51 protein-coding genes are annotated in these 57045 nt (G+C 71.5%); 13 read left to right on the forward strand and 38 right to left on the reverse strand.

What is annotated here, in order from left to right:
* Positions 1-279 precede the first annotated feature (279 nt).
* The gene (locus ACFTZC_RS31215) at positions 280-921 is read right to left on the reverse strand and encodes a histidine phosphatase family protein (RefSeq protein ID WP_382895378.1); all 642 of its coding nucleotides are present in this window, start codon (positions 919-921) and stop codon (positions 280-282) included.
* Between the two features lie 545 nt (positions 922-1466).
* Here ACFTZC_RS31215 and ACFTZC_RS31220 point away from each other — a divergent pair.
* Together ACFTZC_RS31220 and ACFTZC_RS31225 are read left to right on the forward strand one after the other, a co-directional pair.
* Positions 1467-5015, forward strand: coding sequence for a hypothetical protein (locus tag ACFTZC_RS31220; protein WP_382895380.1), 3549 nt, complete (start codon positions 1467-1469; stop codon positions 5013-5015).
* A gap of 50 nt (positions 5016-5065) precedes the next feature.
* On the forward strand, positions 5066-5482 hold the full coding sequence (locus tag ACFTZC_RS31225; RefSeq protein ID WP_382895382.1) for a hypothetical protein: 417 nt from the start codon (positions 5066-5068) through the stop codon (positions 5480-5482).
* A gap of 88 nt (positions 5483-5570) precedes the next feature.
* On the opposite strand, the gene ACFTZC_RS31230 is transcribed toward ACFTZC_RS31225, so the two are convergent.
* Genes ACFTZC_RS31230 through ACFTZC_RS31330 form a run of 21 tightly spaced genes read right to left on the reverse strand, consistent with a single transcriptional unit; the run spans position 5571 to position 30264 of the window.
* Positions 5571-5903: a hypothetical protein gene (locus ACFTZC_RS31230; protein ID WP_382895384.1), complete on the reverse strand. Its 333-nt coding sequence runs from the start codon at positions 5901-5903 to the stop codon at positions 5571-5573.
* A 6-nt stretch (positions 5904-5909) separates the two neighbouring features.
* On the reverse strand, positions 5910-8093 hold the full coding sequence (locus ACFTZC_RS31235; protein ID WP_382895386.1) for an ATP-binding protein: 2184 nt from the start codon (positions 8091-8093) through the stop codon (positions 5910-5912).
* A gap of 5 nt (positions 8094-8098) precedes the next feature.
* Positions 8099-9943 carry a hypothetical protein gene (locus ACFTZC_RS31240; RefSeq protein WP_382895388.1) on the reverse strand — a complete coding sequence of 615 codons (1845 nt, stop codon included), beginning with the start codon at positions 9941-9943 and terminating at the stop codon, positions 8099-8101.
* Positions 9940-10476, reverse strand: coding sequence for a hypothetical protein (locus ACFTZC_RS31245; protein ID WP_382895389.1), 537 nt, complete (start codon positions 10474-10476; stop codon positions 9940-9942). Before ACFTZC_RS31245 ends, ACFTZC_RS31240 begins: the two co-directional genes overlap by 4 nt.
* A 2-nt stretch (positions 10477-10478) precedes the next feature.
* Positions 10479-11618, reverse strand: a complete 1140-nt coding sequence (locus ACFTZC_RS31250) for a hypothetical protein (RefSeq protein WP_382895391.1) — start codon at positions 11616-11618, stop codon at positions 10479-10481.
* Complete coding sequence (locus tag ACFTZC_RS31255) at positions 11615-13615, reverse strand: hypothetical protein (RefSeq protein ID WP_382895393.1); 2001 nt, start codon at positions 13613-13615, stop codon at positions 11615-11617. Before ACFTZC_RS31255 ends, ACFTZC_RS31250 begins: the two co-directional genes overlap by 4 nt.
* A gap of 2 nt (positions 13616-13617) precedes the next feature.
* Positions 13618-14994 carry a hypothetical protein gene (locus tag ACFTZC_RS31260; RefSeq protein WP_382895395.1) on the reverse strand — a complete coding sequence of 459 codons (1377 nt, stop codon included), beginning with the start codon at positions 14992-14994 and terminating at the stop codon, positions 13618-13620.
* A gap of 12 nt (positions 14995-15006) precedes the next feature.
* Positions 15007-17037 carry a phage tail protein gene (locus tag ACFTZC_RS31265; RefSeq protein WP_382895397.1) on the reverse strand — a complete coding sequence of 677 codons (2031 nt, stop codon included), beginning with the start codon at positions 17035-17037 and terminating at the stop codon, positions 15007-15009.
* Entirely contained in the window at positions 17034-19064 is a 2031-nt protein-coding gene (locus ACFTZC_RS31270) for a putative baseplate assembly protein (protein WP_382895399.1), read from the reverse strand. The genes ACFTZC_RS31265 and ACFTZC_RS31270 overlap by 4 nt, the downstream gene beginning before the upstream one ends.
* Positions 19061-21025, reverse strand: a complete 1965-nt coding sequence (locus ACFTZC_RS31275; protein ID WP_382895401.1) for a putative baseplate assembly protein — start codon at positions 21023-21025, stop codon at positions 19061-19063. The genes ACFTZC_RS31270 and ACFTZC_RS31275 overlap by 4 nt, the downstream gene beginning before the upstream one ends.
* Positions 21022-21435 carry a GPW/gp25 family protein gene (locus ACFTZC_RS31280; protein ID WP_382895403.1) on the reverse strand — a complete coding sequence of 138 codons (414 nt, stop codon included), beginning with the start codon at positions 21433-21435 and terminating at the stop codon, positions 21022-21024. Before ACFTZC_RS31280 ends, ACFTZC_RS31275 begins: the two co-directional genes overlap by 4 nt.
* The gene (locus ACFTZC_RS31285) at positions 21432-22133 is read right to left on the reverse strand and encodes a phage baseplate assembly protein V (RefSeq protein ID WP_382895404.1); all 702 of its coding nucleotides are present in this window, start codon (positions 22131-22133) and stop codon (positions 21432-21434) included. Before ACFTZC_RS31285 ends, ACFTZC_RS31280 begins: the two co-directional genes overlap by 4 nt.
* Positions 22130-23311: a phage late control D family protein gene (locus ACFTZC_RS31290; RefSeq protein ID WP_382895406.1), complete on the reverse strand. Its 1182-nt coding sequence runs from the start codon at positions 23309-23311 to the stop codon at positions 22130-22132. Before ACFTZC_RS31290 ends, ACFTZC_RS31285 begins: the two co-directional genes overlap by 4 nt.
* Before the next feature lie 10 nt (positions 23312-23321).
* Entirely contained in the window at positions 23322-23993 is a 672-nt protein-coding gene (locus ACFTZC_RS31295) for a LysM peptidoglycan-binding domain-containing protein (RefSeq protein WP_365810858.1), read from the reverse strand.
* Positions 23990-24175, reverse strand: coding sequence for a putative phage tail protein (locus tag ACFTZC_RS31300; protein WP_382895408.1), 186 nt, complete (start codon positions 24173-24175; stop codon positions 23990-23992). Before ACFTZC_RS31300 ends, ACFTZC_RS31295 begins: the two co-directional genes overlap by 4 nt.
* Before the next feature lie 5 nt (positions 24176-24180).
* Positions 24181-24711, reverse strand: coding sequence for a phage tail protein (locus tag ACFTZC_RS31305; RefSeq protein WP_382895410.1), 531 nt, complete (start codon positions 24709-24711; stop codon positions 24181-24183).
* Positions 24708-26201: a phage tail sheath subtilisin-like domain-containing protein gene (locus ACFTZC_RS31310; protein WP_382895412.1), complete on the reverse strand. Its 1494-nt coding sequence runs from the start codon at positions 26199-26201 to the stop codon at positions 24708-24710. The genes ACFTZC_RS31305 and ACFTZC_RS31310 overlap by 4 nt, the downstream gene beginning before the upstream one ends.
* A gap of 1 nt (position 26202) precedes the next feature.
* On the reverse strand, positions 26203-26658 hold the full coding sequence (locus ACFTZC_RS31315; RefSeq protein ID WP_365810865.1) for a phage tail protein: 456 nt from the start codon (positions 26656-26658) through the stop codon (positions 26203-26205).
* 27 nt (positions 26659-26685) lie between these two features.
* Positions 26686-28950: a phage tail sheath family protein gene (locus ACFTZC_RS31320; protein ID WP_382895413.1), complete on the reverse strand. Its 2265-nt coding sequence runs from the start codon at positions 28948-28950 to the stop codon at positions 26686-26688.
* A 10-nt stretch (positions 28951-28960) separates the two neighbouring features.
* The gene (locus ACFTZC_RS31325) at positions 28961-29689 is read right to left on the reverse strand and encodes a carboxypeptidase-like regulatory domain-containing protein (RefSeq protein ID WP_382895415.1); all 729 of its coding nucleotides are present in this window, start codon (positions 29687-29689) and stop codon (positions 28961-28963) included.
* Positions 29686-30264: a DUF4255 domain-containing protein gene (locus tag ACFTZC_RS31330; RefSeq protein WP_382895417.1), complete on the reverse strand. Its 579-nt coding sequence runs from the start codon at positions 30262-30264 to the stop codon at positions 29686-29688. Before ACFTZC_RS31330 ends, ACFTZC_RS31325 begins: the two co-directional genes overlap by 4 nt.
* A 453-nt stretch (positions 30265-30717) precedes the next feature.
* Between ACFTZC_RS31330 and ACFTZC_RS31335 the strand changes: the two genes are divergently transcribed.
* Positions 30718-31548: a BTAD domain-containing putative transcriptional regulator gene (locus ACFTZC_RS31335; RefSeq protein ID WP_382895419.1), complete on the forward strand. Its 831-nt coding sequence runs from the start codon at positions 30718-30720 to the stop codon at positions 31546-31548.
* A gap of 98 nt (positions 31549-31646) precedes the next feature.
* Here ACFTZC_RS31335 and ACFTZC_RS31340 read toward each other — a convergent pair whose 3' ends face one another.
* From ACFTZC_RS31340 to ACFTZC_RS31350, 3 genes are all read right to left on the reverse strand, one after another.
* A complete protein-coding gene (locus ACFTZC_RS31340) occupies positions 31647-32735 on the reverse strand; it encodes a threonine aldolase family protein (RefSeq protein WP_382895420.1) in 1089 nt (362 codons plus the stop codon).
* Complete coding sequence (locus ACFTZC_RS31345; protein ID WP_382895526.1) at positions 32714-33493, reverse strand: SDR family NAD(P)-dependent oxidoreductase; 780 nt, start codon at positions 33491-33493, stop codon at positions 32714-32716. The genes ACFTZC_RS31340 and ACFTZC_RS31345 overlap by 22 nt, the downstream gene beginning before the upstream one ends.
* A 68-nt stretch (positions 33494-33561) precedes the next feature.
* Positions 33562-34992, reverse strand: coding sequence for a DUF6421 family protein (locus ACFTZC_RS31350; RefSeq protein WP_382895422.1), 1431 nt, complete (start codon positions 34990-34992; stop codon positions 33562-33564).
* A gap of 327 nt (positions 34993-35319) precedes the next feature.
* On the opposite strand from ACFTZC_RS31350, the gene ACFTZC_RS31355 reads away from it, so the two are divergent.
* Positions 35320-36003 (forward strand): glycerophosphodiester phosphodiesterase, encoded by a 684-nt coding sequence (locus tag ACFTZC_RS31355; protein WP_382895424.1) that lies wholly within the window; start codon positions 35320-35322, stop codon positions 36001-36003.
* 54 nt (positions 36004-36057) lie between these two features.
* On the opposite strand, the gene ACFTZC_RS31360 is transcribed toward ACFTZC_RS31355, so the two are convergent.
* Complete coding sequence (locus tag ACFTZC_RS31360) at positions 36058-36606, reverse strand: GNAT family N-acetyltransferase (protein WP_382895426.1); 549 nt, start codon at positions 36604-36606, stop codon at positions 36058-36060.
* A 200-nt stretch (positions 36607-36806) separates the two neighbouring features.
* On the opposite strand from ACFTZC_RS31360, the gene ACFTZC_RS31365 reads away from it, so the two are divergent.
* The 6 genes from ACFTZC_RS31365 (at position 36807) to ACFTZC_RS31390 (ending at position 41868) form a co-directional block, all read left to right on the forward strand.
* The gene (locus ACFTZC_RS31365; protein WP_382895428.1) at positions 36807-37475 is read left to right on the forward strand and encodes a ThuA domain-containing protein; all 669 of its coding nucleotides are present in this window, start codon (positions 36807-36809) and stop codon (positions 37473-37475) included.
* Complete coding sequence (locus tag ACFTZC_RS31370) at positions 37460-38539, forward strand: Gfo/Idh/MocA family protein (RefSeq protein ID WP_382895430.1); 1080 nt, start codon at positions 37460-37462, stop codon at positions 38537-38539. The genes ACFTZC_RS31365 and ACFTZC_RS31370 overlap by 16 nt, the downstream gene beginning before the upstream one ends.
* Before the next feature lie 175 nt (positions 38540-38714).
* On the forward strand, positions 38715-39281 hold the full coding sequence (locus ACFTZC_RS31375) for a DUF5134 domain-containing protein (RefSeq protein ID WP_382895431.1): 567 nt from the start codon (positions 38715-38717) through the stop codon (positions 39279-39281).
* Positions 39282-39408: 127 nt separating this feature from the next.
* Complete coding sequence (locus ACFTZC_RS31380; protein WP_382895433.1) at positions 39409-40344, forward strand: M56 family metallopeptidase; 936 nt, start codon at positions 39409-39411, stop codon at positions 40342-40344.
* Between the two features lie 68 nt (positions 40345-40412).
* Positions 40413-41138: a phosphatase PAP2 family protein gene (locus ACFTZC_RS31385; RefSeq protein WP_382895435.1), complete on the forward strand. Its 726-nt coding sequence runs from the start codon at positions 40413-40415 to the stop codon at positions 41136-41138.
* 19 nt (positions 41139-41157) lie between these two features.
* Positions 41158-41868, forward strand: a complete 711-nt coding sequence (locus ACFTZC_RS31390) for an HAD family hydrolase (RefSeq protein WP_382895437.1) — start codon at positions 41158-41160, stop codon at positions 41866-41868.
* Positions 41869-41971: 103 nt separating this feature from the next.
* On the opposite strand, the gene ACFTZC_RS31395 is transcribed toward ACFTZC_RS31390, so the two are convergent.
* The 6 genes from ACFTZC_RS31395 to ACFTZC_RS31420 form a co-directional block, all read right to left on the reverse strand.
* The gene (locus tag ACFTZC_RS31395; RefSeq protein ID WP_382895439.1) at positions 41972-42871 is read right to left on the reverse strand and encodes a UTP--glucose-1-phosphate uridylyltransferase; all 900 of its coding nucleotides are present in this window, start codon (positions 42869-42871) and stop codon (positions 41972-41974) included.
* 242 nt (positions 42872-43113) lie between these two features.
* Positions 43114-44250, reverse strand: coding sequence for a PQQ-dependent sugar dehydrogenase (locus tag ACFTZC_RS31400; protein WP_382895440.1), 1137 nt, complete (start codon positions 44248-44250; stop codon positions 43114-43116).
* A 224-nt stretch (positions 44251-44474) separates the two neighbouring features.
* Positions 44475-44867, reverse strand: coding sequence for a VOC family protein (locus ACFTZC_RS31405; protein WP_382895442.1), 393 nt, complete (start codon positions 44865-44867; stop codon positions 44475-44477).
* Positions 44864-45166 (reverse strand): ArsR/SmtB family transcription factor, encoded by a 303-nt coding sequence (locus tag ACFTZC_RS31410; RefSeq protein WP_382895444.1) that lies wholly within the window; start codon positions 45164-45166, stop codon positions 44864-44866. Before ACFTZC_RS31410 ends, ACFTZC_RS31405 begins: the two co-directional genes overlap by 4 nt.
* A gap of 109 nt (positions 45167-45275) precedes the next feature.
* Positions 45276-45593 carry a GNAT family N-acetyltransferase gene (locus tag ACFTZC_RS31415; protein WP_382895528.1) on the reverse strand — a complete coding sequence of 106 codons (318 nt, stop codon included), beginning with the start codon at positions 45591-45593 and terminating at the stop codon, positions 45276-45278.
* 703 nt (positions 45594-46296) lie between these two features.
* Positions 46297-46776: a hypothetical protein gene (locus ACFTZC_RS31420; protein ID WP_382895446.1), complete on the reverse strand. Its 480-nt coding sequence runs from the start codon at positions 46774-46776 to the stop codon at positions 46297-46299.
* Positions 46777-46928: 152 nt separating this feature from the next.
* On the opposite strand from ACFTZC_RS31420, the gene ACFTZC_RS31425 reads away from it, so the two are divergent.
* Both ACFTZC_RS31425 and ACFTZC_RS31430 read left to right on the forward strand, forming a co-directional pair.
* Positions 46929-47372, forward strand: coding sequence for a hypothetical protein (locus tag ACFTZC_RS31425; RefSeq protein WP_382895448.1), 444 nt, complete (start codon positions 46929-46931; stop codon positions 47370-47372).
* A gap of 373 nt (positions 47373-47745) precedes the next feature.
* Positions 47746-49671, forward strand: a complete 1926-nt coding sequence (locus ACFTZC_RS31430; protein ID WP_382895449.1) for a glycoside hydrolase family 5 protein — start codon at positions 47746-47748, stop codon at positions 49669-49671.
* Positions 49672-49802: 131 nt separating this feature from the next.
* Here the strand turns inward: ACFTZC_RS31430 and ACFTZC_RS31435 are convergent, their stop codons facing one another.
* The 6 genes from ACFTZC_RS31435 to ACFTZC_RS31460 all read right to left on the reverse strand — a co-directional run bounded on the left by ACFTZC_RS31435 (position 49803) and on the right by ACFTZC_RS31460 (position 55495).
* The gene (locus ACFTZC_RS31435) at positions 49803-50054 is read right to left on the reverse strand and encodes a hypothetical protein (protein ID WP_382895451.1); all 252 of its coding nucleotides are present in this window, start codon (positions 50052-50054) and stop codon (positions 49803-49805) included.
* Positions 50055-50065: 11 nt separating this feature from the next.
* Positions 50066-51211, reverse strand: a complete 1146-nt coding sequence (locus ACFTZC_RS31440) for an anion permease (RefSeq protein ID WP_382895453.1) — start codon at positions 51209-51211, stop codon at positions 50066-50068.
* Between the two features lie 155 nt (positions 51212-51366).
* A complete protein-coding gene (locus tag ACFTZC_RS31445; protein ID WP_382895454.1) occupies positions 51367-52362 on the reverse strand; it encodes an alpha/beta fold hydrolase in 996 nt (331 codons plus the stop codon).
* Positions 52363-52848: 486 nt separating this feature from the next.
* Complete coding sequence (locus ACFTZC_RS31450) at positions 52849-53919, reverse strand: CU044_5270 family protein (RefSeq protein WP_382895456.1); 1071 nt, start codon at positions 53917-53919, stop codon at positions 52849-52851.
* Entirely contained in the window at positions 53916-54602 is a 687-nt protein-coding gene (locus ACFTZC_RS31455) for an RNA polymerase sigma factor (RefSeq protein ID WP_382895458.1), read from the reverse strand. Before ACFTZC_RS31455 ends, ACFTZC_RS31450 begins: the two co-directional genes overlap by 4 nt.
* 38 nt (positions 54603-54640) lie before the next feature.
* A complete protein-coding gene (locus tag ACFTZC_RS31460) occupies positions 54641-55495 on the reverse strand; it encodes a DMT family transporter (protein WP_382895529.1) in 855 nt (284 codons plus the stop codon).
* 164 nt (positions 55496-55659) lie between these two features.
* Here ACFTZC_RS31460 and ACFTZC_RS31465 point away from each other — a divergent pair, with 164 nt between their 5' ends.
* Positions 55660-56724 carry a LysR family transcriptional regulator gene (locus ACFTZC_RS31465; RefSeq protein ID WP_382895460.1) on the forward strand — a complete coding sequence of 355 codons (1065 nt, stop codon included), beginning with the start codon at positions 55660-55662 and terminating at the stop codon, positions 56722-56724.
* Positions 56725-57045: the final 321 nt, after the last annotated feature.

Raw genomic sequence — 57045 nt, forward strand, 5'->3', positions numbered from 1 at the left:
TCCCAGCATGTCCATGCCCAGCGCCCGTCCCGCGTGGCGATCAGTCACACAATCGAGCGATCAGGAAACGAGAAATATCGGACTTAACGTCCACTGAGACGTCGCTGACATCCGTGCACCCGGAACCAAATCATTGATACTTCCGGCAACCCGGCGTCTCAATCAATCTGGTCGCCGCAGGCCACGGCCCCGCCCGCAGATCAGATCATTAAAGACAGGACACCTGGACGGCCCGACGCCCGTAAGAGTGTCGGGCCGTCGAAGCGGGTCAGGTTGAGATCAGCCAGTTCGGGCGGCGTCGAGATGGCGGGTGTCACCGAGGCTGACGACTTGGCGGTTGTGGAAGAAGTCGTCTTCGCGCAGTGTGGTGATGCTGCCGGAGGGTGCCCGGAAGCTGGCATAGCCGGCTGACTCGATCGGCATCTTGATCCAGGACGCCACGACGCACGTCAGGGAGCCGCCGTGGGTCACGACGATCTGGTGTTCGCAAGGGTTCCGCAGGATTTCGTCCATGGCTGCGTAGATGCGTCGCGCCCACGACGCTTTGGTCTCCGCGCCCTGCACGCCCTCGTCGTGGTCCATCCGTTCCCCGGCAGCCGGCGGTGGGACGAAACGCCGGTCGAGCCACTCCTGCGGCCTTCCTTCCGCCTCGCCGTAGGACTTCTCCCGCAGTCTGCGGTCCAGGACCGGCTTCACGCCGAACGCTTCGGCCACCTCATCTGCCGTCCGCAGGGTGCGCTGCAGATCCGAGGAGAACAGCTCCACCTCGGCGCCGTCCGGAATCTGGGACCGCAGCGCCTGGGCGATGGAGACCGCCGCACGGACGCCGGCGTGCGTCAGCTGCGAGTCATGCCATCCGCCGACGACTCCCTCGACGTGGTGCGTCGCCTCCGGATGGGTGACGACGTAAAGAGTGCGCATGAGTGCGTGCCCTCCTGTAAATAGCGTCATGACTCGTAGCCCACATGGCTGCCCGTAGTCGCCGCGTAGTACCAGCCGGGAGAACTGCGATCACCCTTGTTCCAGTGGAGCCCGCGTACCGGCGGTGCATCCTCGAACCGGACGCTCCACCCGGCCCCCAACGCCACCCGACGACGGTGCCCGCTTTCGACAAAGGCCAGCTCAAAGGCGCCGAGGAGGGGGTCATCATACGCGTGTACCGGTTCTCCCACCGTCTCCCCGGACAGCCACCCCTAAACGATCATTCAACCTGCGGTGAGAAACCTAGCGGTCACCAACCTTCGATGACAACGCTCAACCTTCCCTACAAGAGATCAACTCCGGTAGTTCCCGTAGGGCGTGACCGTTTGGCCGCAGCCAGGTAAGTCGCGGGGCGGGTGCGGAGACGCTTGGCGGAATGCGGCGGTGACGGTGGTGTCACGCCTGTGCTGGCACGGTGGGCGGAGTGTCCTGGGATACCTCGGTTTGTGTCGTCACCGATGGGTCAGGCAAGGAGGTGGCGTCCGATGGCAGCGCCGAAGGTACTTGCGTTACGGCCGGCGGTGTCGACTGCCGTAGCCGCGCCCTCGAAGGAGCGGCCGGAGGCGGGCGGTGCCGTACGGCACCGGGCGGCTTTGTCCAACGCTGCGGTGGGGGCTGCGTTGGTCGGTGGACGCGGACCGGTGCCGGGGCTGCCGTTGCCGGGGCGGGTGCCGCCTGGGGCGCAGGACATGGTGGGCAACGGTGCTGTCGCTGCGGCCGGACGGGGCGAGGTCGGGGTTGCTCCTGGGCCGCCTGTCCTTCAGGAGGAGGCGCCGGTAGCTTCCGGTGGGGGGAAGGACCTCAAGGCCCGGCCCGGGCCTGAGGCGGATCCTAAGTTCGCGGCGCTGAAGAAGGACGTGGGGCGTAAGAAGCGGGCTCTCGCCGCCTCGCATCCGCCGCCGAAGACGGAGGCGGTCGCGGCGCAGGACGCTGCCCGGCCACCCAAGGACGATGAAGAAGCTCAGGGCAAGACCGCCAACGCGGAGAAGATGAACGAGGCCCAACCCAAGGAGTTCGACAAGGACGCGTTCATCAAGGCGGTCGAGAAGGCGATCGCCGACAAGGCGCCGAAGAACCTTGACGAGGCCGACAGGTTCGCCGGCTCCGGGAAGCCCGAAGAAGTCCAGGCCGAGGTGCGCGGTCAGGTTGGTCAGGGCAAGGCGGGCTCGGCCGAGGAGATCGCCACCACGACCGCCGCCCCGCCCGACACCTCGGCCGCAGTGACCAAGGAAGTCGTGCCCCTCGCCGGGGACCGGCCGCCCGGCACGCCCGGGGCGCCCGATCCGGCCGGTGCCGTGCCGGACGCGTTGCCGGTCTCGGCCACCGATCTGTCCGCCGGGCCGGCCGAAGTCGAGCGTCGGATGTCGGACGCGCAGGTCACCGAGCCCCAGTTGAAGAAGTCCAACGAACCCGCGTTCAACAAGGCGCTGAGCGAGAAGAAGACCGCCGAACGGCACTCCGCCGTGGCGCCCGGCCAGATGCGCAAGCATGAGGCGGGCGAGCTTCGGACCACCAGCGCGCAAGCCAGACGGCTGGGCACCGCCGCGATGGGGGCGATGGGTGCTCAGCGGGTGCGGACCGGGCAGCAGGTCGGCGCGGGGAAAACCGGTGCCAAAAGCCGGGACGAGGAGAAGCGGGCGCAGGTCACCGGGCTCCTGCAGGGCGTCTTCGACACGATGAAGACGGACGTCGAGGCCATTCTGGATGGTTTGGACAAGCTGGTCGACACTGAGTTCACCCGGGGCGAGAAGCTGGCCCGGGACGCCTTCACCGCCGAGCACGAGCGGAAAATGGAGGAGTACAAGGACCGCCGCTACTCCGGCGTGATCGGCAAGGGCCGCTGGGTGCGGGATCTGTTCGCCGGGCTGCCCGAAGAAGCCAACAAAATCTTCGAAGAGGCCCGCGACGGCTATATCCGCCGGATGCGGCAGGTCATCTCGGACGTCGCCACCACCATCGGCACCGAGCTCAACCGGGCCAAACGCCGCATCGCCCAAGGCCGCACCGAACTCCGCACCGCGGTCGGCAAACTCCCCGCCGATCTGCGTGCCATCGGCCGTGAGGCAGCCTCCGAGTTCAGCGACAAGTTCGACGAGCTCACCCGCTCCGTCGACGACAAGGGCACGGCTCTGGTCGACACCCTGGCCACCAAGTATTCCGAGGCCCTCAAATCCGTCGACGACGAAATCGCCGCCGAGAAGGAGAAGAACAAAGGTCTGGTCGACAAGGCCGTCGATGCGGTCAAGGCGGTCATCGACACCGTCCTCGAACTCAAACGCCTCCTCCTCGCCGTCCTCGCCAAGGCCGCTCAGGCGGTGCTGCTGATCCTCAAGGACCCGATCGGGTTCCTCCGCAACCTGGTGAACGCCGTGGGCGCCGGACTACGGCAGTTCCTGCGCAACATCGGCACACATCTGCAACAGGGCATCATGTCCTGGCTTCTGGGCCGTATTGCCGAAGCGGGAGTGCAACTTCCCGCGACATTCGATGCCCGGGGCATCATCTCCATGCTCGCCTCGCTGCTCGGCCTGACCTGGCAGAACATTCGCGCCCGAATCACCCGCAAGGTCCCCGAGCAGGCCGTGGCCGCAGCCGAGACTGGGGTGTCCCTGGTCGTCCAGGTCCGCAAACAGGGCGTCGCCGGCATGTGGGAGGACCTCAAGTCCCGCGTCGGTGACCTGCGTAAGGACCTGATGGGCAAGGTCATCAACTACGTTACGCCCACCATCGTCCAGGCCGGGATCATGTGGGTCCTCTCGCTGCTGAACCCCGCCTCCGCGTTCGTCCGCGCGGTGAAGCTGATCATCGACATCGTCACCTTCATCGTGACCCAGGCCCGCCAGATCTTCGAGTTCGTCAATGCCGTCCTCGATGCCGTCATCGCCATCGCCCGCGGCGGCAGCGGTGGCGTCCCCGCCCTCATCGAACGGGCGCTGGCCCGCTCCGTCCCCGTACTCCTCGGCTTCCTCGCCTCCCTGCTCGGCATCGGCGGCATCGCCGCCAAGGTCAAGCAGATCGTCCAAGCCCTCACCAAACCCGTCAACCGCGCCATCGACTGGGTCATCGACAAGATCGTCGGCCTCGTCAAAAAGCTCTGGGCCAAAATCAGGCCCAAGCCGAAGCAAAGTGCCGAGGGAGAGAAAGATGGCGGCAAGGACCAGGACAAGAACGATGCGGAATCAGCTCATCCCACCGTCCGTGTCCCATTCGATATGGCAGGCACAGCCCATAAGCTGACGTTCTCGTCGAAGTCCGGCGATGTCGATGTGTTGATGGCATCACCGGAGGAGGACCTGTTCATCAAGAAATTCAGCAAGGTCCATGTCGAACTCGATCACTTCAGGTACTACATGGAGTCCATCCAGGACAAGGAGGTGAGGACGAGGTTCGAAAAGCATATCCTCCCCCGGCTTGAGTCCATCAGCAGGATTCATGTGAGCCGCTTCAAATCCATCTACAAGACGTTCTTCCCCGCCTCGGGGCCCTATCGGCGCGACCAGGCCGACAAGAACAAGGTCTCCAGAATGATCGATGCCGCACAGGACGAACTGCGCAACCTCAAAGAATGGGCCGCCAAGACCGGGATCACCGACCTGTCCGCGAAAGAAATCGACAAGACCCTGAACGACCAGGGGGAGAAAATCTGGAGAGAGGAGTACGAGAAGAAGAAACAAAAGATCGACTCAATTATTTCTCGATTCAACTACAACGGCCATCCGGTAGAGTATCGAGGCAGCATGTCCAGCGGCTGGCGAGGGGAGCAGAAGGGGCGGACACACTTCGACCCCAAGGAATTCGACGTGGACATGTACGTGGTCGATCCGGTGGATTTTCAGCGTGTCATGGATCTCCGGAATCCCGGAGGAGCCGGAGAGAGAAGGCTGCCAAAATTCCTCAAGCCGGACGCGGTGTACCTTCCCGAGCTCCTACGGATCAGCCTTCAGATCCGCGCCGAACTGGCAGGAGCTTTTCCGGAGGTGAAGGGCATCGGGGATTCCAGCATCATACTTCGACATAAGCCACCGGGAGGCTAGAATTTTCGGCAGCAGGACGTCGGTCCGGCGCAACAGAACGAGATGGGAACATGCCGAAGAAGGTATTGGAATTCTCCGTGCGAACGAGTACCGAACAATCCGTCGAGGAGCTCCGGGAGAGACTTGAGGAATCTCTGGGATGCCACTTCTCCGAAGGGGAATACGAAGAGGTGCCCGCCTTCGTCACCGAATTCTTCGGCATGCGTGTCGCGCTCTACCGCTGGGGGGACGACTATTTGCTGGAAAGCAGCATCGAAGACATTCGCTTCCTGGAAGCGGCTGAGCGGGATCCCCTTGAACCCGTACGCATCAGTCAAGCTGTTGCCGATACGCTGACCATTCTCGGTGCGGGAGAATGGCGGATTTCGTCGCCGGCCGACATCGCCAAGGACAACGCATACGGAGAACAGCTGGAGCAGCGGTATCTTGATGCGGAGGGCCCTCCCCCCTGGGCCGACGAGACCTGATCGCCGCACCGCCCCACGCCAGGTGGTGGTGTGGCTCCAAGGGCCTCAATCAGCGATCGCCACCCACACCTACGCGTAAGCCCCAGTCCTACTTGCCAGGGGGCACTCCGGGCTTCGGCGGCACGATCACTGCCAGCGGAAGGGCCTGCGCCAGGGCGACCGGGGCCGCGTGCAGGGCCGCCCGTGCCACGGCCGCGTTGCCCGTCTGGTCCTGGGCGGCGCCGGTCATCGGTGCCCCCTGGACCGGGGGCATTGCCTGGGCGCTCTGGGCCATCGCGGCGTTGCTCATCGCCGCCGGGACCACGACCACGGGTGTCCGGGGCGCCGGGGCGGTCGCCGCGGCCCCGCTGTCCTGGGCCCGGGCCGGTGGGGTCGGCGCCACCAGGCGGTGGAGGGAGAGTGGGGGTTCGGTGGGCAGCATGGGCGGTTACCCCTGTGTTCCTTCGTCGAGCAGATGGGCGTGCGGGCCTAGTTCGGAAGGGCGGAGCAGGCGGGCCTCGCGCTGGTACTGGCGGGTCACGCCGCGCACGATGTGGCGCATGCCGATCGCGTCGGCGTCGGCGTCCGCCGCGGAGAGCGCGGCGGTGCGGGCGGCGGCGGCGATGGCCGCGCCCGTCATGTCCAGACGGGCCAGGACGTCCAGGTCCGCGTCAGCGCCGAGCGGGGCCTCCTCCGGGAAGGCCAGGCGCCAGAGTCTGCGGCGTTCGGGAACGGCCGGGCGGGGGAAGTGGACGACGAAGTGGAAGCGGCGCGTGAACGCCGGGTCGATGTTGTCCTTGAGGTTGCTCGTCAGGATCACCAGCCCGTCGCTGGCCTCCAGGCGCTGCAGCAGGTAGCCGACCTCCAGGTTGGCGTACCGGTCCGTGCCGTGTTTGACCTCGCCGCGCTTGCCGAACAGGGCGTCGGCCTCGTCGAACAGCAGGACCGCGTGGCTCTCCTCGGCCTGCCGGAACGCCTCCTCCATGTTCTTCTCCGTCTCCCCGACCCACTTCGAGACCACCTGCGCCAGGTCCACCTTGAGCAGCTCCAGGCCGAGCATGCCGGTGACGATCTCCGCGGACATGGTCTTGCCCGTCCCGGGCTCCCCCGTGAACAGCGCCTTCACCCCGCCGTGCGCGGAGCGGCGGGCGAACCCCCATTCCTCGGCGACCCGTGGCCACGCCCGGGCGGCCGACGCGATCTCCAGGATCTGGTTGAACTGCACGTCGGGCAGGACCAGATCGTCGGCGGTCCGGCGCGGCACGATCGACTGGACACCGCTGCCGCCGCGGCCCCGGGTCACCGTGGCGATGGCCGGGTGGACATGGTCGGCGACCGGTTCCGGCCGGCCGTTGCCGGCGAGGCGGGCGCCGGCGTCCGCGACCGAGGCCACGGCGCGCAGTTCGCCGCCGCTCATCCGGTACCGGATGGCGAGATCCTCCAGAAGGGGTCCGTTCAGGTCCGGGAGCGCGGCCGACCACATCGCCCGCCGGTCGGGCAGATCCGGTACGGGAACGGTGAGTTCGGCGTAGGACCGTGCGGCGAGCAGGCCCGCGGGGCGCCATGGTCCGAGGCCGGTCAGGCAGACCGGCGCCCGCGACCGGAGCAGTACGGCGCAGACCGCCTCGGCCGCCTGCCGGTGCGCCTCGCCGTGCAGGTCGTCGGTGGGGATCCACAGCACAGCGCCCAGCGCCGCGGCCGTCCGCAGGTCGTCCTCGGGATCGAAGGTCAGGGTCCGCAGCGGCCTTCCCGCCGCCCGGGCCAGTGCCTGTACGGCGTCGAGCCGGCCGCCGGGCGGGCATCCCCACAGCCCGGCCAGGTCGATGTCGCCCGAGCCCAGCGCCCGGCCCAGTCGTACGAGCCGGTCGGAGGAGAGATACGGGGAGAGCACGCGCCGTTCCGGCTGGACGACCTCGCCGGGGTCATGGCCGAGAAGACCGGCGTCTCCGCCCCACCCCAGCAGGAACTCCAGCACCCCGGGCCCCAGGGTCAGTTCCTGGGCGAGTTCGACCGCGGCCGCGCCGTGCGGACGCAGCAGGCCGTAGCGGCGCAGCGGTCCGGCGGGGCCGAGGGCGCGGCGCCGGGCCAGCCGGCACGCCGCGTTGTCGGCGCCGACCGTCACCAGCAACTCCACGCAGGGCAGCCGCCGGTTGAGGTTGTCCACGATGTACGCGTAGATCCGCTCGTAACCGCGGTCCAGTTCGGGCGCGGCGGCGAGCAGCAGGGCGTCCTGGTCGGCGCGGGTCAGACCGAAGCGGGTGGCGAGCGCGTCCAGCGGCAGGGTCAGGCCGTCGGCCGCCGCGCGCCGCCGCAGGTCGCGTTCGGTGTCCGGCTCCGGCTGCTCCGGTACGTACGGCCCGGTCATGGTGTCGGTGAAGGCGTGCACCTCGCCGAGCAGTACGTCGACCTGTTCGTCGGTCACGCAGTAGGGCGTGAGGTCGGGCCGGGTGAGCAGCCCGGCGATCCGTGACTGCCGCTCGACGGCGGTGCGCAGCGCGCGGTGTACGCCGGCCAGGCGCAGCCGCAGGTGCTCCACCGCCGGTTCACTCGCGCCGCTCCCGCCGCTTGTGCCGCTCTCGCTGCTCGTACCGCTCGTACCCCTCGTACCCCTCGTACCGCTCGTGTTACTCATGCAGCTCACCCGCCTGAGAAGGTCAGGGTCCGGCCGCCCAGCCACACCACGTCGGGAACGTCGGCGAGCAGTCCGCCGCGCAGCAGGTCCGTATGGCGCCGGCCCAAGGGGACCCGTACCCGGACGGCCGCGCGCTCGAACCGGACGGTGGCGTCCAGGTCGGCGAAGCGTCTCAGGGCCAGCAGCGGATCCGGCGTCTCCCGGTCGCGCCAGAGCGTCCAGGCGAGGGTGCTCAGGCCGAGTGCCGCGGCGAGGGTGACGGTGCGTTCAAGGCCGCCGTCACGGGCGAGCGGTGCCGCCCGGCGCTCGACGACGAGAGCGGTGACCAGGTCGGCGAGGCGGGCGGTGTGGCCGGGCAGTTCCGCGGCCGACCGTACGTCCGGGGGCGCGCCCGGCGCGGTCCACAGGGGGGTGCGCCAGGGCAGCCGCGTCACCGGATCGCCGCGCAGGGGCCGGATGCCGGTCAGGAACGGTACGTCCGCCGCGGCGAGTTCGCGCAGGGATCCGGGGGGCAGGGGGCCGTCGCAGATCAGTACGTGCGGCCGGCCGCAGGCCTGCCAGTACGGCAGCAGTGCGCGGATGGTGGCGGCCCAGGCGATCGGGAACATCCCCTGGGCGTCGACGAGGAGCAGCCGGTCCCCGGCCCCGGTGATCAGCAGGGGGGCGGCGGGGTCGTGGCCGCGGCACACCGAGAGCGCCAGGACGCCGTCCAGTACGGGGAACGCGGGCGCCGCGACCCGGGCGAAGTCGGTCAGCCGGTCCTCGGGTACGGGTGGGGCGAGACCGGCGAAGGCCGCCGCGGCCTCGCTGTCCTGTCGGGTCCGGTGCCAGCCGCGTCCGGTGACGTCCAGGACCTTGTACGCCAGCGCCGCCGCGAACAGGGGTGATTCCTCCGCGAGTTCGAGGCCTGCCAGGGCGGGTCCGATCGCGTCGAGGTACCCGATACGGGCCAGCGGTCCGGCGAGCAGGAAGGGCAGCGCGGACCGGACCCGTACCTCGCCGGTCGTACGGGGTGGGACGGCGCCGCCCGCGGCCGGGGGCGGTTCCCCGGCCCACGGGCCGGACCTGCCGGACGGGGAAGGCGGGTCGGGCGGGGCGGACGTGAGGTGCTCGGTCAGCAGCCGGGCCAGGGCAGTGGTGTCACCGTAGGGAAGGTCCCCGGGCGGAAGCCCGCGCGGTGCGGCGGGCAGCACCTCGGCCGGTGGGTCCGGGAGGGCGGCGAGCTCCGCGAGCAGTCGGCCGGCCGTCGTGTCACGGTCACCGGGGGCACCGCCGCCGTCGCGGCGGTCGCCCCGGCCCGCACCGAGCAGGGCGAGCAGATAGACCCGGATCGAGTCGTCCGGGAGCAGTGCGAGGAGCGCGTCCAGTTCGTTCCGCTCGGCGAGCTCCGCGAAGAGCGCGGTGACCGACGGCACGGGCCGCGGGAACCCCGCCGCCTCGAAGGACTTCTCGAAGGTTCGCCCAGGGGACTCGTCGGACGGCTCCGTGTCGTCGGTGGACGGGCCGGTGGCGGACGGGCCGATGGCGGACATGTCCGCGGGGATCTCCACCCTCTCCGCCGGTGCGAAGTGGACCTCGACGGGCATCCCGCCAGGACCGGTCCGGCCGGTCCGGCCGCGCCTGCCCGGCCGGACGGTGACGGTCATCGGCTCGGTGATCTCCACGTCCGGGCCGTCGCCCACCAGTTGGTCCGCGAAGTGGTCGGCCAGCAACTCCGGGAGGCTGTCGATCACTTCGTCGACCAGGCCGCGCGGATCGGGGCCCCAGCTCCACCCGTCGCGGCGGACCACCGTCACGGTGCACCGATGCACCGTGATCTCCCCGGCGGTCCGCGCGGTGGGCGTGCTCACAGCACCTTCGCCTTCTCCAGGCGGCCTGCCCAGCCGCCCACCAGCACCAGCACACCGTGTTCGCTCGCCGCGGCGAGCGTCACCGGCAGCTTGACCTCGGTGTCCCCCGCCGGGATCTCTCCGGCGAGCACATGGGTGTCCTGCTCGTCGGAGATCAGCGCGACCACCTTGGTCAGGCCGCTCCTGGCGACGGGCACGGTGATGGTGAGGCCGTCCGTCGCCAGTGCCAGTCCGTCCTTCCACGTCGCCAGGCGCAGCAGCGTGGGTTTGGGTCTGGGGAGCACTTCGGCGGTCAGCTCGACCGCGTAGGCGAGCGGATCGGCGAGGGCGCCCGGTTCGTCGTCCGCCGCCGCCACGCCGAGTTCGCGGGCGTTCAACGGAAGAGTCGCGGTTCTGCCCGAGCCGAGGGAGACGCGCAGCGGCAGTGCGGGTCCGACGAGTGAGGCCACATCGGGGAGGGTGCTCGCGCCGGTCAGTGCGAGCGCGCCCACCACATGGCCGGTGCCGGCCGCGTACACCACGGAGAGAGCCATGGTCAGCCACCTCCGTTCGTCGCGGCGACCGTTGCCAGGACGAGGAAGTCGACCGTGCCCGGCCGTTCGACGACCTCGCCCGGGGCCATGACCGGGTCGTACAGGCGTGCCCGGCAGCGGATCCGCCGGTCAGCGTCCACGGTGGCCTCGACCGGGCTGTACAGCGTCGTGTCCGCCGAGGCCGGGGGCGTGCGCGGGGTCAGGTGGACATGGACGACGACCCGGCCGTCGGCGACCTGTTCCGCGCTGACTCCGGAGGGCAGCGGCAGCAGCATGCCGTCGGTGGCCGTCCCGGAGGTGACCAGGGTGGTGCCCGCCGAGATCCGGCCGCTGAAGCTGCCCTCGATGGTCAGATTGCCGTTGGCCGCCACGGTCATCAGCGGAGCGACCGTGCCGCCGCCCTGGTAGAGGCCGAAGACCAGGCTGGGCGGGTCGCCGCCGGTGAGCACCAGCACCGGTCCGCCCTCCTGGACGGCCTGGCTCGTCCGCAGGGTCAGCGCGCCCGACCGGGCCGAGACGGTGTCCGCGCGGACGCCGGCGAAGCGCACCCCGACCCCGCGGGCCTTGGTCTCGATGCCGCTGAAGTGGCCGTCCGTCCACCGGACATAGCCGAGCAGGACGAGCCAGCGGGCCGGTGGGTCGGCCGGTGGGGCGCCGGTCGCGGGCGGCTGCTGGTCGGCGACGAGCAGTTCGTCGCCGAGGCGTCCGAAGAGGATCTGGTACGACTCCTCCACCCGGGTCTTCGTGGCGGTGCCCGCGCACGAGTCCGGCCGGGGGGAGGCGGCCGGTTCCCGGTCGGCCGCGGTGAGGAAGACCGGGTAGGGGTCGTCGGTCGACTGGTCCGCGCCGTTGACCTCTTCGAAGCCGCTCTCGCGCAGGACGACCGGTTCGGTGAGGACGACCTCGCGGCCCGTCCCGTCGATCGCGACGCCCGGCTCCACGCTCACCTCGACGAAGCGGGCGTTGGTCTGCGGATCGGTGCGGTTCTCGGTGACCAGGCCGAGGCCTTCGGCGATGCCCCACTCGTGCAGGTGCCGGGCGTGCCGGGTGGCCAGTCCTCGCGCGTACTCCACCGAGGCCGACAGGTCCGCGGCGGCCAGAACCTGACCTTCGTGGAAGGCGGGGCGCAGCGGGCCGGTCATGGCGTCTCACCGGGCTTCCGGGTCCGGGGGGACCGGGCGCGCTTGGCCTCGGGGGGCTTGGCGGGCTCGGCCGCGGGGGGTTCTGCGGGCTCGGACGCTTGGTCCCGCGGTGCGCCTTCGAGTTCCGCGAGGCGGGATCCGAGCCGTTCCGGGACCTGCTCCTCCAGTCGGTTCATCTGCGTCCGGGCGGTGCCGAGTTGGGCGCGCAGCCCTTCCAGGACCGCGGTCAGGTCGGCCACTTGCGTTCGGAGCATGCCCAGTTCCTGCATGCTGTCGGTCACTTCGCTGGGTGTGGTGTAGACCTGCTCGTGCAGAGCCTTGGGAGGTGTCTCACCGGGTGCGGGGGTGAGCAGCAGGGACAGCATCTCCTCCAGGTCGCCGGTGCGCGGCCAGTCGGCGAGGAGCCCGTCGGCGTACGGGCGGGACACCGGGCCCTCCGCCGGGAGGTCCGGCCTCCGGTGGCCCGGCAGGGGCCGGCAGCAGAGGCGCTCGGCGAGTTCGCGCAGCCGGTAGAGCTTGGGCAGCCACTCGCCGTACGCGGAGCCGCCCGGCAGGACCTGTTCCCGGGTGGCGGAGCAGATCCGTACGACGTCGCAGCCGTCCAGTTCCACCTCGGCGAGCAGGACATCGGTGTCGGCGCAGTCGTTGCACGGCGGGTTGAGGGTGGCACATGCGGCGTCGGTGACGAACCGGCGCACGGCGAGGGAGAGTTTCTCGGCCGCTTCGGCGATCTGCCGCAGGTCGGCGATCGTCGTCCGTTCCACGCTGTCCGCCGGTGGGGGCGGCAGGAGCGGCGGTACGTCGATGGCGGCGACGTCCCGGCGCAGTGCGCAGTCGGCGAGCCCGGTGGCCTGGTCGAGGCGGCCGAGGAGCCACTCGCGCAGCAGGCCGAGGTCGGCGCGGAACTCCACCTGGAGCGCGTGGCTGAGCGGCGTTCCCTGGGCCAGCATGCGTACTTCGAGCTGCGCGTCCGGGGCGCCCCGTTCGGGAACGACGCGGGCCGCGGTCTCGGTGACGACCGCGCGGGCGATCGTACGGCGCAGCGGGTCCGGCCACGCCGCTGCCATGTCGGCTCCGGCGAGGCGCCCGCACGCCGCCCCCAGCACACCGCGGGCGTCCTGGACCTCGGCGAGGCGCGGGTAGTCCCTCTTCAGCCGGTCCTGCCCGGCGGCGTCGTAGGTGTCGAACCGGGCGACGGCACTGGCCAGCGCCCGTACGTGGTCGGTCATCCCGGGGACGGTCCCCGGCGGGGGCGGGCCCTCTCCGCCCGCGTTCTGCCGCAGCCAGTCGAGGGCGTCGGTGAACCGTTTGTTGTCGGGAGCCTCGAAGCCGATGGTCCGGCCCGTGGAGGCCGACGCGACGAACAGGGCGTCGAGGTAGTGTCCGAGCCGCCGGTCGCGGGTCCGGGCCTGGTCGGCCCGGGTGAGGCTGCCGAGGTTGGCCAGCAGGGCGGTGCCGGGATTGTGCCGGTGGTCCTCGAAGTCACCGTGCTTGACGAGGAATCGGTACCCTTCCCGGATCCGTGACGGCACGCACCCCGGCGTGGGGCAGGGCTCCTCCGTGGCGTACGGCGCCACCGGGTCGACGGAGAGTTCCTGGTAGCGCACGAAGAGGCCGTAGCGGCGCTCGCCGTCCTCGTCGCAGGGGTCACCGCAGTCCACGCCGAGGCCGCTGACACGCTGCTCCTGTACGAGTGCCCGCACATCGACCCGTTCGGTGCAGGACACCACGATGTCGTTACCCGCACAGTCGAACGCGTGACCGGGATGCACCGTCACGGTGCCGCCGCCGCAGGGGTCGCAGGCGACACCGAGGCCGCAGACGACGCCCGGCCCGGACAGGGAGCGGTTGTGCAGTCTGCCCTTCGCCGTCACATAGTCGACCAGCAGGCCGAGATCGTCCTCGGTCAGCAGTTGGCCGGCGAAGAAGCGGGGGCGTACGAAGGCGGAGGTGCGGGTGGCGTCACCACCACAGCCGCAGCCGCAGTCTGTTGCCATGATCAGCGCTCCTTCACGAAGAACCAGCTCTCGAAGACGTCTCCGCCCGAGCCGGTGCCGGACGTCCAGGGCCCGACTCCGGACGGCGGGAGGTCGCAGCCGCCCCGCCGCTCCGACCCGGTCGCCTCGGCGTCGATGGTCGGTACGCGTCCGCCTACATGGGTGCCGTCGACCGGGCGGCAGCAGCGGTCGAGGAGGAACGCGGTGCGGACGGTGACGAGTACCCGGTCGCCGTCCTGGAGCGTCTCGCGTGTGGTCTGGCGGTAGCGGAACTCCCGGGTGAACCGGGGGGATCCGGCTGACCCGGCAGCCGCCTCGGCCTCCGGTTCGGCAGCTGCCGCGGGGGCGGACCCGGTGACGGATTCGACGTCGGGGTCGGCGAACGCGCCGCCCATGTACCAGCTGGAGGCGTTGCGTCCGCTGCCGCCCTCGATCACCTGGAGTTCGACCACACCGCGTCGCAGTGTGTCGGTACGGACGCCGGCGGAGAACCGCACGACGAGCCCGCCGTCCTCGTCCTGGGTGCCGAGCAGGGCTTTGGCCTCGTCGACCGTGTAGGTGTGTCCGTGGATCCAGTTGATGCCGGTGATCACCGTGGGCACGTGCCTGCCGAACGGGCGGCGGACGTTCATATGGATCTGGTCCTCGCGCACCGGCTCGTACCAGTCCACGCAGTCGATCCTGGCCAGCCACAGCACCTTGTGCTCGCACCGGGAACAGCAGGTGTCGCAGCGTTCGTCCGCCGGCGGCTCACAGCCGGTGACGCGTACCGTCCAGCACTCCTCCGTCCAGCCGTACTCGCAGTCGGGGGTCTCCGCGCAGGCGTCGTTGTAGACGGAGCGGGTGGGTTCGACGGGCCGCTCGGCGTACTCGATGCCGATCCAGACCGTGTCGGTGTCCCGTTCGTCCCGCGGCAGCGCCTTCCACAGGTCGATCACGCAGCCGCCACGGACCACGACCTCGTTGCCGTCGCAGTCCACGGCGAGACCTGAGGTGAGTCTCACCTCGGCCTTGCGCCGCCGGTGCTCCGTGCCCTCCGCGCCCTCAACGCCCTGGGTGCTCTCCGTGGTCGCAGTGTTCTCGGTATTCTCGGTGTTCTCCGCATGTTCCGGACGCGCGGATCCGCCAGCCTCCACGGCCCCGTGGTGGTCCGGCGGACAGTCGTCGTCATGACGCCGCACCGGCCGCACATACAGGCCGCACACCACCCCGTAGCCGAGCAGGGAGCGCATGCGCAGCTTCAACTTCTCGCGGACGTACTCCTGTTCACGCTGAAAGTCCCTGGCGCTCAGATTCTGGCCGTGGAAGTACCGCAGCCTGCGCAGGGGCGGCGCGTCGAACGCCCCCGTCGATCCCGGCCCTGACCCTGTCTCCGTCATCGCACTGTCCCTTCACCACACTCGCGTATGCACGCCGACGGCGGAGACGACTCCCACTCCGACCCCCCGGCGCCATCCTCTTGGTCCTGGCCTGAGCACCCCGTCGCGGTTCAGCCGCAACGGGTGTTCGCCGCCCAGCACGGGCGGCGGCAGCGGGACGAACGCGGTGTCCACGCCCACCGTGGAGCGCGAGCCGACCACGAAGCCCGCGCCGCCGGTCCGTACCGACCCCACCGTGTGCGCGGGCGCCTGCCGCTCCACCAGCCGCCCCAGCGCGCTCTCGTCCGCCGCACCGGCGGGCAGGAGCACCCGGAAGCGGTGCGCGTGCGCGGTGAGCGGGTCGTTGTCCGGATCGCCGAACGCGCGCAGCGGCGCCGCGCCCAGTTCCGAGCCGCCGACCCGGAACCGGCTCGCCGACCGGCCGAACAGCCGTACGGAGCCGAGTCCGGGACCCGCGCCGCCGACGGTGTCGCGCAGGTGAGCCCAGCGGCGGTCCCCCGCCAGTTCGTCGATCACCGGTTCCACCCCGAACACGATGCGTACGGCCTTGCGCAGCGCCCACGGCGTACCGCGGCGCCGGTACAGCTCCGGGGCCGCGGCCAGCAGTTCGCGCCGGGTCCGCGCGTCCCAGCCGGCCTCGAACGACAGGCCCAGCAGACCGGCCAGCCACGGCAGCACCCGGTCCGGGACGCCGGCCGGGTCGAGCAGCGCCGGATACCGCTCGATGACCCGGTCGAGATCGGCGAGCGAAGAATCGAACAGGGAGAGGAAACGCTCGGTGAAGTCGTCGGCCGCGGGATCCTGGCGGAAGGCCGGGGGCAGCAGGTCGGCGCTGGTGGCCCGGGGGAAGTCCAGCCGGATCCGGTGGACGACCGGGGTCGTGGCGCCGTCGCCCGACAGCCGCAGCCGCAGCCGCAGGAAGCGGCCGGGCGGCTGGTCGACGAGGAAGTCCGTGGCGCCGGGGGGCGCTGTCTGCCAGTCGGTCTCGTCGTACCGCCGGTCCTCGGTGACCACGATCCGGACGGCGACGGCCGTGCCGGCGGGCACATCGGCCTCCACCCGTACGCGGTGCCAGCGGCAGCGCGAGAGGCCGCTGTCGATCAAGGTGGTGACATAGGACCCGTCGGTCACATAGGGGGTGGTCACCGGCGGTGTGGTCGTACGTGCCAGGCCCTGCCACGAGTAGCAGGTGGTCACCTCGGCGTCCGGCCCCGTGTCCCGCAGGCAGAACCCGTCCTCGTCGACCGAGGTGAGCGCGCTCGGGGACAGGGCCGCGGACAGCTCGTCGAGGGTGGCGGTACGGAAGGAGCCGTGGCGGCCGCCCCGGTGGATCAGCAGCTGTTCACCGTCGTCGGTGAGCAGCCAGATCGTGCGGTCCGGTCCGGTGCGCAGTCCGATGATCTCGCCGGGCGCCCCGGTGCGGAGCACGCCGCGGAAGCCGCCCGCCGAGTCGTACCGGCGCAGGTCGGTGGTGCCCCGGCAGGCCACCAGGACCTCGTCGTCGGGGGCCGGGGCGGCCAGGCTCGGCCGGCGGACCCTGATCACACCGGAGAGCTGTTCGCCGTCGCGGCGCCACACCAGCACCCGGCCCGGCTCGACGACGGCGAGCCGGTGTCCGCGTGCCGCGACCGCGACGGGCGCGCGCAGCAGACCAGGGTCGCAGCCGGCCGGCCATACGGGGACCCAGTCGCCGGTACAGCCGTCACGGCGCAGCAGCCGCGGCGCGCCGGCCGGTGATCCGGGGACCAGCAGGTACCAGGCGCACGGCCCGCACCCCGGCGCGAGGCGGGGGTCGGGGAACCACGGCAGCAGCCGGTCCCTGGTGGGGCCTTCCGGCGCGGAGCCCCGGAAGGCCAGCCGGATGCCGGCCGGGTCCTCGAACCCGACGATGCCCTCCGTCCCCGGCTCGTCGTCCCCGCCGGTGAGTCCGTCCCCGCCGGTGAGTTCGTCCCGGCCCGTGTGTCCGTCCCCGTCGGTGAGTTCGTCCCAGCCGACGTGGGCGTCCAGCAGGCGGAAGGTCGCGTTGTGCGGTGCGCACGTCATGGCCGGTCTCCTACGGGGATCAGCAGCGGGCGTTCCGGCCAGACGAGGGTGTGGGGGCCGATCGTGTGGTCGGTGCAGGGCGGCAGCCGCACCCCGTCGACGGTGAGCGAGAGCTGGGACACGGCCAGCACCCCGTCGACCGCCAGCAGCCGCCGGACCAGGGCCGAGTGCCGCAGCGCGCCGCCGAACGGCCAGCCGGCGCCGTTCTCCCCGCCGGTCAGCGGATCCAGGTAGGTGCGTACCGCGTCGCCCGCGGCGGCCAGGACGGTGGCGCGGTCGAGGTCCGGGTCGAGGGTGACCCATGACTCCAGGGCGACCCGTCGGTACCGCGCGGGGGCGGCGACCACCGTCACCCCGGCGGGGGCGGCCTCGCGGGTCAGGAAGTCGGCGACGGCGCGCAGGGTCGCGGCGGTGGGCACCGGCGGTTCGCCGGTGTCGTCGCCCGGCGCCGCGGCCGGTACGACCAGGACTCCCACGACGCCGGGGATGGACACCCCGGCGAAATCGGGGTGCAGCCCGGGCACTCCCTGGGCGCGGGCCACGGACGCGCCGGGCGCCCGGAGGGCCAGCAGGCCGTAGTCGGCGGGCGCCACGGCCCGGCCGCGGGCGCGGAGTTCGCCGACGCCGCGGCGGATCGTGTCGGCGTCGGGCTCCGCGTCCGTTCCTCCGGAGGCCGGAAAGGGGTTGTTGACGCCGGTGACGTACGGCAGCGCGGTCACCACCCCGTTGACGGCGCCGGCGCGTACGGCACCGGCGCTGCCGCCGCCGACGCGGTACCGGACGGCGCGGACGTTACGGAAGCCGGGCGGCACGGCGGTGCCGTTGACGCCGTCCCCGAAGGTCACCTCGCCCGTCGCGTGGTCCACGGTGAACACCCGGTCGTCGGCGCCGTACGCGGCGAGGCTCGCCACCTCCCGCCAGGGGGACGACGAACCGGCCGAGGTGCCGAACACGTCGCCGCCCGTGTCGTCGTCGACCTCGATGACCACGGTGCCGGCGAGGATGGGCAGCTGACTGAGCCTCATGCGGCTGCCGCCGGTCGGCGCCGGGTCCTGGACCGGCTGGAGCGGTTCGTCCCTGACCGTGCGGGCGGCCGTGGCCGCGACCGTGTTCAGCCGCACTCCGGACAGCACGGGCGCCGGTCCGGTGAAGGTCCCGTGCGCGATCTGGAGCCGCAGCCAGCGCAGCGGGGGGCCCGGCCGGAAGCCGGGCGGGCTGCCGGGCGCCCACGAGCGCGGGACCCGCAGCTCGACGGTCCCGCCGGCGCGGAGCCCGGCCGTGGAGTCACGCATCACTTCGGCGCGTACGAGCCGGCTGCCGTCCAGCACGTCCCAGCGCAGCAGCGGTACGGACGCCAGCTCGCCGGAGCCCGCCGGAGCCGGGGGAATCGCGACGACCACGAAGCCCAGGGACAGCCGGGGGTAGGCGGCGGCCGGCCCGGCGAGTCCGATCCACAGTCCGCTGCCCGGCGCGGGGTCCCGGCCGAACGGCGCGAAGGGGCGGCTCGGTCCCGCGGGTCCCAGCGGCAGGGTCTCCAGCGTTCCGGCCTCCTGTACGGCCAGGGCGGCGAGCGTGGCCGGTGTGGCGTACAGGTCCTCGTCGGTCTCGTAGATCACCTGCCCCGCCGGGCTCGACGCCGCGCTCTGGAAACCGGCCGGGACGAGCACGGAGGCGCCGTCCGGAGGGTTCACGGTGAATTCGAGGAGCGTGGCCGCCGCACCGGCCGGGCGCCGTCGTACGCCCGCCGTCGCCAGATGCTCGGCCAGCACCTTCTCCGGCAGCCGGTTGACGCGGCCGAGCACGGGTTCGAGCTGGGTGCCGAAGAGACGTACGAGGGCGACGCCCGCGTCCTGGCGGTCGGGGTCGGTCCAGTCAGGGGTGTAACCCGCGATCCGGCCGCTCACATCGGCGCGTACCGCCTCGCGGGTCGCCTCGGTCAGCTCCGGCTCGACGCCGGACGGTCCGGGACCCGGGACGAGCCGGCCCTCGCCCCGCGCCTCCCGCTCCCACCACACCTCGCCGGTCACAGCAGCCCCTCCCCCGGTTCGACGGCGGGCACCGTCCTGATCCGGACCGCCCGCAGAACGGGCAGTTCACCGGCGCGCAGCTCCACCTCGTCGCACTCCTCGGCGGCGTCGGCCCCGTCGAGGCCGATCGCCACGGCGGCGACGTCCGCGAGGTCCCCCAGCGCGAGCTGCGCGGCCCGCAGCAGGGCCGAAGGGCGCAGCGCCTCCCCGAACGGCCAGCCGTCCTGTTCCGCGCCGCCGACGAGCGGGTCGAGGTAACGGCGCAGGGCGGTGGTGACCACGGTGGACACGCGGGCGCGGTCGGCCGGTCCGCCCGACAGGTCGACGCGGAGCGTCACCTCGCGGTAGGCGGGCGCGCGGACGAAGACCTCGGAGGTGAGCAGCCGCCCGCACGCCAGCCGGGCGGAGACCGCCGACAGCGTGCCCGGGTCGGGCCGGGGCGCGACGACGAAGTCCTCGCGGGCGAAGTCGTCCCGTGGCACCGAGGGAACGAGGTGGACGGTCACCGCGCCGGGCACCGTGGAGCAGGGGAAGCCGGGGTGCTCCCCGAGGGACGCGTACGCGCGGGCGACGGCGACGCCGGGTGTCGTACGGGCGAGGGTGACGAAGTCGTCGGCGGTGACCGCGCGGGTCACCTCCCCCAGGGACGCCGCCGCGCGCTGTCGCGCCGCGGTGACGGTCTCCGGGTCCCGGCCGCCCTCGGCCGGTACGAGGTTGGCCGCCGAGATCGCGCCCAGCTCCGCCGGGGAGTCCCAGGCCGGCTGCCAGTTCGCGGTGAGCCCGCCGTTGCCGGACCGGCCGCCACCGAGTGCGTAGTCGACCGTCACGGAGTCGTCGGTCACGTCCGGGACGGGCCGGGGGATGCGCCCGGTGAGTCCGTCGCCGAACACCACCGCGCCCTCCTCCCGGTCGATCAGGAAGGTCCGGTCGGCCGACGCCCCGAAGGTGAAGTCCGGCACCGGCAGCCACTCGTCGCCCGCCAGGCGCACCCTGGCCTCCAGCAGGAGGCCGGCGGCTTCCGGCAGGATGAGGTGCTGGCCGGGCAGCTTGAGCCAGGCGGTGATCTGCTCCGCCAGGTCGGTGCCGCGCGCGGTGCGCCACAGGCGGTGGTGCGCGGTGGACACGTTGAGGGCGAGTTGCCGGAGGCGGGGCGGGGCGGCGTAGGTCGCCGCGGGGGTCGACACCAGCAGCCCGGTGTCGCGGGTGGACCAGCCGGACGGCGGGTACAGCCGGACCACGCCGGACCGCCGGAGGCCGGCCGTGCCGTCCTCGACCTTCTCGAACGCGCCCGACACGTCGGCGTCCGGCCGGAACCACGACCAGGTCAGTTCCGCGGGCGGCGCCACCCCGTCGGTCGCCCCGGGCAGCCACGACGGCACGCACGCCGCGGGCGCGGCCAGTTCGAAGAACAGACTGAGCGGGCCGGACGCGGGCAGCTCCCCGGTGAGCGGCAGGGTGAAACGGGCCTGGGCCGGCCCGCCGTCGCTCGCCAGGAGGGTGACGTCCCTGCGGGCCCGCAGGTCCGCCGTACGGTCGCGGTCGGTCCATACGGTGGCCTCACCGCCCTCGGCGAGCGGGAAGACGGCGATGTCGTCGTCGAGAGCGAAGACGACGTTGCGCATGAGGTCGCGGGAGAGGGCCGTTCCCGCGGGGACGACCGGGACGGCGGCCGGATCCGTCCGGGCGGCCAGCCGCAGGACCGTGGCCGCGGGGCGGGCGGGGCGCGGGGTTTCGAGGCCGAGCAGCCGCAGTACGGCGACCACGAGCGCGTCCGGCGCCTGGTCGAGCCAGTACAGCCGCTGTTCGAGGAGGTAGGCGAAGAGTTCGAGGAGGGTGACGCCGGGGTCGGCGGGCGCGTGCAGCGTCCAGGTGCCGTCCGACTCGGCGGGGATCCGGCGGCGGATGGCCGCCATCATGTCGTCCCAGGTGAGGTCGTCCAGCCGGGGCACGGGCACGGTCATGCCGTCCCCCCGGTGGGACCGGTGAGGCCGACGTAGAAGGGGAAGACCAGGTTGGCCTTGGTGTTGCTGCGGCGGATGCGGTAGACGACCGAGACGGTGACCCGCGACTCGTCGGCCGGGTCGGCCTCCGCGCGGACCTCCTCCAGCTCCACCCTGGGTTCGTGGGTACGGACGGCCTCGGCGACCGAGTTCTCCAGGTCGCGCAGGTTCTGCACGCTGCCGGGTGCGAACACCAACTCCTGGGCGCGGGTTCCGAATCCGGGCCGCATGACGCGCTCACCGGTGCCGGTGAGCAGGAGCGCCCGCAGACAGTGCTCGATGCTCTCCTCGCCGACGGCGTACCCGAGCCGCCCGGTCTCGTCGGGCAGGATCGGGAACCGCCAGCCGGTTCCGAGGAAGTCCTCGCTCATGCCGTCCTCGCCTTCTTGGCCAGTACGTTCCCGTCGAGCTGCGGGACCGGCCGGGCGCTCGTCCCGGCGGGGCAGGCGTGGGTGTGGCTGTTGAACAGCTCGACCAGCATGTTGCCGAGCACGAGTTGCTGAGTGGCTCCGGCGCCCAGCTCGATGGCGGAGGAATCGACCGTGACCTTCGGAGCCTTGAGGGTGATCTCGCCCTCCGCGGACACCGTCACACTGCCGCCCTCGGCCGCCGTGATCCGGATCGCCTTGCCCTCGTCGTCCAGTTCCACCACATGTCCCGCGGCGGACCTGATCCGTACGGCGGCCTGGGACTCCGTGTCGTCGAGCAGCACCTCGTGACCGTGCCTGGTCCGGATGATCTTCTGGTCGCGGCCCTCGGTGCGGGCGGCCGGCGGCTTGTCCTGGCCGTTGTACAGACCGCCCAGGACGATCGGGAACCGCATGTCCCCGTGGACGAAGGCGACCAGCACCTCGTCGCCCTTCTCCGGGACGAAGACTGAGCCGTAGCCGTTGCCCGCGTACAGCTGGCCGACCCGGCACCAGTCGGTGACCGTGGTCTGGTCGAACCACGGGAACCGGAGCTTGACCCGCGCCTCGTCGTCGCCGTCGTTCTCCACGACGAGCGCTTCCACGACGCCGTAGTACCGCTTGTCGGTGGAGCGGGAGCGTGGCGTGGTCCTGGTGGTCACTGGTCCCCCTGGTGGATCCGTCGGCCGGTGAACTGGGTGAAGAATCCACTGGTGTTGAGGGTGTGCTCGACCCGCTTGACGAAGTACGTGCCGGAGAACCGCTGCCCGAGGCCGTAGATCTCCAGGTTGTCGCCGGGTCTCAGTTCGGGGAGCCCCGCCACCCGGCCGGTCGCCGTGATGAACTCGTAGGCCCGCTCGCGCAGCAGACTGATCGCCAGCTCACGGGCCTCCTGATCGCTGGTGACCGGCGCGTCGACCAGGACGTCCTGGCGGCCCCCCAGCGTGGACTCGGCGGCCTCGGGACCGCTCTGCCCGTCGGCCGTGTTCTGCCCGGCCGGCAGGTTCTCGGCGGTCGCGGTGAACGCGATCGGCTGTTTGGTGCGGGGGTCCCAGCCGCGCACGGTGACCTTGCCGACCTGCTGGGACACCGTCAGCGTGGGCGTGAAATCCAGCAGGTTGGGGATCAGTCCTGCCGGCTGGGCGGAGGGTCCGGTGGACAGTCCCGGCGCGTAGGCCAGCCGGTACACCCGGATCGGGCGACCGTCGCGGCCGTCGGTGGGTTTGATGAAGTACAGCGTGTCCTCGCCGGACTGCGGGTCGGGCAGGATGTAGCAGTCGAAGTCGAGCCGCTTGGCGCGTTCCATGAGGAAGGTCGCGTCGTCCTGGTTCTTCTGCACCACCTGGTCATGGGTCGGCCCTTCCCTGGTGACTTCGATCCGCAGGTGGTTGCGCTGGGCGATCTGCTCCGCGATCCGCCAGTCGGGCAGATTGCGGTAGATCTTGGTCTCGTTCTCGGTGGGCTTGCGGTCCTTGAGCCGCAGCAGCCCGTCCACCCCGCTGACCTGGACGGTGGGCGACGCGCTGTCGGGGAACTTCGGGCTGAGCGTGCTGATGGTCCCGGTGGCGACGGTGAGCAGCTTGTCGGCGTAGCCGAGCCGCACCGAGACCCGGCCGCCGAGCTTGAGCCGCGGCGAGTCGCTGTGCTTGAACTTCAGGTTGACGTCGTCCCAGTTGTTCAGCGTGAGGTCGAAGCCCGACATCTCGTCGATGTCCCGGTTCACCTTGACGTCGATGATGTCGTTCTTCGTGCTCGGATCCATCTCCAGACCCTCGATACGGACCTCGAACTCGGGCGCGTACCGGTCGGGGGAGGCCACTTCCGGGGTGGGGGTGCTCATCAGGCGCTCCTCACGGCAGCCGGGGCACGGTCAGTACCCGGCCCGGCCGCAGGTCCCGGGGATCGGTGATCCCGTTGGCGCGCGCCAGTTCCCGCCAGGCGTCGGGCCGCCGGTAGAGCGCGGCGGAGATGGAACTGAGCGTGTCGCCGCGGCGCACCACATAGCTCTTCTCCACCGTGGGCGACGAACGCGGGGTCTCGGCGACCTGTGCGGCGGCCGTGCGGTACTCCTTGAGCGACAGGTCGAGCATGGCTCGCAGGGGCACACCGTCCGGGCGGAACAGCTGGTAGTTGACGTCCAGTTTCTCCACGACGCCGGTGAAGACCTCCTCGTCCCAGACGAACCGGACGATCGGCGGCGCGTGTTCGCGGCTGTCGGGGCGCAGCAGGTTGCGCAGGGCGTCGACGTAGGCGGTCCGGACGTTCTCCAGTGTGTCGGAGGTGTCGACCAGCGCCTGGACGGTGAGCGTCTCCGTGCCGCCGCGGACGTACTGGAGCGGCGGTGTCTCCAGGCCGGGGATGGTGATCTCGGCGAAGGTGTTGGACTTGCTCAGTTTGTAGTCGGTCGGGTTGAAGCGCAGCGGGATACGCCGCTTCCGCTCGTCGGCGATCACCGGCCGGACGATCTCCAGCCGGGCCTGGGCTCCGGCCTGGCGGGCGAAGGACACGGGTGTCACGCTCACGGCCGGCCCTCCCCGTCGCCGAAGCCGCGTTCGGCCGCGGTGCGCTGCGTCCGGGCGCACTCGTCCTCGTACAGCTTCGCCCAGGCCTGGATGTGCTTGTTGAACAGGCGGGTGAAGACCGCGCCGTCGTCGCCGTCCACCTGCATGCGGACTTCGAGGTTGTGAATGATCACCTTCGGCACGCGGGTCACCTTCCTCCCTGGTTCAGCCGCTCCGCGGCGGACAGCGCGTCCGCCCCGGTGTCCTGCAGAACTTTCGTGAGCCCCTCGTGTGCGATCTCCAGCGACTCGACGGCGATCGCGTTCTGCTCGGCGTGCAGGTCGGGGCCGCTCCATTTGGCGGCGAGGCCGCCGTGGAACGCCCAGGCCGCGCCGGGCACCCCGTCCGGGCCGAGGACGATCACCGCGCCGTCGCGGCGCGCGCCGAGCGAGTCGGCCAGTCCGGCCTGGTACCAGGCCCACAGCCCGGGATCCCGTACGACTCCGCGTTTGAGGGTGATCCGGTTCCACGAGTGGCGCAGCGGCAGTTGGTGGACGGAGTCGTTACGGCCGCCCTCCGGGTAGCTCGTCACCTCCAGCTGTGCGCCGAGCCCGGCGACTTCCTGGAACGCGCCGGAGGCGACCAGCGGCAGCAGCAGTGCCTGCGCGGCCGGCAGATACGCGTCTCCGGGGTCGAGGGTGACGAGGAAGCGGTACTTGGGCAGTGGATCCAGGGTCATGCCTCGATCACCTCCAGGGCGCGGTCCTGGCCGAGTACGAGACGCAGCAGGATGAATTCCATGGGGACGGCCGGGGCGACCTCGATCTCGCAGACCAGCTGTCCCGGGTCCTGTTCCGGTGGGTTGTTGCTGTCGTCGCACACCACCCGGAACGCCTGCTCGGGCCGCGCGCCGGCGAGCGCGCCGGCCCGGAAGGCCGACAGCAGCACGGAGGTCACGGCCCGTACCAGGGTCAGTCGCAGTTCGGGCGAGTTGACGTCGAACACGAGGGGGCTCGCCGCCCGCCGGATGGCGCGCACCAGCAGGTGAACGAGTCTGCGGTGCGCGATGTGGCGGGTACGGGGATCGGCGGACAGGGTGCGTCCGCCCCATACCGTCAGTCCGCGGCCGCGGGTGCACCGGATCAGGTCGATGCCCGCGTCGAACAGCCGGACCTGCTGCGGCTCGGGGAATTCGGCCGCGAGGTCGACCGCCTCCAGGACCGTGGCGTTGGCCGGGGTGTGGTGCGCGCCGCGTTCGCCGTCCAGCCGGGCGATGACGCCCAGGACGTGCCCGGACGACGGGACGGTCCGCAGCGCGGGCCCGTCGGGCGTCCGCAGCGGCGGATGGTAGACGGCCGCGGTGCTCAGCAGACGGTTGTCGCCCGTGGCGGCCAGGGACCCCACCCACTCCGCCGTGTCGTCCACCGAGGACAGCCGGGGTGGTACGTCCAGGAGAACGAGGCGGTCGAGCAGTGGTCCGACGGTCCGCAGCACCTCCATCACCATGTCGGTGTGTGTGGTCCCCGAGAGGTCGGCGCCGAGGTCCGGCAGTGCCAGCAGGGCCGGTTCCGGGAGGTCGGCCTGTACCGCCACGGCGTCGGAGTACTCGCGCTGCCCCGGCGCCTCGTCGGTGCCGCCGAGGAGCGTCAGGTCCCAGGACGTCGAGATCGGGCCGGTCGCTCCCGGCGGTGGTGCGGGCCGGTCGGCGACCAGCCGGACGTAGCGGGACCCGGCCAGCCCGCCGGCCACTTCGGCGGCCGGCAGACCGGAGAACGTCTCGGGCGGCTCGCCGGGCACCGTGATCCGTACGTCCACGGTCGGCGGCCCGGCGACCGTGGACGTACGGTGGCGGATGGCGACGCGCGCGCCGTTGGCCCAGGCTCCCGGGCTGGTGGCGGACACCTGGTAGCGCGCCGCGGAGAAGCCGCCGACGTCCCCGACCGTCCACCGGGTTTGCGCGGTGGCGGCCGGCCCGGACACCCGCAGCACCCAGGCCGTACGGCCGCCGTTCTCGAAGAAACCGCGCAGGGCGTACGGTGCGGCGGAGTCACCGGAGGGCGGGCCGAAGGCGGCCACGACGTCGTTCCAGTTCTCCACCCGTACCGGCGTGGCGACCGGGCCCCGGCGGAACCGGCCGAGGAACGCCGCCACGTCGGTGCGGAGCGGCTCCTCGTCCGGGCCGCGGGGAGCGAACGTCAGGGATACGCCGGGGAGCGCTTCACCGGCCATGTCAGGCGTCGATCTCCAGCTTCTCGACCGCCAGCACGAGAGTCTCCATGGCGATCTCGTTCTTGGTCGAGCTGAGCGTCGGGCCGGTGTACTTGGTCGGCCAGCCGCGGTCGAAGTTCCAGCGCATGGCCTCCTGGCGGTTCTCGTCCAGCATCACGATCGAACCGGAGGCACGCCGCACCTTGCCGTTGAGCGCCTCGACCACCCAGTTCCAGAAGCCGACATGGCCGGTGATGCCGCGCTTGAGGGTGAGGTTGGTGAACTTCTTCAGCCCCGGGATCTTCCGGACGGTGATGTCCTCGCTCCCGTTGCGGTACTCGATCGGTGGGATCTCCAGCTCCAGCCCGCTGACCTCGGTGAAGGAGCCGCTCACCGCGACGCCGTCGTCACTGACATTGGTCACGATGATCAGGAAGTTGTAGGACGCGTACGGATCGTCCCTGGTCACGGGTGGCATAGTGCCCCCTTCTCAGTCGGGTGCCACTCAGGCGAGCTGGGTCTCGCGGGTCTTCTGCTGGATCCGGAAGATCACGAATTCGGCCGGGAAGACCGGCGCGACGCCGATGACGCAGATGAGCCGCCCGTTGGCCAGGTCGTCCTCGGTCATCGTGGTGCGGTCACAGGCGACGAAGAACGCCTCGTCGGCGGTCGTGCCGGCGAGCGCGCCGCTGCGCCAGACCGTGGCGAGGAAGTTGGTGACCGTCTGGCGGACCAGCGCCCACAGCGCCTCGTCGTTCGGTTCGAAGACCACCCACTGGGTGCCTTCGTCGATCGACTCCTCCAGGAAGAGGAACAGCCGCCGGACATTGATGTACTTCCACGAGCTGTCCGAGGAGAGCGTGCGCGCGCCCCACACCCGGTGGCCGAGTCCGGGGAAGAACCGCAGCGCGTTGATCCCCTTGGGGTTGAGCAGGTCCTGGTGCCGTTTGGTGATGTCCTGGGCGATGCCGTCGGTCTGGCGGATGCCCCGGATGACGACGTTGGCCGGTGCCTTGTGCACGCCGCGCTCCACGTCCACGCGGGCGTAGATCCCCGCCATGTGTCCGGACGGCGGCACTTCGACATCGCGGTTGGTCGACGGGTCGCGGGTGACCAGCCACGGGTAGTAGAGCGCCGCGTACTTGGTGTCGAACGGCTCGCGGAACGCCTGGATGCCTTCGATGTCGAGGCCGTCGCGCGGGTCGAGGATCGCGAACCGGTCCCTGAGGAGTTCGCAGTGAGTGATCAGGGCGGATTCGACGGTGCCCGACCACATGCCGGGGACCGCGCAGACCGCGATCTCGTCGATGTCCTCCAGGGCGACGATGCCGGTACGCCGGCCGCTGCCGCCGTCGGTGCCGACGAAGTCGGCCACGGTCAGGGTCTCGGACGCGTCGTCACCGTCCGCCAGCGTCAGCCAGGACCCGGCCGCGGGCATCGGGAACTGTGCGGGATCGGTGGTCAGACCGGCCAGCGGGGTGGCCCGGACCAGCTGGGAGCGGCTCTCCAGGGTGGCCGCCAGATTCGCCGGACCGTCGCCGGTGAGCCGGAGGTTGCTGAAGGTCTCGGTCACCGCCGCGCCGCCCGGATCCGTGAACCGGGTGGAGACCTCGGCCTCGATCAGATGGATCCGGTCGGTCTCGTAGAACTCGCCGGGCAGGTCCTGGTCGAAGGTGACGACATCATCGGCCACCGAGTCGACCTTGACGGCGCTGAGGGCGGTGCCGTCGTCGAGCTGCACGACCGCGCCCGGGTAGAGGCGGCTCGCTCCGCCCACCCGCAGGGTCCGCACCGTCCCGATGCTGCCCCGGCGCACCCGGCGCACGGTCAGCCCGGTCTCCCACGCCGCGTGGGCCGTGCCCGCCGGGAAGGTCAGCGTGACCTTCCCGTCCGCCGGCTCACCCACCTCGACTTCGAACCGGCCGGAGCCGATCTGCGCCCAGACCCTGTCGGGCAGGCCGTCGCGGGCGAGCCCGTTCACCACGGCCACCTCGACCGTTCCGCTGTCCGCCACCGCGTCCGTGACGAGCCGGCTGATGAACAGCGCGCCCTCCCGCGGATCGGGCGACACGGGCAGCGCGGCACCCACCATGGGCCGGACCCGGACCTGGACGGCCCCGCCCCATGAGCCGGGGCTCACGGCGGACAGCCGCAGCGTCTCCTCGGTGGAGCGGTCCCCGAACTGCACGTAATCCCCGCGGGCCACCCTGACCTCGGCGGGCAGGGCCGGGTCCAGCGTGATCCGGCGAGCGGTCATGTCGTAGCGGGTGACCGCGGCGGTGTAGATCTCCCGCTCGTCGTCGCCCCGCACGATCGTGATCTGCTGACCCACCCCGTCGAAACCGATCAGATGGCCGAGTTGCAGGCTCGTCGCGCCCCGCGCCGCGTCGCCGACGACGGCGCTCACCAGCCCGCCGACCAGCGCGCCCGACGCCGGCGTGGCCTGCGCCGCGGCGACCCGCTTGATGTACAGCCGCTGGCCGCCGTTGTCGAAGAAGCCCTTGACTGCCAGCGGGAACAGCCACCAGCGTCCGCCTTCTGTGGGGTCGTTCGCCCAGGTGTCCCGTACGGTCGTCGCCGGCTCGGGCAGGAACCCGCCGAAGGTGTTCTGGAACTCCAGGAAGTTCGTCACCAGTTTGGGTTTGCCTGTGTACGGGCCACGGGCGGTGACCCCGACCATGCCGGCGGTGCTCGTACTCACCCCCGCGATCGGGCGCGGTCCGGCGTCGATCTCCTCGATGTAGACCCCGGGGCTCAGATACTCAGCCATGGACGGCTCCTCAACTCTGCTCACGGATCTCGATGACGTGCCGACGCTCGGTGTCCTGGGGCAGCCGCACGACAAGCTCCCCGCTGCGGCCCGGCTCTTCGACCGCCTGGAGGCGGAACGTCTCCTCAAGGGGCTCCGGGCCGGCCTTCTCGCCCTCCCACCGCAGGGCGAGCCGGAAGGCGCCCGTGGCGTCGGTCAGGGTGCGTTCGTGCCAGGGCATCAGGTCGGGGCTCGTCCGTCCCCGGGCCTCGACGAGCACGTTCGCGACGGGTGCCCGCGTGGCGGCGTCGACCACGACTCCGTGGACCGTGCGCAGGCCCGGCGGATAGGGGAAGGAGACGCCCGGCAGGAGCCGGACCAGCCTCGGGGCGGTCGGCTCGGCCGGCGGGTGGGTGTCGTTGTACGGGTGGACCAGGAACTCGACGCCGACGAGAGCGGCCGAGAACGGCTCGCCGTCGGCCGGGTACAGCGGCTGGTGTCCGGCGGCCGAGAAGCGGGCCCGGTGGCGCTCGGGCAGGGCCGCCCACGGCTCCGCGCGTCTGCCCAGTCCGGGAAAGGCCAGGGCCCCGCTGGGCGTGCGTACGGCCCTGTCGTCCAGCGGCAGCCAGCGGCCGTCCTGGAACCGGTCCAGCCGGATGTCCACCCCGACGGTGCGCACCCGCCCGGTGAAGTCGTCGAGCGGCACGAACCACGCCGGACTGTAGGTGGCCGAGCGGGTCAGCGGGAGAAAGGCGCTCATGGTGTCACCGTCCCGTCGACGACCCGGCTCTGCACCGGCTGTACCGGGGTCTCGACGTCCGAGTCCAGGCTGACGACACGGACCTCGTAATTCAGCGAGAGCCGGTACGGCTTCTGAATCGCGTACCAGATCCAGGACTTCTGATCGAGGGTCAGGGGCGTCAGGGTGAGATGGAGCGAGTCGGTGCTCGCCGCCAGGCTGCCGGTCAACTGGACGCCGTCCAGGATCGCGTCGTCGTAGAAGGTCTGCAGGGCACGGCCCAGCATCCGGTGCTGGGTGATCTGGTCGCCGCCCCAGGGGGTGACCAGATACCGCAGCATCAGGGCCATCGGCGGCTTACGGGTCGTCAGCGGCCCTGGCGGCAGGGAGCGCACCGGCGGCCGGTTGCGCGACGTGGGGTCCTCGGCGATCTCGTAGAGGAACACCGTGAGTTTGGGCGTCGATACCTGCACGGCCTCGGCGAGGTCGTTGAGTTCCGCGAACGGGGGATCCGTGGGATTGAGCGGGCGCAGGGCCCGCGTCAGGGCGTCCACGACGACGGCCGAGACATCGGCGATGACACCGAAGTCGCCCATGGGAAACCTCCCCCTGCCTCGTCACGCACGGATGACACACACCGGGAGCATGCAGACTCCCCTGTGACCGGGGCGCGACTCACCCGTCGCACCGGCGTCACGAGCGCGTCCTGAGGCCGCGCGATGACGCCGGTGGACACGAAGCGACAACGTCCGGGTGACATCGGTGAGGAACACTCGGTCATTCATGGAGACCCCCTCAGCACGGTCCGGTGTCCTGATACTCCGGGTGTGGGTGGAAGCCGGCCGGGCGGACGGCCTCCGCGCACGCATCATCCGGACGGTCGACGGCGAGCAATCGGCCCCTGCCGCGGCGAGTGAGGCCACCGATGTCCTCATGGCGGTCCGTAAGTGGCTTGATGAGCTATTGGAACAGGGCGAGTGACGACGCCGTGACGTCTTGGTGATTCCTTTTTCACGCCCCGCGCGCTAAGAGTCGACTGTGCGATCACGATGTACTCGCACCACGGCTTCGTGAATCTTGGGAAAGCACCGAAGATCGCCGGATCCGACATCGCCCGGGGGAAACAAATGAATGGACAATCACATTTCATTAACTTGAGGCTGCTCAAGGGATTCGCACTCTCGATCAGCCATACACGGGTGCCGGTCTGCACCAGCACGCAACGGCTTCTCGCGTTCCTGGCTTTGCAGGACATCCCGCGGTCCCGCGCCTATGTGGCCGGAATTCTCTGGCCGGACGTCACCACCTCACGTGCCAACGCGAACCTGCGGTCCTCCCTGTGGAGAGCGACGCGAACCGGCCATCCCATCATCGAGGCGTCTCCCCAGGAAATGGCCATCTCCAAGGACGTCTCCGTGGATCTGCACGAGGCGGTGGGGCGCGCGCACCGGTTGCTCGACAACTCGCGCCCGTGCGACGACATCCTCAACATGCGGACACTGGCGGACTTATCGGCCGATCTGCTGCCGGAGTGGCCGGACAACGACTGGATGCTGATCGAGCAGGAGCAGTACCACCAACTCAGGCTCTACGCCCTCGAAGCGATGACCGAGCGGCTCACGGCGGCGCGGCGCCACGGTGAGGCCGTCGCCGCCGGACTCGCCGCGGTACGCGCCGAGCCCTTGCGGGAAAGCGCCCATCGCGTGCTGATGAAGGCACATTTGACAGCCGGCAACAGGGGCGCGGCCATGCGCCAATACGAACAGTGCCGCCGTGTCCTGCGCGAGGAACTGGGCCTGGAGCCCTCCCCGTCACTGAGAGATCTGCTGCCGTACCGTGCCGAGCGCCCCGGGGAGTCACGGCTTCAGCCCAGTCCCTAGGGCCTCTCCCGCACCGGCCCGGACATACGACATCGAAAAAATCAGCGAGTCGACCGGCCGTCATCCGAATAGCGCCGACAAGCGTCGGGCCGGTGCGCCTATGCGGTCATCTCTTCCTTGACCGCCTGCACGAAGGCGTCGACGTCGTCCTCGGTCGTGTCGAAGGAGCACATCCAGCGGACGTCCCCGGCCTTCTCGTCCCAGAAGTAGAAGCGGAACCGCTCCTGGAGGCGGACACTCACGGCGCCCGGCAGCCGGGCGAAGACGGCGTTGGCCTGGACCGGGTGCAGGATCTCCACCCCGTCGACCGCGCGGACCCCGGCCGCGAGCCGCTGGGCCATGGCGTTGCCGTGCCGGGCGTTGCGCAGCCACAGGTCCCCCGCGAGCAGCGCCTCCAACTGCACCGACACGAAGCGCATCTTGGACGGGAGCTGCATCGAGAGCTTCCGCAGGTGCTTCATGGCCCGTACGGCGTCCGGGTTGATCACGACGACGGCCTCGCCGAAGAGCATGCCGTTCTTCGTGCCCCCGTAGGAGAGGACGTCCACGCCGGCCGTGTTGGTGAAGGTCCGCATCGGAACGTCCAGCGACGCGGCGGCGTTGGCTATCCGGGCGCCGTCGAGATGGACCTTCATGCCGAGCGCGTGGGCGTGCGCGCACAGGGCGCGGATCTCGTCGGGCGTGTAGACCGTGCCCAGTTCGGTGTTCTGGGTGATCGACACGGCCTGCGGCATGGCGCGGTGCTCGTCGTCCCAGCCGTACGCCTGCCGGTCGATCAGCTCGGGCGTGAGCTTGCCGTCGGGCGTCGGTACGGTGAGCAGCTTGAGCCCGGCGACGCGCTCGGGCGCGCCGCCCTCGTCCACGTTGATGTGCGCGGACTCGGCGCAGATCACGGCGCCCCAGCGGTCGGTGAGCGCCTGGAGCGCGACGACGTTGGCGCCGGTGCCGTTGAAGACGGGGAACGCCTCCGCCGTCGGGCCGAAGTGGCTGTGCATGACCCGCTGGAGATGGCCGGTGTACTCGTCCTCGCCGTACGCGACCTGGTGGCCGCCGTTGGCGACGGCGAGCGCCGCGAGGATCTCGGGGTGGGCGCCCGCGTAGTTGTCGCTGGCGAAGCCGCGCACCTCGGGGTCGTGGTGGCGGCGCGCGTCCGTCGTACGGGACCTCACGGTCCTGGGGTCAGCCACAGGCGTTTTCCATTCACTTCCCGGGCGGGCCTGTCCCAGACCCCGGCGATGGCCTCGGCCAGTTCCGTGACGTCGGTGAAGCCCGCGAACTTCGCGTTCGGCCGCTCGGCACGCAGCGCGTCGTGCACCAGTGCCTTGATCACCAGGATGGCAGCCGCGGCCCGGGGCCCGTCCTCGCCCCCCGCCTTGCGGAAGGCGTCGCCGAGGGCGAGCGTCCATGCCTCCGCCGCTGCCTTGGCGGCGGCGTACGCGGCGTTGCCCGCGGTGGGCTTCGTGGCGCCCGCGGCGCTGATCAGCAGATACCGGCCCCGGTCGCCGCGCAGGAGCCCGTCGTGGAAGGCGAGGGAGGTGTGCTGGACGGTGCGGACGAGCAGCTTCTCCAGCAGTTCCCAGTCGGCCGGGTCGGTCCCGGCGAAGGTGGCACCGCCGCGCCAGCCGCCGACGAGGTGGACCAGACCGTCGATCCGGCCGAACTCCTGCTCGGTCCTGGCCGCCCAGGAGCGGGTGGCGGCCAGGTCGAAGAGATCGACGGTGTCGCCGGTGACCGTGGCCCCGCCGTGCGCGTACCGGGCGGCGTCCACCGCTTCGGCGAGCCGCTCCGGGTCCGCGTCCGCGGCCACGACCGTCGCCCCGGCCTCGGCGAGCCGCAGCAGCGCCGCGCGCCCGGCGGGTCCGCCCGCGCCCGCCACGGCGACGACGGCGCCGTCGAGGGCGCCGCCCGGGGCCGGCGGGCCGCCGGGGTCCGGGTCCGGCGCCATCTCCGGCCCCGTTTCCGCGCTCGCTCCCGGACGCACCGCCATGGGTCCCGTCTCCTGCCCCGGCGCGCTCACGCGGCCGTCCGGTCCGTCGCCGCGGACCCCGCGGATCCCGCCGGTCCGGCGGATTCCGCGGTGATCCCCTTCGTCTGGGCGATCACGTGCTTGAGCTTCTTGGCGAGCGCCTCGTAGAACATGCTGAGCGGAAACTCGTCGGGAAGCACGTCGTCCACGAGTTTCCGGGGCGGCTGCGAGAGGTCCAGCGCGTCGGGGCCCTTGGCCCAGCGGGAGCCGGGGTGGGGCGCGAGATACGTGGAGACCAGCTCGTACGCCGCGAACCAGTGGACCAGCTTCGGCCGGTCGATCCCCGCCCGGTAGAGCTCCTCGATCTCCGCGCAGAGCTGGTTGGTGACCTGGGGCGCCCGTTCCCAGTCGATGCGCAGGGTGTTGTCCGTCCAGCGCACCACGTCGTGCTGGTGCAGATAGGCGAAGAGGAGCTGGCCGCCCAGACCGTCGTAGTTGCGTTCCCGCGCGCCGGTGACGGGGAAGCGGAACATCCGGTCGAAGAGCACGGCGTACTGGACGTCGCGGCCCTGCGGGAAACCGTCCGCCTCCAGCCGTACGGCCTCCCGGAAGGCGGTGAGGTCGCAGCGCAGCTCCTCCAGGCCGTACATCCAGAACGGCTGGCGCTGCTTGATCATGAAGGGGTCGAAGGGCAGGTCGCCGTGGCTGTGGGTGCGGTCGTGGACCATGTCCCAGAGCACGAACGCCTGCTGGCAGCGGCCCTGGTCGGCGACGAGCGTGCGGATGTCCTCGGGCAGGTCGACCCCGAGGGTGGTCACGGCCGCGTCGATGACCCGGCGGAAGCGGGCGGCCTCGCGGTCGCAGAAGATCCCGCCCCAGGTGAACCGCTCGGGGGCCTCGCGCACGGCGATGGTCTCGGGGAAGAAGACCGCGGAGTTGGTGTCGTACCCGGGGGTGAAGTCCTCGAAGGTGATGCCACAGAAGAGTGGATTGTCGTACCGCGTGCGCTCCAGCTCGGCGAGCCACTCGGGCCAGACCATGCGCAGCACGACCGCTTCGAGGTTACGGTCCGGGTTGCCGTTCTGCGTGTACATGGGGAAGACGGCGAGGTGCTGGCGGCCGTCCGTCCGGTCGGCGGAGGGCCGGAAGGCGAGCAGTGAGTCCAGGAAGTCCGGGACCGCGAAGCCGCCGTCGGCCCATTGACGCAGGTCGGCGACGAGCGCGGCATGGTACGCGGCATCGTGCGGGAGGAGCGGGGAGAGCTGCTCGACCGCCTCGGCCACCCGGTCGAGTGCCGCCTCGGCGACCGCGCGCGCCGGGGCGCCCTCGGCGTCGAAGTCGATCGAGCCGTCCGCGGACTGCCAGGGGCGGATCTCCTCGACGGCACTCTTGAGCCGGGGCCACGCCGGGTGTCCGATCACTCGGTCGCCATCGTTCGCGCCGGGCCTGGAGGTGTCCTGCGCAAGAATTTCCGTCATGTCACTTCCTCCACAGGAGATCTTGGCGTCAAACCACCGTATAGGTGTCTCGATCTCCGATACAAGTGGAGATCAAATAAATCATCCTGTCGACCCCCCATGGTCACCGCTGATTTTCCTGCGCCTCCACGGTTTGACGCCTCGATTCAGCGTAGCGCCGAGAACCTCCCCCGGCACGGGGACGGCGGGGCGCCCGGCGCGGGCACCGGGCACGGGGACGGTGGGGCACTCGGCACGGGAACGTCAGGGGACTGCGGGGGGGCGCCACGGACGGCAATCGCCTCTACGCTGCGCGAGGGAGCCGCTGTCGACGAAAGCGAGACTGTCTTGACTTTCCAGATCATCGGTCATCGTGGAGTGATGGGTGTCGAACCGGAGAACACCCTGCGCTCCTTCACGCACGCGGAGCGTGCCGGTATGGACGCCATCGAGCTGGATCTGCACCTGAGCAAGGACGGCGCCCTCGTCGTCATGCACGACACGGAAGTGGACCGTACGACCGACGGAACGGGCGCCATCGCCGAACGGACGCTCGCCGAGCTGCGGGAGCTGGACGCGGGCGACGGCGAGCGCGTCCCGGTCTTCGAGGAGGTCCTGGACGCCGTACGGTCGCCGCTCCAGGCCGAGATCAAGGATGTGGCGGCGGCGCGGGCGCTGGCCCGGGTGATACGCGAACGCGATCTCGTGGAGCGCGTCGAGGTGTCCTCGTTCCACGACGAGGCGGTCGCCGAGATCGCCGCGCTGGTGCCGGGGGTACGGACGGTGCTGATCGCCAGCCGCTGGGGCGCGGACGTGGTGGACCGGGCGACGGCGGTGGGCGCCGCCTCGCTCGCCCTGAATCTACGCAGACTCACCCTGGAGGTCGTGGAACGCGCGCACGAGCGGGGTCTCGGCGTGATCGGCTGGGTGGTGAACACGCAGGAGCAGCTCCGGCTCGCGCGCGCCTTCGAGCTGAACGCCGTGACCACCGACCTCCCGGAGATCCGGCGCACCGGCCGCTTCACCGCCTGAGCGCTCCGTGCGCGTACGGAGCGCTCAGGCCCGGGGGCCGGGCCGGTCCTGAGGTCAGGCCAGGGGCTTGACCAGCAGCTCGAACTCCAGGTCGTCCCGCTGCGGGATGCCGAAGCGCTCGTCGCCGTACGGGAAGGGGAACCGCTTTCCCGTACGGCGGTAGCCGCGCCGCTCGTACCAGGCGATCAGGTCCTCGCGCTGCACGATCACGGTCATGTGCATCTCGCCGACCGCCCAGTCGGCGCGTGCCCTGCGCTCCGCCTCCGCGATGATCCGTCGGCCGAGTCCGCCGCCCTGCGCCCCCGGCGCCACGGCGAACATGCCGAAGTAGGCGGCGTGCCCGCGGTTCTCCAGCTGGCAGCAGGCGATCAGCCCGCCGTCCCGCTCGACGGCCAGCAGCCGGCTGCGCGGCGCCTCGACCACCGCGAGCACGCCCTCCCGGTCGATCCGCTGCCCTTCCAGGAGGTCCGCCTCCGTCGTCCAGCCCGTACGGCTGCTCTCGCCGCGGTAGGCCGACTCGATGAGCGCGACCAGGGCGTCGGCGTCTGCGGCCGTGGCATCGCGGTAGGTGAGTGCGCCGACGGGGCTCGGGACGGTGTCCATGATGCGCGGTCTCCTTGCGGCCGGCCCGGGAGCCGACGAGCGGGTGAGGTGCTGATGGGGCAGCAGCAGCCTAACGCGGGTACGGATGAGCACGACGAGGTGCGAGGGGGCGGCGGTACGGGCGGGTAGGTACGGCTGCAGGTACGGCTCCGCCCCCGGCACCGACAGGTCCGTGACACCGATGGGAGTGTGCAACGACTGTGACACGCGAGACATCCGCCGTCCGACGGGCACTGGTCGTCCGGGGCGGCTGGGAGGGACACCGCCCCGTGGAGATCACGGAGTTGTTCCTGCCCTTCCTGCGCGCCCACGGCTACGACGTGACGGTCTCCGGCACTCTGGACGTCTACGCCGACCCCGAACTGCTCGCCGCCACCGATCTGGTGGTCCAGTGCTGGACCATGGGCGAGATCACCGCGGAACAGAGCGCGGGACTCGTCGCCGCCGTACGCGCCGGGACCGGGCTGGCCGGCTGGCACGGCGGGATCGTCGACTCCTTCCGCGGGGACCTCGGCTACCAGCTGCTGACCGGTGGCCAGTTCCTCATGCACCCGGAGGGCTTCTCGGACCACGAGATCACCCCGGTCGCGGAGCACGCCGGCCATCCGGTGACGGCGGGCCTCGGCGCCTTCCGGGTCCGTACGGAGAAGTACTGGCTGGCCACCGATCCGCTGATCGACGTGCTCGCCACGGTCGGGTTCGCGGCGGACGAGGACCGTTCCCGGCCGGTCACCATGCCCGCCGTGTGGACCAGGAACTGGGGCGCGGGGCGGGTCTTCGTCTCCGCCGTCGGCCACAAGCCGGACGACTTCGACGTGCCCGAGGTACGGACACTCACCGAGAGGGGACTGCTGTGGGCGAGCCGCTGAGAATCGGCATGGTGGGGGCGGGCACGATCAGCGGCGCCTATCTGGACACCCTGGAGCGGCTGGGGAACGTGACGCTCACCGCCGTCACCGATCTCGATCCCGGCCGCGCCGCCGCCGTCGCCGCCCGGGTGCCGGGGACAGCGGTCGCGGGCTCGGTCGCCGAGCTGGTGGCCAGGGCCGATGTCGACGCGGTGCTCAACCTGACTATCCCGGCGGCCCACGCGGACGTCGCCCTGGCGGCGCTCGCCGCGGGCAAGCACGTCTACGGGGAGAAACCGTTCACCACCACCCGGGAGGAGGCGGCCGCGCTGCTCGCCGCCGCGGGCGCGGGCGGCCGGCGTCTCGGCTGCGCGCCCGACACCGTGCTGGGCACGGGGGTCCAGACGGCGCGCAGAGCGGTCGACGACGGGCTGATCGGCACTCCGGTGGCGGCGACGGCCTTCATGACCACGGCGGGACACGAACGCTGGCACCCGGCGCCGGAGTTCTACTACCGGCCCGGCGGCGGGCCGCTGCTCGACATGGGCCCGTACTACCTCTCCGCGCTCGTCCATCTCCTCGGCCCGGTCGTGAAGGTGACCGGCGCGGCCTCCCGGCCCCGCGCCGAGCGGGAGATCGGCGCCGGGCCACGGGCCGGCGAGCGGCTCGGCGTCACGGTGGACACCCATGTCAGCGGGGTGCTCCAGCACGCCGGCGGCGCCCTCACCACCCTCCTGATGAGCTTCGACGTCCAGGCCGCGCGGCTGCCGCGCATCGAGGTGTACGGCACGGGCGGCTCCCTCTCCGTACCGGACCCGAACGGCTTCGACGGGCCCGTGGAGCTGCACGGGAGCACCGGGGAGTGGGAGACCCTGCCGGTCTCGGCGGGGTACCCGGGCGCCGGGCGGGGCACGGGGCTGGCGGATCTGGCGCGGGCGCTCGCCGAGGACCGCCCGCACCGGGCTTCCGCCGAGCTGGCGCGGCATGTCCTGGACATCATGCTGACGCTCCTCGACTCGGCGCGGGAGGACAGAGCGCTGCGGGTGGCGAGCAGTTGCGCCCGCCCGGATCCGGTGGAGGCGTAACCGTACGAGGACGAACGACCGCCGGGGCGCGGAGGGATGCTCCCCGGCGGGCCGGCTCCGCGCCTCCAGGGGCTCCCGCGCGCCCCCGTGCCCCTCTGCGCGTGTCCGCGCGTGTCTGCGCACCCGTCGCCCGGGGCATCACTCCGCCGGAGCCACGGAGCGGGGGAGGTGCCCGGTGCACGGATCTGCGGCGGCCGGCTGGCTGCTCGTCGCGCTCTGCGCGACGGCGGGCGGGCTCTGTCTGCGCCGGCTGCGGGCCGGCGGCACGGCCCGGCACGGTTCGGTGGGCGGCGAGGCGCTGATGGGGTTCGGGATGGCGGCGATGGCCCTGCCCGCCACGGTGGTGACACCGCCGCGCTGGGTCTGGCTGGGGTACGCGGCGGTCTTCGGCGCGGCGGCGCTGCGCGCGCTCGGCAACGGCCGCGGCTCGGCGCACCGGGCGCACCATCTGCTGGGCCTGCTCGCGATGGTCTACATGGCGGGCTCCATGGCCGCGGGGGCGGGCGGGACGCACACCGCGCACGCCGCGGGGACACCGCTGGTCACCGGCGCGCTGCTGCTCTACTACGCCGGTTATGTGCTGTGGGCGGGCGCCCGGCTGCTGCCGCTGCCCGCGCTGCCCGCGCCCGCTCCGGTGAACGGGGGATCCGGGCCGGCCTCCTGGGCCGACCGGACGGAGTTGGTGCCGGCCTGCCGGCTCTCCATGGGGATCGCGATGCTGACGATGCTGCCCACGCTCTGATTCCGGTCGGTTGCGGCCGGTTCACGCCGTTTACCGGGATCACCCGCGCCGCCGCCAAACGTGTCGTGGGTCACTTGCCGGTCAAGGTCATACCCTCGCACCGCGCGGCCCTCATACTCTGGGCGCCATGATGGTCTCCTTGGCGCTGCTGCTGCTCGGTGCACTGGCCGCGCTCCTCGCGCCACGGATTCTGTCCCGTGCCGAATGGCCCGAGCGCGAGCCCGTGGTGGCGCTGTGGGTCTGGCAGTGCGTCGTGGCGGCCGTCCTGCTGAGCTTCGCGCTCTCCATGGTCTTCAGCGCGGCCGCCGCCTGGCTGGCCGTACGGGGCCATGTCTTCGCGCCCGCGCCGCGCGGCGTGGTGGAGGCGTACGCCTTCGGGCCGAACCGGTCGTGGTCCGCAGTGCTCGCCGTCCTGCTGGCGAGCGGCGGCCTGTGGACGGTGGCGATGCTCACCCGCGAGATCCACCGGGCCCGGCGCAGGCGCCGGCAGCGCCGCAAGGAACTGCTCGTACGCGCTCCGGTGCTGCCGGGCGAGGAGCCGGGCGGTGAACCGCTCGTCGTCCTGGAGGGCGAGCGGCCGGGTGCCTGGTGGCTGCCGGGCGCGGCACCCCAACTGGTCATCACCACGGCCGCGTTGCGCCGCCTGAAAGGCCGTCAGCTCGACGCGGTGCTCGCCCATGAGCAGGGCCACGCGCGGGCGCGGCACGACTGGCTGCTGCACTGCTCGGGGGCGCTCGCGAACGGCTTCCCGCAGATCCCGGTCTTCGCCGCGTTCCGCGACGAGATGCACCGGCTGGTCGAGTTGGCCGCGGACGATGTCGCGTCACGGCGCTTCGGACGGCTGACGATCGCGCTGGCGCTCGTCGAACTCAACGAGGACCGGGGGGTGTTCGGCCCGGGAACCGCTCCCGACGCGCAGGTGCCGCAGCGCGTCAACCGGCTGCTGACGCCGGTCCCGCGGCTGACCGCGGGACACCGGCTGCGCCTGACGGCGGCCGCCGCGCTGGTGCCGGTCGTCCCCCTCCTGATCGCCTTCGGACCGGCGCTCCGCGCGCTCGGCTGACCGGCGGGCGCGACAGCACACAGGACGGCGGGTAGCCCCACCGGCGCTCCGTCGGCGAGGATCACCCCATGCGCTCCCAGCCGATCCCCGCAGCCCAGGCCCCGGACCCGCCCTCTCCCGCTCCCCCGTCCCCACCACGTCCGGGCATCACACGGTGGACCGGAGCGGGCCGTACGGCCGTACTGCTGGCCGGCGCCGCGGGGGTGCTGACCGTGCTGGTCGCCGCGCGGTGGGGGCCGCTGATCGCGTTCGACCGGGCGGTCGCCGAAGGGCTGCACCGCCGGGCGGTGGCCGAGCCGGGGATCACCTGGGTCAACCGGCTGCTCACCGACTGGGCCTGGGACCCCTGGACGATGCGGCTGCTGACGGCGGTGGCCGTGGTGGCGGTCTGGCTGCGCGGCGAACGGCTGCTCGCCGCGTGGGTGGCGGCGGCGAGCGTGCTGGGCGCCGGCGTCTCGCAGGGGCTGAAGTGGGCCGTGGGACGGGATCGTCCGCAGTGGCCCGACCCGGTCGACTCGGCGCACTTCGCCGCGTTCCCCTCGGGACACGCCATGGCGGCCACGGTGGCGTGCGGACTGCTGCTGTGGCTGCTGTGGCGCCGCGGCGTGGGCCGGCGCCTCCGGTGGGCGGCCGTGGCGGTCGCGGCGGTGTCGGTCGCCGGAGTGGGAATCACCCGATTGTGGCTGGGCGTGCACTGGAGTTCGGACGTTCTGGGCGGCTGGCTGCTCGGTGGCGCGCTGGTCTCGTTCTCGATCGCGCTGTTCAGGCGCGTGACCTTGTCCAGAGAGCCGTGACGCGGGAAGGATCGGGTACATGACCTACAAGGGTGTGCTCTTCGACTTCTCCGGAACCCTCTTCCGTATCGAATCCGCGAGTTCATGGCTGCGCGCCGTGCTCGACGAGGCGGGTGTCGCCGTATCCCCCATCGAGGTACGGCGGTACGCGATGCGGCTGGCCGTGGCGGGTGCGCTGCCCGGCGGATCCTCCCCGCAGGAGGTTCCGCCGGATCTGGCCGAGCTGTGGGCGACCCGTGACAAGAGCGCCGAGCGGCACCGCGCCGCGTACACCGGGGTCGCCCGGCAGGTGGAGCTGCCCCGCCCCGACCTGTACGACGCGTTGTACGACCGCCATATGACACCGGACGCCTGGCGCCCCTACGCGGACGCGGCCGAGGTCCTGTCCGCGCTGCGGCGCGCCGGTATCGGCATCGCGGTGGTGAGCAACATCGGCTGGGACCTGCGCCCCGTCTTCCGCGCCCACGGTCTGGACGCGTACGTGGACGCGTACGTGCTCAGTTACGAACACGGCATCCAGAAGCCCGACCCCCGCCTCTTCAGGACCGCCTGCGAGGAGCTGGGCCAGGACCCGTACGACGTCCTGATGGTCGGCGACGACCGCGAGGCGGACGGCGGCGCGGCCGAACTGGGCTGCTCCTTCCACTTCGTGGACCACCTCCCGGTGGAGGAGCGCCCCGCGGGTCTGCGCCCGGTCATCACTCTCGCGGGCGCCGACCCGCTTCCTTAGAGGTCGCCGGAGTCCCGCCGGAGGCCGCGGGAGTCCCGCCGTGGGCGGGGGCGCCGCCCGCACGGCGTCGCCCCCGCGCACGACCCCCGCGCCGGGCGGGGGTTCACCGGTCGTCGAGGTCCCGGGCGAGCTGCCGCAGCGGGGGGCCGTACTCGGGATGGGCGAGCGCCGAGGCGAACTGGGCCACCAGGTAGTCCGCGGGGTTGCCGGTGTCGTACCAGCGGCCCTGGATGACCTGGCCGTAGACGGCGCGGGTGCCCGCGTAGGCGTTGACCGCGTCGGTCAGATAGACCTCGCCGGTGCGGTGTGTGTACCAGCGCTCGGTCTGCTCGCGCAGTTCGTCGATGATGCCGGGGGTGATGACATAGCCGCCGATGGCCGCGAACGCCGACGGCGCGTCGGCGGGCTTGGGCTTCTCGACCAGGCCGGTGATCCGCAGCAGCCCTTGGTCCAGGTCCTCCTTGACGACGGGGACACCGTAACGGCCGGAGTCCTCCGGGGCCATGGGCATCAGGGCCAGCACCGGGCAGTGGGTCGCCTCGTACGCGCGGATCAGCTGCTGCGCCCTGGGCACTTCGGCGACGAAGACGTCGTCGGGCCACAGGACCAGCATCGGCTCGTCGCCGAAGTGCCGGGCGGCGTTGAGCACCGGCGTGCCGTTGCCGTAGGGGCCGTGCTGGTCCAGGTACGTGATGTGGCCCTGCCTGGCCAGTTCGGCGACCTCCTCCACCGCGTCGGCGTAGGCGGTCTTGCCGTCGGCGCGCAACTGCTCCACCAGGGCGGGGTTGGGCCGGAAGTGGTCCTGGATCAGGGACTTGCCGCCCGAGACCACGATGGTGATGTCGGTGATCCCGGACGCCACCAGCTCACGCACGGTGTGTTCGATCACCGGTTTGTCGCCGACCGGCAGCATCTCCTTCGGCGTCGCCTTGGTCAGCGGCAGCAGTCGCGAGCCCAGCCCGGCGGCGGGGATCACGGCCCTGCGGATCATCGAAGTGGTCATCGGCTCTCCTGGTCGGAAAGGGACGGCCCGGCCGGAAAGCCATGTCCTGGCCGACACGCCCGCGCCTCGGCACGATCGAATGCTACTGGCTCGCGGTGGCACGTCGGGGAAACGGCCCGGTGCGATCCGTGTGACCTCTCCCGCATCCACGGGGCCCCGAACGGCGTCGCCGCCGGGCAGCGCCTTCGGAAGCCCCGTGGTGTGCGCTTTTCAGCAGGTCGGGACTCCGGTCACGGCCACGGTCACGCCGGGTCGAGGCGGGAGACGCTGCCGGCGATGTCGAGCACGTACAGCTCGCCGTCGCCGTCCTGCACGAAGGCGATGACCTGGCCGCCGCTGACCCCGAGGTCGCTCTCGCCGGTCACCTTGCCGTTGTCCATCCGCAGGGCGCGAACGGTGCCGTCGCAGTAGTCGCTGAACACGTACTGACCCTTGAGGTCCGGGATCGCGTCGCCCCGGTAGACGTATCCGCCGGTCACCGAGCAGCCCAGGCCGCTACGGTCGTACTCGTGGACCGGTGGTACGTGGTTCGCGGGCTCCGTGCCGCCCCGGAAGGGGTGGTTGCCCTCCATCCCGGACCAGCCGTAGTTCTCGCCGCCCTCGCTGTCCGCCGGGGCCCAGTCGATCTCCTCCCAGGCGCTCTGGCCGACGTCGCCGATCAGCAGGTCGCCGGTGCCCGCGTCGAAGGAGAACCGCCACGGGTTGCGCAGCCCGTACGCCCAGATCTCGCCCTTCGCGTCCGGGTCGCCGACGAACGGGTTGTCCGGCGGAATCGCGTACGGGTCGCCGCCGCCGGGGTCGATCCGCAGCATCTTGCCGAGCAGGGTGTCGAGGTTCTGCCCGTTGCCGTGCGGATCGCCGCCCGAGCCGCCGTCGCCGAGCGCGATGTAGAGGTAGCCGTCGGGGCCGAACCTGATGTCGCCGCCGTTGTGATTGGAGTACGGCTGCGTCTGGGTGAGGACGGTGCGCCGGGTGTCCGGCTGGATCTCGCCGTCCCGTACGGCGAACTCGTCCACGGTGCTGGTGCCTTCGCGGTCCGTGAACGAGATGTAGAAGTGCGCCAGTTCGTTGTCGAACGCGATGCCCAGCAGGCCGCGTTCGCCGTCGGTGGTGGTCTCGTCGGATATGTCGAGAACGGGCTCGCCGAGCCCTTGATCGTCCAGAACCCGTACGGTGCCCGGGCGTTCGGCTATCCAGACCGTGTCACCGGGCCCGGCGGCGCCGGCGATGGGGTTCTGGGCGGTGGCGACTTCCTTGAGCGTGACCTCCGCGGCCCCGCGTGGGGCCGTGGGCTCGTCGGCGGATGCCGTGGTCAGCGCGAGGGAAGCGACGAGACAGATGGTGCCGATGATCGCCGAGCTTCTGGTGCGAACTTTCACCGTGACCCTCCTGGAGGCGGCGAATGGGGGTAACCCGGCTGCTGAGGGCAGAGTCGTACGGGGTTGTCGCCCGCGCCAGCACGCAACCTGGGTGGGGGGATTGTGTGCCACTGGCTACGCATGAGCGTACAGGGACGGGAGCGCCTGGCGTAGACCAATGCGCCATCCCTGCGCCGTCGTTCGCCCCTCGCGGGCCCCCGAGCGGCCCCCACGCGGCCGGTCGCCTACCCGGCCCGCGACGCGATCTGGATCAGGTTGCCGCACGTGTCGTCGAAGACGGCGGTGGTGACGGGGCCCATCTCCAGGGGCTCCTGGGTGAAGCGGACGCCGAGACCACTCAGGCGTTCGTACTCCGCCCGCACGTCGTCCACGGCGAACTGGGCGAGCGGGATGCCGTCGCCGACGAGCGCGTCGCGGTAGGTCCTGACGGCCGGGTGGCCGGCGGGCTCCAGGAGGAGCTGGGTGCCGCCGGGCTCGTCGGGCGAGACGACGGTCAGCCACCGGTCCTGTCCGCCCACCGGGACGTCGTGCTTCTTCACGAAGCCGAGGATCTCGGTGTAGAAGCGCAGGGCCTTGGCCTGGTCCTCGACGAAGACGCTGGTCAGATGGATCTTCATGGGGTGTTCTCCTCCGGTTCGGGCGGGTCGGGTACGGGCCATCGCTCGGCTATCCGCCGCAGCGGGGCCGTGTTCAGGTCGTGGAATTTGTAGCGGCCCTCCCGCCTGGTCTCGACCAGCCCGGCGGCCTCCAGCACGGCGAGGTGCTGGGAGACCGCCTGGCGCGAGAGGCCGAGCTGATGCTTCATGCTCAGCCGCGAGCAGATCTCGAACAGGGTCTGTCCGGATTTCTCCACGAGCTCGTCGAGGATGGTGCGCCGAGTGGCGTCGGCCAGGGCTTTGAACAGGTCGTCGGCCACGACCACACGATAGGCAAACATTCACTTGCCTATCAAGTCGCCACGGGAGCCGCTTGCGACCGCGAAAGATCACGCGGGAGCACGGCGGATCACAGCGGAGCACGGAGGATCACGGCGGCGAGGACGCCTCGGCGAAGTAGGCACGGAGCACCCGGGGGCTGAGCCCGTACCGCCGCTTGAACGACGCGTTACGGCGGCCGAGCTCGACCCACTCCCGGCCCGACGCCCAGGCCTCCCGCATCACCTGCGCGAACGCGACGTAGAAGGGGCTGTAGCCCGGGGTGTCCCGCTGGGCGTACCCGACCGCCCAGTAGTGGAGCCGGGTGTCGTCCGTGAGGGTGAGCGCGGAGGCGATCGTCCGGTCTCCGACGCTCAGTTCCACCGAGCGGGCACAGTCCCCGAGGGCCAGGACGAAGTCCTGGAACAGGCCGGGCTGGTATTAGTCGGAGTTGCCGAACTTGGCCGCGGTCGCGCGGGCGAGCCGCACGAAGGTGTCCAGGTCCGCGCCGCTCGCGGCGCCCGAGCGGACGGTGACCCCGGACCTGTCGGCCTCGCGCAGGTCGCGCCGGAGGTTCTGCCTCGCCTTCCCCTTGAGCGCGCCGCGGAGGTCGTCGGCGTCCGCGTTGACGATGCCGCACAGCCCGGGCGTCCCACTCCCCCGCCAATTCCTTCAGCGCGCCCAGGGCGCGCCGGGCGGCGGGCCGGTACTCGGGGCCGGGCCGTACCGGCAGCACGCTGTCGTAGCAGTGCCAGGCGTGACTGAGCAGCACGGTGCTGCCGGCCGCGTCGGGGTGGTGGTCGGCGATGACCCGCATCGGGTCGACGTCACGCTGAAGATAGGCGGGCAGGGCCGCGAGGGCCCGCCCGGTCCCGTCCTCGACCAGGAGGTACGCGGTGCGCAGCACCGGATGCAGCGGATACTTCTCGAAGGCGCGCAGGAAGGGGCGGCGGTAGAAGACGGGGGCGCGGGCCGCCGTCATCAGCTCGTCCCAGCGCTCGTCGATGTCGTCGATGCTGGTGTGGATGCGTACGGTGGTATTCATAACGGTTCCCTTCGGTCAGTCCCTCGGGGCCCAGTCGAGAATCACTTTGCCCGCGTCGCCCCGCGCGGCGGTGGCGAAGGCCTTCTCCTAGTCCGGTGCGGCGAAGTGGTCCGTGACGGCGAACGACAGGTCCAGGCCGTCGTCGAGCAGGTCGGCCATCGTGTGCCAGGTGTCGAACACCTTGCGGCCGCTGATTCCCTGGATGGTCAGCATGCGCAGGGAGATGTCCGACCAGTCGGTGGGTACGTCCTCGTCGGGCAGGCCGAGGGCGGCGATCCGGCCGCCGTGGGCCATCGCGGCGATCCGGCCGCTCCGGGCGCCGGCGCGCCAGGCGAGGCCGAGCCGGAAGGGGCTGAGATCGCTCACCACGATCAGGCGGGCGCCCCGGTGCCGGGCGACGGCGGCGGCCATGGAGCCGATCGGTCCCGCTCCGGTGACCAGGACCGTCCGGTCGCGCAGGGGAAAGGCGTCGGCGACGTGTACGGCGTTGCCGAAGGTGTCGAACATGGCCGCGACATCGAGTGGGACACCGGGGCGGTGCACCCGGACGGACTCCGCCGGGAGCACCCGGCTCCACCGGGCCCCGGACGCGTCGAAGGACGCCCTCGGTGTTCGGACGTCCTCGCTGTTCGGACGTCCTCGGTAAAGAACGTGACGCATTGCGGGGCCACGACTCCCGCAGCGGCGCCCTCGGCAGGATGATGGAACGCGGACCGGCCATGACGTTCCACGACGCCCACCGGTCCGTTCCCGAACGTGACCCGCCGTGGCAGACGCGCGCGTACGTACCCGACGCGTGCGCCGTCATGAGCCTGACGGGCGCGAGCGGGACTCACCCCGAGGAGGCCGGAGGAGAGCCCGTCCAGGCGCTGCGAGCCCTCGACACCGCGGCCGGGGCCCGCGCCGAGGACCGGCACCGGTCCGGCGCGCTCACCCGGGCGCGGCTCGCGGAGACCCTCCTCGGCCTGGGGCGCCTGGAGGAGTCATGCGTGCACTGGCATGTCTTCCTCGACCACTACCCGAGCCTGCGCTCGGCCACCGCCGACCGGGCCCTGCGGCGGCTCCGTACATCCCTGCGCGGTTTCCGCCACCAGCCGCACGCCGCCGACGTACTCCGCCGCGCCCGGTCCCTCACCCCCCGCCCCCGGCAACAGGCCCCCTGACCCGACCGGGCCACGGGGAGAGCCGGCCACCGGCGTCACCGCGCCCGCGGGCGCCCCGTCGGCCGCGTCCAGAGGGCTGAAGGCAAAGGGATCGTCCATGACCGATGTCTACTCCGCCGCCGTTCCGTCAACGGCCAACCGGCACAAAGCGCGTACGGAACAACCCGCAGAATCGTTCCTCACCTATGCCATCCGCCCGAGCGCCCCTTACTTCGCCGGAGATACGACGGTGAGCGCGCGGGAGTCCGACCGGCACACGGCCGAAAATGGGAGCTGTCCGCTCCCCGACCGACGGGTAACATCCGCCGAAGGCCGATTCCAGCCGCCGCGCGGGGGCGCGGCCCCGTGCCGACGCTCACCCGTGGAGGGCCGCATGCCGACTTTCAGATTTGTCAAGTACCTGACATGCGCGGCATCGGCCGTGCTCCTGCTGACCGCGCTACCGGGTACCGCCACCGCCGCCCCGGACCCCTCGACCCCCACCACGCGCCCCACCACGCTCCCCGTCGCCGCCGACGCCGCCTGGCAGCCGCCGCTGTCGACCCGCGGACGGTACATCGTCGACGCCAACGGGTCCCGCTTCCGGCTGAAGTCGGCCAACTGGGACGGCGCGCAAGGGTCGTGGACCGGCAGCGGCAGCACCGGCGACTCCGCCAACCACCACGCCGGGCAGAACTCCCACGGCATCCCGCTCGGCCTGGACCGGGTCCCCCTGCCCCGCCTGATGGCCGACTTCCACGAACTCGGCATCAACAGCATCCGGCTGTCGTTCTCCAACGAGATGATCCACAGCACGGCGCCGGTGCCGGACGCCGCCGTGGCGGCCAACCCGCAGCTCCGCGGCAGGACACCGCTACAGGTCTTCGACAGCGTGGTGGCCGCGTTGACCGGGGCGGACTTCGCGGTCGTCCTCAACAACCACACCAACACCTCCCGTTGGTGCTGCGGTCTCGACGGCAACGAGCGCTGGAACAGCAGCCAGTCGGCCCAGCGGTGGGCGGACGACTGGGTGTTCATGGCCCGCCGCTACGCCCACGATCCGCGGGTCGTGGGCGCCGACCTCTACAACGAGGTGCGCCGGGACGTACTGGACGACCCCAACTGGGGCCTGGGCGACAACCACGACTGGTACACCGCCTCCCAGCTCGCCGCCGACCGCATCCTCACCGAGGCCAACCCCGACCTCCTGATCGTCGTCGAGGGGATCAACTGGACCGGTCTGCCCGTCGACGGGCTGCCGCACGGCCGCCCCCAGCTCACCCCCGTACGGACGCTGTCCCACACCCTGGTGGCCTCCGACAAGCTGGTCTACTCGGCCCACTTCTACGGCTACACCGGTTCCCGCCACAGCGGCGCCACCGGTATCGGGGAGACCCACGACCCCCGATACCAGGACCTCACCCGCGAGGAGCTGTACCGGACGCTCCAGGACGAGGCCTTCTACGTCGCCGAGGACAGCGGAAAGCACTTCACCGCCCCCGTGTGGATCAGCGAGTTCGGCGCCGGTGCCAACCAGTCGGGGGCGGCTGCCCGTGCCTGGTTCGGCAACATCACCGACTACTTCGCCGACCACGACGCGAACTTCGCCTACTGGCCCCTGGTCGGCTGGGAGGGTCACGACGACTGGTCCCTGCTCCGCTACGCCCCGGACGGACGCAGGTCCGGTCTGCTCGACCAGGCCGACTGGCGCGGCGCCGGCTGGAACCGCCTCATGTCCGCCCCGTCGGTCACCGGGCCCGTCGACGCGGTCCCCGTGTGGCGGCTGCTCACCACCGACCACGGCGACCACGTCCAGTCACTGCGGACCCGGGCCACCGGAGACTGGGCGCCGGGAGCCTCCAAGGCCGCCTGCCCCGACGGACTGCGTCTGATCGGCCTCGGTCAGACCTCCGGCCGGGGGCTGTGCACCGACGTCACCGCGGGCGGCCTGCGCGCGGCGGACGGTTCCCACACGGTCGTCACCGACGAGCGCCATGTCCCGCAGGGCGGTGACTGGGCCTCGGGCTACACCAAGCTGCAGTGTCCGGCCGGCCAGTTCCTTATCGGTTACGCGCACCGCGGCGGCCGCACGGCGGCGGCCCTCTGCGCCCCGGCCCGCTCCTCCCTCGGGAACACCGGGCGGACGGTGTGGTTCGACCGGTCCGACAACCGACCGGCCGGCGCCGCCGGCGGTGATTTCGCCTACCGTGACCACAAAGGCCAGTGCACCGACGGCGAGTACGCCGCCGGGATCGCCTTCACCGCTCGCCTAGGCAGTTCGGCGGGGCCCGCCGCGCTGCTCTGCCGCGGGCTGACCTGACGGTACGGCCGCGGCCGTACGCCTAGGGCCTGTCGTTTGGATCAGGCTGGGCTCGCGTGCCCGCAGTGACATCAGCCGCTGACGCGGCGGGCGCTCCCTGATCCAGCCTGATCCCAACGACAGACCCTGGTTCAGTGGAGTGCCGGAACCATCAGGTACAGGCCGTACGCGACAGCGGCCACGCAGGCCGTGAAGCACAGGCCGGCGACCGCCTTCATCAGCGGGGCCGGCCGGCGCGAGCCGCTGTCGGCGGGCGTGTCCCCGAGGGGGGCCTCCGATGGTGCGAGTGCGCGGACACCCAGCGAAAACACCGTCACGAGTCCGACCGTGGCGCCCACACCGACGAGGGCCACTTCGCCCAGACTGCTCCAGTTCAGAGCCATGGTCCGCCCTCTCAGACTTTCGCTCGGACGGTGCCCGGACGCAGATCCACCGTGTGCGCGTCGTTCACATTGCGTGAGGTGACCGGGTGCCGGCGGGAAACCGCCACGATGAACGCCGCCACGGCGGCCGCGACCAGGGCGACGAGGACGGTGCCGACCGTGCCGCCGTGGACGACCAGGAGCCCGGCGAGCGCGCCGACGGCCGCGGCGGCGGGCAGCGTGACACACCAGGCGATGGCGATACGCGCGGCGATCCCCCACCGCACTTTGGCGAGTCTGCGGCCCAGCCCCGCGCCGAGGATCGCACCGGAGCAGACCTGCGTGGTGGACAGGGCGAAGCCCAGATGAGCCGAGGTCAGAATCACCGTCGCGGAGGACGATTCCGCGGTGAAGCCCTGCGGGGCCCTGATGTCGGCGAGGCCCCTGCCCATGGTCCTGATGATCCGCCACCCACCGAGACAGGTACCGAGGGCGATCGTCAGACCGGCGGATCCGATGACCCAGAGCGGCGGCCCCGAGCCGGGGGCGAGCGCACCGACGGAGATCAGGGTGAGCGTGATGACCCCCATGGTCTTCTGAGCGTCATTGGTGCCGTGGGCCAGGGACACCAGCGAGGCGGAGGCGACCTGACCGAGCCGGAAACCGCGGTCGACCGAGGTTTCCCGGCCCCGGGCGGTCACCCGGTAGGCGAAACAGGTGGACAGCAGCGCCGCGACCCCCGCCACCAGCGGCGAGACGAGTGCCGGAAGGATGATCTTGTCGATCACCACGTCGAAATGGACTCCCGCCTCCCCGACCCCCACCCACACGGCACCGATCAGCCCGCCGAAGAGAGCGTGTGAGGAACTGGACGGCAGCCCCAGCAGCCAGGTCGCCAGATTCCACAGAATCGCGCCGACCAACCCGGCGAACACCATGCCGGGCGTGACCACAGCGTCGCTGACGATGCCGCCGGAAATCGTCCTGGCCACCTCGGTCGACAGAAACGCACCCGCGAGATTGAGCACGCCACTGACCAGAACGGCGTATCTGGGGCGCAGCGCCCCCGTGGCGACCGAGGTCGCCATCGCGTTCGCCGTGTCGTGGAAGCCGTTGGTGAAGTCGAATGCCAGAGCGGTAAGGATCACTACGGCGACAAGGAACGTGATGTGGTCCATTCGATGGATACAACCGCAGCCGGTGGCACCCCCTCGCCGGGCGCAGCGAGAACGCCTCATGCTTCCCACCAACGGCGCAGCACCCCAGCACTTGGAAGGGTGCGGAGCGGCACCAGGCCGAGTGCGACCGTGATCACGCTCGTCACGGTCCGGGATTACGCGAAGAAAGCGGTGAGTTCCCGCACGATGTCGTCGGGGCGTTCCTCGGCGAGGTAGTGACCCGCCCCCTTCAACTCGACGTAGCGTGCGTCGGCCGCCAGTCCCTCCATCTGCGCGAGAAGGAGCTCGTAATACTGCCCGCCTATTCCGAGCAGGGGCATGGTCAATACCGGGTAATCCCGCAGATCGGCGATGTCCTGCTGGAAGGTCTGGTACCAGCCGTTCCCTCCGCGGATCGCGTCCGGCGTGTTGTACGCGGCGGCGTAAACGGCTCGGGTCTCCTCGCTGAAGGCGTTGGGATCCCCGCCCTGAAGGCCGATCAGCCAATCGACGATGAAACGGAATCGCCCTTCGAGGAGCTGCTCGGGCAACTGGTCGAGCTGGTTGAACGCGAACCACCACGGTGCCGGCCGGCCCGGCTGCGGCAGCATGCGCATCTCGTTGAACACCTCGGTAGGATGCCCGGCTTCCCACAGGGCGACCTTCCGGGTCGCTTCGGGGTGGTTCGCGGCGAAGCTGTGCGCCACCATCGACCCGATGTCCTCGCCCGCTATATAGGCCTGGCTGTGTCCGAGGGATCGAAGCAACTCGTAGATGTCTCGGGCCATGGTCTTCTTGTCATACCCGCCCGCGGGCTTGTCGGAGTCACCCATGCCGCGCAGGTCCGGGGCAATCACCTGGTAGTGCCGCGCCAGTGGCGGCATGATCTTGTGGAATTGGTACCAGGTGCGCGGCCACCCGGGCAGCAGGACCAGGGGGTCCCCCTGGCCTCCGATGACATAGTGCAGCCGCGTGCCGTTGACCTCGGCGAAGCGGCTGGCGAAACCCCTGACCCTCGGCGCACGTGACTTCCGGCCCCTCGGGGTGGCCGCGGCGGGTCCGGCCGTCAGACCGAGCAGGGCCGCGGCGCCGGCACCCGCGGTGACGCCGAGCGCGGTGCGCCTGCCAAGTCGGCGGGAGAACTCGGGGTCGTCGGACTTGTTGGGGGTCATCTGCGGAACTCCCTCGCGTTTCACGGGCTTTCGTCGTGCTCGATTGCCGCGGAGTGGCAGCGCACGGCGGCACCCTCACCACAAACTTAAGTATCGATCGGTACCGATCGACACGCGAGGACTGTAGCACTTCCGAACCGATCGATACAGAAAGGCTCGTGCAAGCGGGTCCGTTCGGGCGAGCGCCGGCCGCGTCCCCGACGCTCACCCCGTAGCACACGGCGACGAGCGGCGCGGGAGGGCGAGAGCGACACCCAGCGGCATGCACACCCATCGAGGTCGGCAGGTTCAGCGCGTGCGCGCGTTCGAAAACGCCGCCCGACGGAGTGCCGGGGTCGGCGGTGGGCCTGCACGTCGTTCGGGCACGGCTCCGTCAGCTCAGCCCACCCGGGCAGCCGTGCGGGAAGTGGCCGGGACGGCCGAACTGATCGCGCGGCGCCGTCGTGCCGGGGCGCGTCGCCACGCCCCGGCAGCTCCCTGCCGGGATCAGGTCGTCGTCGACGGCTCCTCGCGGAGGGCGTCGACCACGGCGCGCCGCAGGACCGCCGACACGTGGACCAGGGTGCCCTTCCTGCCCATGGAGGTATCCCTGACGAGGTAGCTCCGTTCGCCCAGGTACTCCAGGGTGGTCGAATCGAAGATCCAGGCGGTGCGCTCACCGGTCCGGGTGTTGTCGCGGGCCACACCGATCCCGTGCCGGCCGGCCGCGTCCACGGCGTCGGAGTCCTCGGTCACGCCGGGGATCTTCGCCGCGGCCTGGTAGAGGGCGGCCGCGGTCCTCGGCGGCATCACCGTCTCCCGTAGCAGCTCACCGATGGCGTCGAAGGCATCCTGAGCCTGGTCCCGGTCCTCGGCCGGGGTGTCGCGCGCGTCCTGGTCCCGGGTGATCTCGGCGGTGAGCCGCCGGAGCAGAACCTCGGGGTCGGTGGGCAGTGAGGCCAGCCAGGTGTACGTCGGCCGGCCCAGGCCCGCCGGGATGCCGACGGCGGTCTCGCCGTCCGGGACCCCGACCGTGATCGGGTAGTACGAGCCGTCCTGGTGGATCAGGCCGACGTCGATCACCGGTCCCGCCTGCTGCGACATCCAGACCTCACGCTCGCGGGGCTCGGTCAGCTTCACCGGGCCACCGAAATCGCCTTCGTTCTCGGCCTGCAATGTCTTGATGTACACGAACTGGTCGCCGGTGGCCGCCTGTCCGCCGCTCTTCCCGGCGACCGAGGCGATCCGGTCGAGCAGCACGGTCGCGCCGCGCGGGGCCTCGGCCCGGGAACCCGCGCCCGAGGCGGACGGTGCCGGAGCGCTGTCCTGGCCGGTCACGGCGAGCGTGGTCAGCAGTACCCCGCCCAGGGCCATTCCGGCGGCGGGCAGCAGGACGGCGGGGCGCAGGAGGCGGGGGCGTGCGGGGGCGCGGTCGCCGTCCTGGTCGATCAGACGCATCAGGGTGTCCTTGTGGTGGAGATGACGGCCCGGGGGCAGGTCCCGTTCGGCCGGGGCCGGCAACAGCCGGGCCAGTTCCTCGCGTTCGGCCCACTCGGGGCCGGAGGTACGGTCGTTCATCGGGCTTCCTCCTGGATGGGCAGGGCCACGAACGCGGCCCTGCTCTCTGCCTCTCCGCGGCCGGGGCGGGGTTCCCTGCCGGATCGGACCGCTTCTTCGGATCGGACCGCCTCTCCGGGACGTGCTGCTCGCGTGGAGCCGTCCGGCGTCCGGCCCAGTTCCTCGTCGGTGAGCCGTCGCAGCCGGTTACGGGCACGGGACAGCCGCGACCGCACGGTGCCCACCGGGATACCCAGGGCCTCGGCGGCCTCGACGTAGTCCAGCCCGGACCAGACGCAGAGGAGCAGCACCTCGCGTTCCTGGCGGCGGAGCCCGGCCAGTGCCTGCTGGACCGCGGCGAGCCGCCGTGCGTCGTCGACGCGGCCGGCCGTGGCGTCCGCGATGTCCGCCACCGGTTCCGGGGCGGAACGGCGAGCCAGGAAGGCCAGGCGCCGCCCTGTACCGCGGTTCGCGTTGCGCGCCTTGTTCGTGGCGATCCCGAGCAGCCAGGGCCGCAGCGAATCACCCTCCGGCTCGACGGCATGACGGGTACGCCAGGCGGCCAGGAAGGTCTCGGACAAGACCTCCTCGGCCGTCGACCAATCGCCCGTCAGCCGGTAGGCATGGTTGTAGACCGCCCGCACGTACTCCTCGTAGAGAGCGGCGAACGCCTCGCGGTCCCCCGCCCTGATTCGTGCACGCATGCGCTCCCGATCTCCCTGTTCAGTACAGCTCACACCACCTATCTCTCCGGCCCGGCCGAGGGGTTCCGGTGACCCGTGCCACACCGCGGGGCCACTGATGCCGCCGTGACGGCCACGGCGTTGGCGCCGACGATCACGGAGATGGCCGCCCACGCGGCCGCGTCGAGGTGCTGGTGGAGCACGACGAAGCCGACCAGAGCGGCGAAGACCGGGTTGACGCTCATGAACACCCCGAAGAAATGTGCCGGGACACGCCGTAGCGCGAGCAGGTCGGCGAGGAACGGCACCGCCGATGAGAGCACTCCGGCCGCCAGCGCGCAGGCGAGGGCGGCCGGGGTGGGCGGATACTGCCAGAGCATCCATGCACCGACGGGGGCGTAGAGGGCGCCGGAGACGGCCGCGGCGGCGGCCGAGCCCTCCAGACCGGGCAGGCGGCGGCCGACGGTGCGGTTGAGCACGATGTAGCAGCCCCAGCACGTCGCGGCCAGCAGTGCCAGGCCGATGCCGAGGTAGTCGGTGGAAGGAGAGGGGCGGGTGAGCACCACGACGGCGGCCGCGGCGGCCAGCGCGCACAGGGCGTCGATCCGGCGGCGGGAGCCGGCCAGTGCCACCGTCAACGGGCCGAGGAACTCCAGCGTGACGGCCAGCCCGAGACCGACGCGGTCGATGGCCGTGTACAGGGACAGGTTCATCACGGCGAACACCAGCGCCAGCCCCAGCACCGGCCGCCACTGCGCCGCGGTGAAGGAGCGCAGGCGCGGTCTGCCGACCGCCCACAGCACTCCGGCGGCCACCCACTGCCGGATCGCGACCACCCCCGCCGGGCCGATCACCGGGAATGCCAGCGCTGCCACCGCTGCCCCGACCTGGTTGGACAGCCCGCTGCCCAGCATCAACGCCACACCGGCCCGGCGGCTCCCGCCCCGGCCCGCTGTACCGCCGTCGGCGGCGAGGGCCTGCCCGGCGTCCTGCGAGGTCTTCAGCACCATCTCCTCACCGTGCGACCTCCACACGGATACGCAAAATGCATCCACAGCACTATCGATACGCTGAGCGTATGGATGGACGCCGAAGGAACTCCACCGGACTGGAGCTGAAACACTTGCGCTGTCTGGTCGCCATCGTCGACACCGGCAGCTTCACGGACGCGGCACTCGAACTGGGCATCTCCCAGGCCGCCGTCTCCCGGAACCTGCTCGCCCTGGAACAGGTCCTCGGAGTGCGGCTGCTGCACCGCACCAGCCGTACGGTCGCTCCCACCACGGCCGGCGTGCAGATCCTCGCCCGCGCACGCCCTCTGCTCGCCGGCGCCGACGAACTCGTCGCCGAAGCCACAGCAGGCCACAGCCGCCTGCACATCGGTCACGCCTGGTCCGCATTCGGCCGTCACACCACCGAATTCCAGCGCCGATGGCACCACGACCACCCCGAGACCGAACTCCGGCTCATCCGCCACAATTCTTCCACCGGGGGGCTCGTCGAAGGACTCTGCGACCTCGCCGTCATCCGCGCCCCACTCGACCTCAAACCCTGGTCACACGCCCTCGTCGGCCACGAGCGCCGCTACCTGGCCCTTGCCTCCGACGACCGGTGGGCCCGCCGGCGCAGCATCCGCCTGGACGAAGTCGCCACGCGCACCCTCGCCCTCGACCGCCGCACCGGCACCACCGCCGTGAACCTGTGGCCCGAAGGCGAACGGCCCGCCGTCGAGTACATCCACGACATCGACGACTGGCTCGCCGCCATCGCCTCCGGCCGCTGTATCGGCGTCACCCCCGAGGCCACCGCCGCGCAGTACCGCCGTGACGGCATCACGTACCGCCCTCTGCGCGACGCGGAGCCTGTCCCCGTCCACCTCGTCTGGCGCCGGCAGGACCCCCACCCCGCCACCCACGCCGCCGTCGCCCTCGCCATCGACCTCTACCGCAAGCACGGGCAAGCCCCGGGCGCTCCCGCCCTGACGACCGGCCGCGACGGTACGGAGACCGGTTCGTCGGCACCTCACGGGTCGAACGGAACGCGGGGCAGTGGCCCGGGACGCGGGGCAGTGGCCCGAGCCGGGAGCTGCCCTCCGAGCCCGGCCCGCACCGCTGCCGGGCGGCCACGACCGCTCAGGGCCTGACGGCACCGAGACCGGAGGCAGCCGCTCCGCCGGGCGGCGGCACCACGGCCCCGTACCGGCAACTCGTCCTCCGCCCACCCCGTCGACACCTGGACCGGGATTACTCCGGCCCGCGTCGGGCAGGCGAACTCGACATCCGCAGGGGAGACGTCCCCGCTCTGCGCCCGTCGGCCACATGACGCAAGGTGGGGATCAGGCTCGGCGTCGAGACCGGCTCGGTGCCCGGCACAGGACAGGGGCGTACGCACCCTTGACCTGAATGAGCACGCCCAGGATGTCGTTGCCGAGATCCGCCGTCCCACCGGCGGACGCGGAAGTCCG

The organism is Streptomyces sp. NPDC056987, assembly GCF_042673865.1.
In the GTDB taxonomy this organism is placed as follows: Bacteria; Actinomycetota; Actinomycetes; order Streptomycetales; family Streptomycetaceae; genus Streptomyces.

Bases quoted from the DNA above. Each gene is read 5' to 3' on its own strand.
- ACFTZC_RS31215 (WP_382895378.1), bottom strand. From the start codon at position 921: ATGCGCACTCTTTACGTCGTCACCCATCCGGAGGCGACGCACCACGTC.
- ACFTZC_RS31220 (WP_382895380.1), top strand. From the start codon at position 1,467: ATGGCAGCGCCGAAGGTACTTGCGTTACGGCCGGCGGTGTCGACTGCC.
- ACFTZC_RS31225 (WP_382895382.1), top strand. From the start codon at position 5,066: ATGCCGAAGAAGGTATTGGAATTCTCCGTGCGAACGAGTACCGAACAA.
- ACFTZC_RS31230 (WP_382895384.1), bottom strand. From the start codon at position 5,903: ATGCTGCCCACCGAACCCCCACTCTCCCTCCACCGCCTGGTGGCGCCG.
- ACFTZC_RS31235 (WP_382895386.1), bottom strand. From the start codon at position 8,093: ATGAGTAACACGAGCGGTACGAGGGGTACGAGGGGTACGAGCGGTACG.
- ACFTZC_RS31245 (WP_382895389.1), bottom strand. From the start codon at position 10,476: ATGGCTCTCTCCGTGGTGTACGCGGCCGGCACCGGCCATGTGGTGGGC.
- ACFTZC_RS31250 (WP_382895391.1), bottom strand. From the start codon at position 11,618: ATGACCGGCCCGCTGCGCCCCGCCTTCCACGAAGGTCAGGTTCTGGCC.
- ACFTZC_RS31255 (WP_382895393.1), bottom strand. From the start codon at position 13,615: ATGGCAACAGACTGCGGCTGCGGCTGTGGTGGTGACGCCACCCGCACC.
- ACFTZC_RS31260 (WP_382895395.1), bottom strand. From the start codon at position 14,994: ATGACGGAGACAGGGTCAGGGCCGGGATCGACGGGGGCGTTCGACGCG.
- ACFTZC_RS31265 (WP_382895397.1), bottom strand. From the start codon at position 17,037: ATGACGTGCGCACCGCACAACGCGACCTTCCGCCTGCTGGACGCCCAC.
- ACFTZC_RS31275 (WP_382895401.1), bottom strand. From the start codon at position 21,025: ATGACCGTGCCCGTGCCCCGGCTGGACGACCTCACCTGGGACGACATG.
- ACFTZC_RS31280 (WP_382895403.1), bottom strand. From the start codon at position 21,435: ATGAGCGAGGACTTCCTCGGAACCGGCTGGCGGTTCCCGATCCTGCCC.
- ACFTZC_RS31290 (WP_382895406.1), bottom strand. From the start codon at position 23,311: ATGAGCACCCCCACCCCGGAAGTGGCCTCCCCCGACCGGTACGCGCCC.
- ACFTZC_RS31305 (WP_382895410.1), bottom strand. From the start codon at position 24,711: ATGACCCTGGATCCACTGCCCAAGTACCGCTTCCTCGTCACCCTCGAC.
- ACFTZC_RS31310 (WP_382895412.1), bottom strand. From the start codon at position 26,201: ATGGCCGGTGAAGCGCTCCCCGGCGTATCCCTGACGTTCGCTCCCCGC.
- ACFTZC_RS31315 (WP_365810865.1), bottom strand. From the start codon at position 26,658: ATGCCACCCGTGACCAGGGACGATCCGTACGCGTCCTACAACTTCCTG.
- ACFTZC_RS31320 (WP_382895413.1), bottom strand. From the start codon at position 28,950: ATGGCTGAGTATCTGAGCCCCGGGGTCTACATCGAGGAGATCGACGCC.
- ACFTZC_RS31325 (WP_382895415.1), bottom strand. From the start codon at position 29,689: ATGAGCGCCTTTCTCCCGCTGACCCGCTCGGCCACCTACAGTCCGGCG.
- ACFTZC_RS31330 (WP_382895417.1), bottom strand. From the start codon at position 30,264: ATGGGCGACTTCGGTGTCATCGCCGATGTCTCGGCCGTCGTCGTGGAC.
- ACFTZC_RS31335 (WP_382895419.1), top strand. From the start codon at position 30,718: ATGTACTCGCACCACGGCTTCGTGAATCTTGGGAAAGCACCGAAGATC.
- ACFTZC_RS31345 (WP_382895526.1), bottom strand. From the start codon at position 33,493: ATGGCGCCGGACCCGGACCCCGGCGGCCCGCCGGCCCCGGGCGGCGCC.
- ACFTZC_RS31350 (WP_382895422.1), bottom strand. From the start codon at position 34,992: ATGACGGAAATTCTTGCGCAGGACACCTCCAGGCCCGGCGCGAACGAT.
- ACFTZC_RS31360 (WP_382895426.1), bottom strand. From the start codon at position 36,606: ATGGACACCGTCCCGAGCCCCGTCGGCGCACTCACCTACCGCGATGCC.
- ACFTZC_RS31380 (WP_382895433.1), top strand. From the start codon at position 39,409: ATGATGGTCTCCTTGGCGCTGCTGCTGCTCGGTGCACTGGCCGCGCTC.
- ACFTZC_RS31385 (WP_382895435.1), top strand. From the start codon at position 40,413: ATGCGCTCCCAGCCGATCCCCGCAGCCCAGGCCCCGGACCCGCCCTCT.
- ACFTZC_RS31390 (WP_382895437.1), top strand. From the start codon at position 41,158: ATGACCTACAAGGGTGTGCTCTTCGACTTCTCCGGAACCCTCTTCCGT.
- ACFTZC_RS31395 (WP_382895439.1), bottom strand. From the start codon at position 42,871: ATGACCACTTCGATGATCCGCAGGGCCGTGATCCCCGCCGCCGGGCTG.
- ACFTZC_RS31405 (WP_382895442.1), bottom strand. From the start codon at position 44,867: ATGAAGATCCATCTGACCAGCGTCTTCGTCGAGGACCAGGCCAAGGCC.
- ACFTZC_RS31425 (WP_382895448.1), top strand. From the start codon at position 46,929: ATGACGTTCCACGACGCCCACCGGTCCGTTCCCGAACGTGACCCGCCG.
- ACFTZC_RS31430 (WP_382895449.1), top strand. From the start codon at position 47,746: ATGCCGACTTTCAGATTTGTCAAGTACCTGACATGCGCGGCATCGGCC.
- ACFTZC_RS31435 (WP_382895451.1), bottom strand. From the start codon at position 50,054: ATGGCTCTGAACTGGAGCAGTCTGGGCGAAGTGGCCCTCGTCGGTGTG.
- ACFTZC_RS31440 (WP_382895453.1), bottom strand. From the start codon at position 51,211: ATGGACCACATCACGTTCCTTGTCGCCGTAGTGATCCTTACCGCTCTG.
- ACFTZC_RS31445 (WP_382895454.1), bottom strand. From the start codon at position 52,362: ATGACCCCCAACAAGTCCGACGACCCCGAGTTCTCCCGCCGACTTGGC.
- ACFTZC_RS31450 (WP_382895456.1), bottom strand. From the start codon at position 53,919: ATGAACGACCGTACCTCCGGCCCCGAGTGGGCCGAACGCGAGGAACTG.
- ACFTZC_RS31455 (WP_382895458.1), bottom strand. From the start codon at position 54,602: ATGCGTGCACGAATCAGGGCGGGGGACCGCGAGGCGTTCGCCGCTCTC.
- ACFTZC_RS31460 (WP_382895529.1), bottom strand. From the start codon at position 55,495: ATGCTGGGCAGCGGGCTGTCCAACCAGGTCGGGGCAGCGGTGGCAGCG.
- ACFTZC_RS31465 (WP_382895460.1), top strand. From the start codon at position 55,660: ATGGATGGACGCCGAAGGAACTCCACCGGACTGGAGCTGAAACACTTG.